At 67.9% G+C, this 57,671-nt stretch carries 48 protein-coding genes (2 of these 48 only partly in view); 28 read left to right on the top strand and 20 right to left on the bottom strand.

The features are described from left to right. From recN to typA, 6 genes are all read left to right on the top strand, one after another. Nucleotides 1-1,348, top strand: the 3' portion of a protein-coding gene (gene recN / locus BLS81_RS18700) for a DNA repair protein RecN (RefSeq protein WP_093226158.1). Its footprint begins 317 nt before the window's first position; 1,348 of the gene's 1,665 nt are visible here — the last part of the coding sequence; its start codon lies off the left edge, out of view; the stop codon is at nt 1,346-1,348. Between the two features lie 632 nt (nt 1,349-1,980). Beyond that, nucleotides 1,981-2,187, top strand: coding sequence for a cold-shock protein (locus BLS81_RS18695; protein WP_093226156.1), 207 nt, complete (start codon nt 1,981-1,983; stop codon nt 2,185-2,187). 67 nt (nt 2,188-2,254) lie between these two features. After that, nucleotides 2,255-2,458, top strand: a complete 204-nt coding sequence (locus BLS81_RS18690; RefSeq protein ID WP_093226155.1) for a hypothetical protein — start codon at nt 2,255-2,257, stop codon at nt 2,456-2,458. Nucleotides 2,459-2,590: 132 nt separating this feature from the next. Then, a complete protein-coding gene (gene ligA, locus BLS81_RS18685) occupies nt 2,591-4,726 on the top strand; it encodes an NAD-dependent DNA ligase LigA (RefSeq protein WP_093226153.1) in 2,136 nt (711 codons plus the stop codon). 185 nt (nt 4,727-4,911) lie between these two features. Continuing rightward, nucleotides 4,912-8,193 (top strand): TonB-dependent receptor, encoded by a 3,282-nt coding sequence (locus BLS81_RS18680; RefSeq protein WP_093226151.1) that lies wholly within the window; start codon nt 4,912-4,914, stop codon nt 8,191-8,193. A 146-nt stretch (nt 8,194-8,339) separates the two neighbouring features. Beyond that, nucleotides 8,340-10,175, top strand: a complete 1,836-nt coding sequence (gene typA / locus BLS81_RS18675) for a translational GTPase TypA (RefSeq protein ID WP_093226149.1) — start codon at nt 8,340-8,342, stop codon at nt 10,173-10,175. 201 nt (nt 10,176-10,376) lie between these two features. Here the strand turns inward: typA and BLS81_RS18670 are convergent, their stop codons facing one another. Together BLS81_RS18670 and BLS81_RS20500 are read right to left on the bottom strand one after the other, a co-directional pair. Continuing rightward, nucleotides 10,377-11,591 carry a helix-turn-helix domain-containing protein gene (locus tag BLS81_RS18670; RefSeq protein ID WP_256326333.1) on the bottom strand — a complete coding sequence of 405 codons (1,215 nt, stop codon included), beginning with the start codon at nt 11,589-11,591 and terminating at the stop codon, nt 10,377-10,379. An 83-nt stretch (nt 11,592-11,674) separates the two neighbouring features. Then, on the bottom strand, nt 11,675-12,367 hold the full coding sequence (locus BLS81_RS20500) for a hypothetical protein (protein WP_143023404.1): 693 nt from the start codon (nt 12,365-12,367) through the stop codon (nt 11,675-11,677). A gap of 91 nt (nt 12,368-12,458) precedes the next feature. On the opposite strand from BLS81_RS20500, the gene BLS81_RS20915 reads away from it, so the two are divergent. Together BLS81_RS20915 and BLS81_RS18660 are read left to right on the top strand one after the other, a co-directional pair. Then, on the top strand, nt 12,459-12,596 hold the full coding sequence (locus BLS81_RS20915; RefSeq protein ID WP_176787257.1) for a hypothetical protein: 138 nt from the start codon (nt 12,459-12,461) through the stop codon (nt 12,594-12,596). A 125-nt stretch (nt 12,597-12,721) separates the two neighbouring features. Next, a complete protein-coding gene (locus BLS81_RS18660; RefSeq protein WP_176787256.1) occupies nt 12,722-13,825 on the top strand; it encodes a hypothetical protein in 1,104 nt (367 codons plus the stop codon). Here BLS81_RS18660 and BLS81_RS18655 read toward each other — a convergent pair. Then, entirely contained in the window at nt 13,801-14,613 is an 813-nt protein-coding gene (locus BLS81_RS18655; protein ID WP_093226144.1) for an SDR family NAD(P)-dependent oxidoreductase, read from the bottom strand. The two genes, BLS81_RS18660 and BLS81_RS18655, sit on opposite strands and share 25 nt — an antisense overlap. Before the next feature lie 61 nt (nt 14,614-14,674). Between BLS81_RS18655 and BLS81_RS18650 the strand changes: the two genes are divergently transcribed. Then, nucleotides 14,675-15,106, top strand: a complete 432-nt coding sequence (locus tag BLS81_RS18650; protein WP_218123167.1) for a winged helix-turn-helix transcriptional regulator — start codon at nt 14,675-14,677, stop codon at nt 15,104-15,106. A gap of 16 nt (nt 15,107-15,122) precedes the next feature. Here the strand turns inward: BLS81_RS18650 and BLS81_RS20495 are convergent, their stop codons facing one another. The 5 genes from BLS81_RS20495 to purD form a co-directional block, all read right to left on the bottom strand. Next, on the bottom strand, nt 15,123-15,347 hold the full coding sequence (locus BLS81_RS20495; RefSeq protein WP_143023403.1) for a hypothetical protein: 225 nt from the start codon (nt 15,345-15,347) through the stop codon (nt 15,123-15,125). Between the two features lie 103 nt (nt 15,348-15,450). After that, a complete protein-coding gene (locus BLS81_RS18640) occupies nt 15,451-16,017 on the bottom strand; it encodes a DUF3617 domain-containing protein (protein WP_093226140.1) in 567 nt (188 codons plus the stop codon). 142 nt (nt 16,018-16,159) lie between these two features. After that, on the bottom strand, nt 16,160-17,731 hold the full coding sequence (locus tag BLS81_RS18635; protein WP_093226138.1) for an MFS transporter: 1,572 nt from the start codon (nt 17,729-17,731) through the stop codon (nt 16,160-16,162). A 177-nt stretch (nt 17,732-17,908) separates the two neighbouring features. Beyond that, complete coding sequence (locus BLS81_RS18630; protein ID WP_093226136.1) at nt 17,909-18,580, bottom strand: DMP19 family protein; 672 nt, start codon at nt 18,578-18,580, stop codon at nt 17,909-17,911. A gap of 684 nt (nt 18,581-19,264) precedes the next feature. Further along, nucleotides 19,265-20,527 carry a phosphoribosylamine--glycine ligase gene (gene purD / locus BLS81_RS18625; protein ID WP_093226134.1) on the bottom strand — a complete coding sequence of 421 codons (1,263 nt, stop codon included), beginning with the start codon at nt 20,525-20,527 and terminating at the stop codon, nt 19,265-19,267. Here purD and xseA point away from each other — a divergent pair. From xseA to BLS81_RS18600, 5 genes are all read left to right on the top strand, one after another. After that, the gene (xseA, locus tag BLS81_RS18620) at nt 20,526-21,908 is read left to right on the top strand and encodes an exodeoxyribonuclease VII large subunit (protein ID WP_093226132.1); all 1,383 of its coding nucleotides are present in this window, start codon (nt 20,526-20,528) and stop codon (nt 21,906-21,908) included. The genes purD and xseA overlap by 2 nt on opposite strands. Before the next feature lie 13 nt (nt 21,909-21,921). Then, a complete protein-coding gene (locus BLS81_RS18615; RefSeq protein WP_093226131.1) occupies nt 21,922-22,119 on the top strand; it encodes a DUF2093 domain-containing protein in 198 nt (65 codons plus the stop codon). Further along, nucleotides 22,119-23,027: a M23 family metallopeptidase gene (locus tag BLS81_RS18610; protein ID WP_176787255.1), complete on the top strand. Its 909-nt coding sequence runs from the start codon at nt 22,119-22,121 to the stop codon at nt 23,025-23,027. The genes BLS81_RS18615 and BLS81_RS18610 overlap by 1 nt, the downstream gene beginning before the upstream one ends. Nucleotides 23,028-23,269: 242 nt before the next feature. After that, the gene (locus BLS81_RS18605) at nt 23,270-26,278 is read left to right on the top strand and encodes a TonB-dependent receptor plug domain-containing protein (RefSeq protein ID WP_256326332.1); all 3,009 of its coding nucleotides are present in this window, start codon (nt 23,270-23,272) and stop codon (nt 26,276-26,278) included. Between the two features lie 355 nt (nt 26,279-26,633). Beyond that, on the top strand, nt 26,634-29,654 hold the full coding sequence (locus BLS81_RS18600) for a TonB-dependent receptor plug domain-containing protein (protein WP_093226129.1): 3,021 nt from the start codon (nt 26,634-26,636) through the stop codon (nt 29,652-29,654). Between the two features lie 183 nt (nt 29,655-29,837). On the opposite strand, the gene clpB is transcribed toward BLS81_RS18600, so the two are convergent. Continuing rightward, nucleotides 29,838-32,417, bottom strand: a complete 2,580-nt coding sequence (gene clpB, locus BLS81_RS18595; RefSeq protein WP_093226128.1) for an ATP-dependent chaperone ClpB — start codon at nt 32,415-32,417, stop codon at nt 29,838-29,840. A 161-nt stretch (nt 32,418-32,578) separates the two neighbouring features. Between clpB and BLS81_RS18590 the strand changes: the two genes are divergently transcribed. The 6 genes from BLS81_RS18590 (at nt 32,579) to BLS81_RS18565 (ending at nt 38,380) form a co-directional block, all read left to right on the top strand. Then, nucleotides 32,579-35,374, top strand: a complete 2,796-nt coding sequence (locus BLS81_RS18590) for a M16 family metallopeptidase (RefSeq protein WP_256326334.1) — start codon at nt 32,579-32,581, stop codon at nt 35,372-35,374. A 4-nt stretch (nt 35,375-35,378) separates the two neighbouring features. Further along, nucleotides 35,379-35,678, top strand: coding sequence for a hypothetical protein (locus tag BLS81_RS18585; protein WP_093226125.1), 300 nt, complete (start codon nt 35,379-35,381; stop codon nt 35,676-35,678). Nucleotides 35,679-35,801: 123 nt separating this feature from the next. Further along, a complete protein-coding gene (locus BLS81_RS18580; protein WP_093226189.1) occupies nt 35,802-36,065 on the top strand; it encodes a type II toxin-antitoxin system Phd/YefM family antitoxin in 264 nt (87 codons plus the stop codon). Continuing rightward, on the top strand, nt 36,062-36,328 hold the full coding sequence (locus BLS81_RS18575; RefSeq protein WP_093226123.1) for a Txe/YoeB family addiction module toxin: 267 nt from the start codon (nt 36,062-36,064) through the stop codon (nt 36,326-36,328). Before BLS81_RS18580 ends, BLS81_RS18575 begins: the two co-directional genes overlap by 4 nt. A 69-nt stretch (nt 36,329-36,397) precedes the next feature. After that, complete coding sequence (locus BLS81_RS18570; RefSeq protein WP_093226122.1) at nt 36,398-37,726, top strand: PQQ-dependent sugar dehydrogenase; 1,329 nt, start codon at nt 36,398-36,400, stop codon at nt 37,724-37,726. Nucleotides 37,727-37,927: 201 nt separating this feature from the next. Continuing rightward, nucleotides 37,928-38,380 (top strand): hypothetical protein, encoded by a 453-nt coding sequence (locus BLS81_RS18565; protein ID WP_093226120.1) that lies wholly within the window; start codon nt 37,928-37,930, stop codon nt 38,378-38,380. Nucleotides 38,381-38,401: 21 nt separating this feature from the next. On the opposite strand, the gene BLS81_RS18560 is transcribed toward BLS81_RS18565, so the two are convergent. After that, nucleotides 38,402-38,713: a hypothetical protein gene (locus BLS81_RS18560; protein WP_093226119.1), complete on the bottom strand. Its 312-nt coding sequence runs from the start codon at nt 38,711-38,713 to the stop codon at nt 38,402-38,404. Next, nucleotides 38,710-38,886 (bottom strand): hypothetical protein, encoded by a 177-nt coding sequence (locus BLS81_RS20910; protein ID WP_176787249.1) that lies wholly within the window; start codon nt 38,884-38,886, stop codon nt 38,710-38,712. The genes BLS81_RS18560 and BLS81_RS20910 overlap by 4 nt, the downstream gene beginning before the upstream one ends. Nucleotides 38,887-38,974: 88 nt before the next feature. On the opposite strand from BLS81_RS20910, the gene BLS81_RS18555 reads away from it, so the two are divergent. Continuing rightward, nucleotides 38,975-39,604: a S24 family peptidase gene (locus BLS81_RS18555; RefSeq protein ID WP_093226117.1), complete on the top strand. Its 630-nt coding sequence runs from the start codon at nt 38,975-38,977 to the stop codon at nt 39,602-39,604. 37 nt (nt 39,605-39,641) lie between these two features. Here the strand turns inward: BLS81_RS18555 and BLS81_RS20905 are convergent, their stop codons facing one another. Then, on the bottom strand, nt 39,642-39,809 hold the full coding sequence (locus BLS81_RS20905; protein ID WP_176787254.1) for a hypothetical protein: 168 nt from the start codon (nt 39,807-39,809) through the stop codon (nt 39,642-39,644). Nucleotides 39,810-39,988: 179 nt separating this feature from the next. On the opposite strand from BLS81_RS20905, the gene BLS81_RS18550 reads away from it, so the two are divergent. From BLS81_RS18550 to BLS81_RS18535, 4 genes are all read left to right on the top strand, one after another. Further along, on the top strand, nt 39,989-40,192 hold the full coding sequence (locus BLS81_RS18550) for a hypothetical protein (RefSeq protein WP_093226187.1): 204 nt from the start codon (nt 39,989-39,991) through the stop codon (nt 40,190-40,192). 123 nt (nt 40,193-40,315) lie between these two features. Continuing rightward, nucleotides 40,316-42,307 (top strand): autotransporter assembly complex protein TamA, encoded by a 1,992-nt coding sequence (locus BLS81_RS18545; RefSeq protein ID WP_093226116.1) that lies wholly within the window; start codon nt 40,316-40,318, stop codon nt 42,305-42,307. Next, on the top strand, nt 42,304-46,467 hold the full coding sequence (locus BLS81_RS18540; RefSeq protein ID WP_176787253.1) for a translocation/assembly module TamB domain-containing protein: 4,164 nt from the start codon (nt 42,304-42,306) through the stop codon (nt 46,465-46,467). Before BLS81_RS18545 ends, BLS81_RS18540 begins: the two co-directional genes overlap by 4 nt. 133 nt (nt 46,468-46,600) lie before the next feature. Further along, nucleotides 46,601-48,496, top strand: a complete 1,896-nt coding sequence (locus BLS81_RS18535) for a S9 family peptidase (RefSeq protein WP_093226114.1) — start codon at nt 46,601-46,603, stop codon at nt 48,494-48,496. A 176-nt stretch (nt 48,497-48,672) separates the two neighbouring features. Here BLS81_RS18535 and BLS81_RS18530 read toward each other — a convergent pair whose 3' ends face one another. Then, nucleotides 48,673-49,347, bottom strand: coding sequence for a queuosine precursor transporter (locus BLS81_RS18530; protein WP_093226113.1), 675 nt, complete (start codon nt 49,345-49,347; stop codon nt 48,673-48,675). Nucleotides 49,348-49,512: 165 nt separating this feature from the next. Here BLS81_RS18530 and BLS81_RS18525 point away from each other — a divergent pair, with 165 nt between their 5' ends. Then, entirely contained in the window at nt 49,513-51,084 is a 1,572-nt protein-coding gene (locus BLS81_RS18525; RefSeq protein WP_093226184.1) for a peptide chain release factor 3, read from the top strand. A 78-nt stretch (nt 51,085-51,162) separates the two neighbouring features. On the opposite strand, the gene BLS81_RS18520 is transcribed toward BLS81_RS18525, so the two are convergent. The 6 genes from BLS81_RS18520 to rpmF form a co-directional block, all read right to left on the bottom strand. Continuing rightward, nucleotides 51,163-51,675, bottom strand: coding sequence for an energy transducer TonB family protein (locus BLS81_RS18520; RefSeq protein WP_093226111.1), 513 nt, complete (start codon nt 51,673-51,675; stop codon nt 51,163-51,165). A 414-nt stretch (nt 51,676-52,089) separates the two neighbouring features. Beyond that, a complete protein-coding gene (locus tag BLS81_RS18515; protein ID WP_371128306.1) occupies nt 52,090-52,500 on the bottom strand; it encodes a MerR family transcriptional regulator in 411 nt (136 codons plus the stop codon). Beyond that, a complete protein-coding gene (locus tag BLS81_RS18510; RefSeq protein WP_093226108.1) occupies nt 52,497-52,793 on the bottom strand; it encodes an integration host factor subunit alpha in 297 nt (98 codons plus the stop codon). The genes BLS81_RS18515 and BLS81_RS18510 overlap by 4 nt, the downstream gene beginning before the upstream one ends. Before the next feature lie 142 nt (nt 52,794-52,935). Continuing rightward, nucleotides 52,936-53,907 (bottom strand): beta-ketoacyl-ACP synthase III, encoded by a 972-nt coding sequence (locus BLS81_RS18505; protein ID WP_093226107.1) that lies wholly within the window; start codon nt 53,905-53,907, stop codon nt 52,936-52,938. A gap of 35 nt (nt 53,908-53,942) precedes the next feature. Beyond that, a complete protein-coding gene (gene plsX, locus BLS81_RS18500; protein WP_093226105.1) occupies nt 53,943-54,986 on the bottom strand; it encodes a phosphate acyltransferase PlsX in 1,044 nt (347 codons plus the stop codon). 23 nt (nt 54,987-55,009) lie between these two features. Continuing rightward, nucleotides 55,010-55,189: a 50S ribosomal protein L32 gene (gene rpmF, locus BLS81_RS18495; protein WP_093226103.1), complete on the bottom strand. Its 180-nt coding sequence runs from the start codon at nt 55,187-55,189 to the stop codon at nt 55,010-55,012. A 207-nt stretch (nt 55,190-55,396) separates the two neighbouring features. On the opposite strand from rpmF, the gene BLS81_RS18490 reads away from it, so the two are divergent. Then, a complete protein-coding gene (locus BLS81_RS18490) occupies nt 55,397-55,831 on the top strand; it encodes an MAPEG family protein (protein ID WP_256326331.1) in 435 nt (144 codons plus the stop codon). Between the two features lie 99 nt (nt 55,832-55,930). Here BLS81_RS18490 and BLS81_RS18485 read toward each other — a convergent pair whose 3' ends face one another. Beyond that, nucleotides 55,931-56,590, bottom strand: a complete 660-nt coding sequence (locus tag BLS81_RS18485; protein WP_093226102.1) for an MBL fold metallo-hydrolase — start codon at nt 56,588-56,590, stop codon at nt 55,931-55,933. Between the two features lie 87 nt (nt 56,591-56,677). Here BLS81_RS18485 and pabB point away from each other — a divergent pair, with 87 nt between their 5' ends. Beyond that, on the top strand, nt 56,678-57,671 hold the 5' portion of the coding sequence (gene pabB / locus BLS81_RS18480; protein ID WP_093226100.1) for an aminodeoxychorismate synthase component I. 791 nt of this gene lie beyond the right edge of the window; 994 of the gene's 1,785 nt are visible here — the first part of the coding sequence; the start codon lies at nt 56,678-56,680; its stop codon lies off the right edge, out of view.

Below are 57,671 nucleotides of genomic sequence, written 5' to 3'. Positions count from 1 at the left end.
CCGGGCGCTGGTGAACGGATCGGCGGCACCCGCCGCGCTGCTGCGCGAACTCGGCGCGCACCTCGTCGAGATCCACGGCCAGCATGACGATCGCGGGCTGCTCGCGGCGAGCGGGCACCGCGCGCTGCTCGACAGCTTCGCGCGGATCGACACGGGCGCGGCCGCGCGCGCGCACCGCGCCTGGCGCGAGGCCGAGGACGCGCTGGCGGCGGCGCGCGCCGATCTCGACACGCAGGAGCGTGACCGCGAATGGCTCGAACATGCCGTCGCCGAGCTGCGCGGCTTCGCCCCCGAACCGGGCGAGGAGGCGGAACTGGCGACACGGCGCGCGGGGATGCAGCGCGGCGAGAAGATCGCGGGCGACTTGCAGGCGGTGGCGGATCTGCTCGAAGGGTCCGACGGCGGCCTGGCCCGGCTGCGGCAGGCGGCGCGCGTCCTGGAGCGCGTGTCCGAGGATCACGAAGCGCTCGCCGAGGCGCTGGAGGCGATCGACCGCGCGATCATCGAGGCGGGGACGGCGCAGGACGGCGTCGACACCGCCGCGCGCGCGCTGGCGTTCGATCCCGCGCAACTGGAGGCCGACGAATCGCGGCTGTTCGACCTGCGCGCGCTGGCGCGCAAGCACCGGGTCCAGCCCGACGCGCTCGCCGAGCTGACCGACGAACTGGGCGCGCGGCTCGATCTGATCGAGAGCGGCGGCGCGGGGCTGGCGGCGCTGGAGCGCACGCTCGCGCAGACCGCCGCCGCCTACGACGCCGCCGCCGCCGCGCTGACGGACGCGCGCGCCGCTGCTGCCGCGCGGCTCGATGCGGCGGTGAAGGCGGAGCTCGCGCCGCTCAAACTCGATTCGGCGCGCTTCCGGACCGTCGTCGCGCCGCTCTCGCCCGCGCAATGGGGGCCGAGCGGCAAGGACCGCGTCGAATTCGAGATTTCGACCAATCCGGGCGCGCCGTTCGCGCCGCTCGTCAAGATCGCCTCGGGCGGCGAACTCTCGCGCTTCATCCTCGCGCTCAAGGTCGCACTCGCCGAGGAGGGTGGTGCTGCGACGATGGTATTCGACGAGATCGACCGGGGCGTCGGCGGCGCGGTCGCCAGCGCGATCGGCGAGCGGCTGGCGCGGCTGGCGCGGCGCACGCAGTTGCTGGTGGTGACGCACAGCCCGCAGGTGGCGGCGCGCGGGCGCCAGCATCTGCTGATCGCCAAGAGTCACGACGGGCTGGTCACGCGCACCGGCGTCCGCCAGCTCGACGCGGGCGAGCGGCGCGAGGAGATCGCGCGGATGCTGTCGGGCGCGACGATCACCCCCGAGGCGCGCGCGCAGGCGGAGCGTCTGCTGGAGACGGCGTGAGGGGGCAATCCCAAGCGTGGTGCCGTGCGCACGTGCTTCGACTGCGCTCAGCACGAACGGGTTGAGCAACCGCCCGAGCCGCTTACGCATCTCCTCGCCCGTTCATTCCGAGCGAAGTCAAGGGGCAGCTCGGCGCGCGCGTGTCTCGACTACGCTCAGCGCGAACGGATGTGGAGCGGGCCCCGCCCCCCCCCCTTCCCGCCGTTCGTCCTGAGCGCAGTCGAAGGACGTGCCACGGACGACGCCACCTGGGGCACGCGCTTCGACTGCGCTCAGCGCGAACGGGCGGTGGTGTTGCCGCGGCACGGAAGCGAGTCCGGATTAGGGGGCGACACGCCGCGCGCGCCGTGCTACACCATGTGCATCCGGCGACCTGGCCCTCAAGCATCGCCCGACTGAGAGACCTCCGCGCTCCCGCTTGTTGGCGACGGACGTGTGCTTTGGCTCTCCCTTCACATCGCTCGACGTCACACGGCTGCCGATCGGCAGCCGCCGTGCCAGTGCGTTCGGCCGCCGGCTGAGCGCAGCCCCTCGTGGACGCCGGCCGGGGCCGGACGGTGTCTTCGTCTCCGATCTCGGCCCCACCCGGCACCGCGCCAACGCCCGGTGCCGTTACGCTTAAGGAAATACCCATGCCGACTGGCACCGTGAAATTCTTCAACGCCGACAAGGGCTATGGCTTCATCGCGCCGGAAGACGGCGGCAACGACGCCTTCGTCCACATCAGCGCGGTGGAAGCCGCCGGCATGCGCACGCTCGATCGCGAGCAGCGCGTGAATTACGAACTGGAGCAGGACCGTCGCGGCAAGACCTCCGCGGTCAATCTGAGCGCCGCGTAACCGGACCGGGCGGCGCGCGGACTCCTCCGCGCGTCGCCCGCCCTCCCCTTCCTTGCGGAGACACGCGATGAGCACCACCGTTCTTTTCTATCAGGACCGCGCGCGCCAGGCGCATGCCGACGCCGCCTCGGCGACGCTCGACAATGTCCGTGACCGCTGGCTGCGCGCCGCCAAGGCGTGGGACGAAATGGCGATCCGCGCCGAAAAGACCGAGCAGCGCCGCTCGGTCAACGAGGAAGCCAAGCTCACCGGCGGCCTGGCCGGCGCCTGAACCGTTCGCCGCGCCGGGCGCGGCCCAGCGTCGCGCCCGGACGACGCGCCGCGGACCGCGTCCCCGGACCGCCCCCGGACCGGGCCAATGTCGCGCTTGATCCCCCGCCCCGCTCTCGTCTAGCCCGTCGCGATGCCGACACCGCTCCCCGAGACCGAAGCCGACGCCGCCGCGGAGCTCGCGACGCTCGCCGCCGAGATCGCATACCATAACCGCCGCTACCACACCGAGGACGCGCCCGAGATATCGGACGCAGACTATGACGCGCTGGTGCGCCGCAACGCCGCGATCGAGGCGGCCTTCCCGCACCTCGTCCGCGCCGATTCGCCCTCCGTTCAGATCGGCGCCGCGCCGGCGGGGCATCTCGCCAAGGTCGCGCATGCGCGGCCGATGTTCAGCCTCGACAATGCCTTCAGCGACGACGAGGTGGCCGATTTCCTCGGGCGCGTGCGGCGCTATCTCAAGCTCCCCGAGGATGAACCCGTCGCGCTCACCGCCGAACCCAAGATCGATGGCCTGTCCTGCTCGATCCGCTACGAACAGCGCCGCCTCGTCCGCGCGCTGACGCGCGGCGACGGGCAGATCGGCGAGGATGTCACCGCCAACGTCCGCACCATCGCCGATATCCCCGAGCGCCTGCCCGACGCCGCGCCCGACGTGTTCGAGGTGCGCGGCGAAGTGTATATGGCGAAGGACGATTTCGCCGCGTTGAACGCGCGCCTGCTCGCCGAGGCGGACGCGAGCGGCAAGGAGGCGCGGCAGTTCGCCAACCCGCGCAACGCCGCCGCCGGATCGCTGCGCCAGAAGGACGCCGCGGTCACGCGCGAGCGCCCGCTCAAATTCTTCGCCTGGGGCTGGGGCGAGACCTCCGACCTGCCCGGCGACACGCAGAGCGCGGTGATCGCGGTGATCCGCGACTGGGGTTTCCCGGTCGCCGCCGCGTTCCGGCCGGGCGGAACGCTGGAGGCGGCGCTCGCCACCTACAAGGCGATCGAGGCCGAGCGCGCCGATCTGTCGTTCGACATCGACGGCGTGGTCTATAAGGTCGATCGGCTCGACTGGCAGCAGCGGCTCGGTTTCGTCGGGCGCGCACCGCGCTGGGGGCTGGCGCACAAATTCCCCGCGCAGCAGGCGCAGACCACGCTCGAGCGGATCGACATCCAGGTCGGGCGCACCGGCAAGCTCACGCCGGTCGCGCGGCTCACGCCGGTCACGGTCGGCGGCGTCGTCGTCACCAACGCGACGCTGCACAATGCCGACGAGATCGCACGGCTGAACGTGTGGCCGGGCGACCGCGTGGTGTTGCAGCGCGCCGGCGACGTCATCCCGCAGATCGTCGAGAACCTCGCGCGCGACGAGTCACGCGGGGCGTGGCCGTTCCCGACGCATTGCCCGATCTGCGGCTCCGAAGCGGTGCGCGAGGACGAGGAGATCGACATCCGCTGCACGGGCGGGCTGATCTGCCCGGCGCAGCGGCTTGAACGGCTCAAGCATTTCGTCTCGCGCGGCGCGCTCGACATCGAGGGGCTCGGCGAGAAGACGATCGAGGAATTCATCGCGCTCGGCTGGATCACCGAACCCGCCGACATCTTCCGGCTCGCCACGCACCGCGACGCCTTGCTCGAGCGCGAGGGGTGGAAGGACAAATCGGTCGAGAATTTGCTCGACGCGATCGAAGCCAAGCGCGCGCCCGATCCGGTGCGGCTGCTGTTCGGCCTGGGCATCCGCCACATCGGCGTCGTCACCGCGCGCGACCTGTTGCGGCGCTACGCCAAGCTGCCCGCGATCCAGGCGCTGGCCGACGCGGTGATCGCGTTGCGCGACGGCATGACCCCGGCGCTGGGCGAGGACGCCCGGAAGTTCCGCAACCGCGTCGACAAGGCGGTCGCCGAGCATATCGGTGTCGAGAATGTCGGTGCCGCCGTCGGCAACGCGCTCGCCGACTTCTTCCACGAACCGCACAACCGCGCGGTGTGGAACGATCTGCTGAGCGAGGTGACGCCGCCCGCGTTCGCACAGGACACGCGCGAGTCCCCGGTCACCGGCAAGACGATCGTCTTCACCGGCACGCTCGAGACGATGAGCCGTGACGAGGCCAAGGCGCAGGCCGAGTCGCTCGGCGCGCGCGTGTCGGGCTCGGTCTCCGCCAAAACGGACCTTGTTGTTGCCGGGCCGGGCGCGGGGTCCAAGCTCAAGAAGGCGGCGGACCTGGGTGTCGAGGTGATCGACGAGGCTGGCTGGGCGGCGCTGGTGGCGGGCACCGCCTGACGGCGAGGGTCCGTTCCGGACCCGATGATGCTTTTATGCAACGCGCCGGAACTAGCTGCGCGCGGGGGCTGGCGCGTGACCCGTTTGTCATTTTACTTAAATATTCCGGCCGCAGGGGGCCGGGGGACCGCGTGGACACAACGCGCGCTCGCGACACCGCGACTGCTATAATTGGGGGTACGAACATGCGTAATCAACTGCTTTTGGGCGCGGCGATCGCCGCGCTGGTGATGCCGGCTGCGGCCAGCGCCCAGGAAACGACCGCGATCGTGCGCGGCAACGTCGTCGCCCAAGGCGCCCCGGTCGCCGGCGCCGCTGTCGTCATCGAAAACACCGCGACCGGCGCGCGCTCGACCGCGACCACCGACCGTTCGGGTGCGTTCAACTTCGCCGGCCTGCAAGGCGGCGGCCCTTACACGGTGACCGTCACCAGCGCGCAGGGCAATTCGACGATCACCGACATCTACACCGTCGTCGGCCAGCCGTACGACCTTCCGGTTGATCTCGCCGAGCAGACCGGCGGCACGGATATCGTCGTCACCGCCGATCGGGTGCAGGGCGCAGGCGTACGCTCGGATGGTCCGCAGACGATCCTGACGGCGACCGACATCGCGCGTGTCGCCTCGGTCAACCGCGACATCCGCGATCTGGCCCGCCGCGATCCTTTCGCGCGCTTCGAGGACACCTCGGGTTCGGGCGGCGGCAAGTCGATCTCGTTCGCCGGCGTCAACCCGCGCTACAACAAGTTCTCGATCGACGGCGTGACCGTCAGCGACAATTTCGGCCTCAACTCGGACGCGAACCCGACCCGCCGTGGTCCGGTGCCGCTCGACGCGATCGGCCAGTTCTCGACCTCGGTCGCGCCGTATGACGTCCGCCAGGGCGGTTTCCAGGGCGGTGCGATGGACGCGATCCTGAAGAGCGGCACCAACAAGTTCCACGGCACCGGCTTCTTCAGCTACAACAGCGATGGGCTGACCGGCGATGCGCGCCGACTCGGCGGTGCGAAGCTCAACTTCGACAGCAAGACCTATGGCGCGACGCTGTCCGGCCCGATCATCAAGGACAAATTGTTCTTCATGGTCTCGGGTGAGCGCAATACCGAAGGCAACCCGCTATCGCCCGCGCCGGGCCAGGTGCCGAATCTGACGCAGTCGCTGATCGACAGTGTCACCAGCGCCGCCAAGAGCGCGTTTCCCGACTACAACGTCGGCGGCGTGCTGACCAACTCGTCCGACAAGGACGAGAAGATCGTCGGCAAGATCACCTGGAACATCTCCGATCGTCAAAAACTGTCGCTGAGCTATATCAACGCTTACGACGAGACGAACTTCCTCCAGAACTCGAGCACCTCCAACTCCGGTCCTCAGCTTGGCCTGTCGTCGGACGCCTATAAGGCGACCGAACTGCTTCGCGCGGGCATCGTCCAGTTGAACTCGGACTGGACCGATCACCTCTCCACCGAGGCACGCTTCCTCTACAAGAGCTATGACCGCGGTCAGATTTCGCTCGGCGGCAACAGCTTCGGCCAGAACCGGGTCTGCACCTCGCCCAACAGCATCACGACGGGCGCGGCGGGCAATTCGTTCATCGCGTGCGGCACCGGCAATCCGGTGGTGACCTTCGGTCCGGACATCTCGCGTCAGTCGAACGTGTTCAACACCGACACCTATTCGGGTTCGTTCCTGATCCGCTACAATGCTGGCAATCACGACATCAAGCTGTTCGCACAGTATGACCAGGTCAAGATCTTCAACCTGTTCCTGCAGAACACGCGCGGCAACTGGTATTATGACTCGGTCGCCGATCTCCAGGCCCGCAATGCCAGCTCGGTTACCTACCAGAACGCAGCGACCGGCAACCCGAACGATGCGGCGGCGAGCTTCAACTATCAGCAGTATCAGTTCGGCCTGCAGGACGCCTGGCGTATCAACGACAAGTTGACCGTCACGGCCGGCGTGCGCTTCGACCTGTATGGCTCGCACTCGCCCGTGCCGCTGAACCCGGGCTTCACGGAGCGTTACGGCTTCCCCAACACGCTCAACTATTCGGGCCTCAGCGTACTCCAGCCGCGCATCAGCTTCAACTACAAGCCGGTTTCGGACATCGCGGTGCGTGGCGGCTTCGGCATCTTCAGCGGCGGCTCGCCAGACGTCTATCTGTCGAACAGCTACTCGAATGCGGGCGCGGGCGCGGGCGGCGTCGGCATCAACAGCCTGACGATCAATCGCACCGGCGCGAACACCTACACGCTGAACGGCGCGCCGATCGATCCGGCGATCGCCAGCGCGATCCTCCGCAATCCGGGCGGAGCCAACATCCCGGCCCAGCTCCAGGCGCTGATCCCCAACACCGGCGCGAATTCGCTCGCCAACATCAACGCGCTCGGCAAGAACTTCCGCATCCCATCGGTGTACAAGGGCACGTTGTCGGCGGACTGGACGCCGAGCAACCTGCTCGGCGGCGGCTGGGACTTCGGCGCCGACTTCTACTGGAGCAAGGTCAAGGATCAGGTGTACTTCACCGACATCCGCTCGATCCCGATCGGCACGCTGCCGGACGGCCGCACCCGCTACGGCCCGCTCGTCGGCACCAACACCAACACCGACATCGTGCTGAACCGCACCGGCAAGGGCCGCACCTATATCGGCGTGGTCCGCGCATCGAAGACGTTCGACTTCGGCCTCGACCTCGACGTGTCGTACACGTTGCAGGACGTGACCGACCAGACCCCGGCGACCTCCTCGACGGCCAACTCGAACTATGGCAACGGCGCGTTCCTGGACGGCAGCGGTGCCGCCTATGGCATCAGCAACGATCAGCAGCGTTGGTCGTTCAAATATGGTGTCGGCTTCCACCATGCCTTCTTCGGCGAAAACCAGACGACGTTCCAGTTGTTCGGTTCGACCAACGCCGGCCGTCCGTACAGCATCACGATGACCGACGTCGGCACCGACCCGCGTAGCACGGTCTTCGGTGTGACCGGCCGCGACGATCGCTTCCTGCTGTACGTGCCGAAGGACAATGATCCGATCGTCACCTACGACAGCGATGCGACCAAGGCGCAGCTCGACAGCATCATCAACGGCAACGGCCTCGCCAAGTATCGCGGCAAGATCGCGCCGCGCAACAGCGTCCGCTCGCGCGCCTACACGCAGATGGATCTGCACGTGTCGCAGGACCTGCCGCTGTTCGTCGGCAAGTCGAAGCTGACACTGTTCGGCGATATCCAGAACTTCCCCAACCTGCTCAACCGTAGCTGGGGCCAGTTCCGCCAGGCAGCGTTCCCGTTCGTCGAGGACGTCGTCTCGGTGCAGTGCCTCGGCCCGAACGGCGCGCCGAACACCGCGCCGAACCAGCCTTGCACGAAGTACAAGTACAGCGCGGCAGTGAACCCGAACACGAGCGTGGCGGAAATCAAGCCGTCGCTCTACTTCATCCGCATTGGCGCGCGCATCAGCTTCTAAGCCTGCGAAACCGCCATCCATCGCCGCCGCTCCCGAAAGGGGGCGGCGGCTTTGTTTTGGGGTTTTTGACGCCCCCTTTCCGTCACGCGCCATTTAGGCTATCGGCGCCGGAAATCTTTTCACTCAAAAGCATCGGGCAGTATTTCATGAGCCTCCGCAATGTGGCCATCATCGCGCACGTCGATCACGGCAAGACCACGCTGGTCGACCAGCTTTTCCGTCAGTCGGGCACGTTCCGCGACAACCAGCGCGTCGAGGAGCGCGCGATGGATTCGAACGATCTCGAGAAGGAGCGCGGGATCACGATTCTCGCCAAGCCGACCTCGATCGAGTGGATCGACGGCGCCGGCACCGCGACGCGCATCAACATCGTCGACACGCCCGGCCACGCCGATTTCGGCGGTGAGGTCGAACGCATCCTGAGCATGGTCGATGGCGTCGTGCTGCTGGTCGATTCGGCCGAGGGCGCGATGCCGCAGACCAAGTTCGTGACCGGCAAGGCGCTCGCGCTGGGGCTGCGTCCGATCGTCGTCGTCAACAAGGTCGATCGCAGCGACGCGCGCATCCAGGAGGTGCTCGACGAGGTGTTCGACCTGTTCGTGAGCCTCGAGGCGACCGACGAGCAGCTCGACTTCCCGGTGCTCTACGCCTCGGGCCGCAACGGCTATGCCTCGACCGACCCGGACGTGCGCGAGGGCACGCTGACGCCGATGTTCGAGACGATCGTCAGCCACGTCCCGCCTCCCAAGGTCGATGTCGATGCGCCGTTCACCTTCCTGGTGACGCTGCTCGACCGCGACAACTTCCTCGGCCGCATCCTCACCGGCCGGGTCAATTCGGGCACGGTCAAGCTCAACCAGCCGATCCACGCGCTCAACAACGACGGCAAGGTCGTCGAGGTCGGCCGCGCCTCGAAGCTGATGAGCTTCCGCGGGCTCGAGCGCGTGCCGGTCGACGAGGCCAAGGCGGGCGACATCATCTCGATCGCCGGCATGACCACCGCGACCGTCGCCGACACGATCGCCGACACCTCGGTGACCGAGGCGCTCCACGCGCAGCCGATCGACCCGCCGACGCTGTCGATGCGCTTCGCGGTCAACGATTCGCCGATGGCGGGGCGCGAGGGCACCAAGGTGACCAGCCGCATGATCCGCGACCGGCTCCAGCGCGAGGCCGAGACCAACGTCGCCATCAAGGTGACCGAGAGCGCCGACCGCGACAGCTTCGAGGTCGCCGGGCGCGGCGAGCTTCAGCTCGGCGTGCTGATCGAGACGATGCGCCGCGAGGGCTTCGAACTCGGCATCAGCCGCCCGCGCGTGCTGTTCGGCGAGGACGAGAACGGCAAGAAGACCGAGCCGTATGAAGTCGTCATCATCGACGTGGACGAGGAATATTCGGGCACGGTCGTCGAGAAGATGAACCTGCGCAAGGCCGAGATGACCGACATGCGGCCCTCGGGCGGCGGCAAGACCCGCATCACCTTCTCGGCGCCGTCGCGCGGGATGATCGGCTATCACGGCGAGTTCCTGTCGGACACGCGCGGCACCGGCATCATGAACCGGCTGTTCGAGAAATATGGCCCGCACAAGGGCACGATCGAGGGCCGCAAGAACGGCGTGCTGATCTCGAACGGCGCGGGCGAGGCGCAGGGCTATGCGCTCGGGCCGCTCGAGGACCGCGGCATCCTGTTCGTCGGCCACGGCGAGGCGCTGTACGAGGGCATGATCATCGGCGAGAACGCCAAGACCGACGATCTCGAAGTCAACCCGATGAAGGCCAAGCAGCTCACCAACTTCCGCGCGAGCGGCGGCAAGGACGATGCGATCCGCCTGACCCCGCCCAAGAAGATGACGCTGGAACAGGCGATCGCCTATATCGACGACGACGAGATGGTCGAGGTGACGCCGAAGAACATCCGCCTGCGCAAGCGCTTCCTCGACCCGAACGAGCGCAAGCGGCAGAGCCGCGCGAAGGCGGCGTAAGCGGGCCGCGCCAAGCCGGAGCGCAAGCTCCGGCGCGGCCTCGCTGCGGCCCGCCCGGCCGGCGCCGCTACAGCGGCGTCCGACGACGCGGCTTTGCCGCGTCGGCTTATTAGAAGAAGTTCGTGCGTTCTTCTGCTCGAAGACACAGAATATAGTATTAAGGCTAACGTTCGTGGCGGAGCGGCGTGATCGTTACCGTTCTCATCGCGGATAATTGCGCCGATCTGGAAACGCTATAACCTCAGAACTGTCGTAATGGGTCACTTCCCCACTCGCACGGGCCTTGAGCGAAACAACCTCTGCGGTATCTCGATCAAACCACCCTGGCGGCAAACCGCAAAGCTCTTCAACATCGGTACTCGAGATTGTGAACTCGGTAGCAAGTAGGTCCGCCTTGCTGCGAACATTGTTTTCAACAATCAGATTCAGGCTATCGCGCAGCGCCCGCGGAGGCTGAATCGGCCAATGCTGATCGAGGGGTTCGCCTTTCGACCACCCTTTTGCTGAATATAGTTTGTAAAGTTGCCTCGAAAACTCTTCCGGGATGATCCCGAGATCTGACAGGCGCTTGACCTGAGCCTTCACCGAAACACGCCACCGCTCCTTCAAATTGACAAGCATCGCCAACGAAGCATGGCGTACTTCCCTCGGATACGTCGTAGAAGGCATCAGGAACGCGCTACCTAAACGGAATGCCTGTTGCTCAATAGTACGAAGATTAGCCTGAAACTCCTCCTCCGGTACTGCATGATGGAGAACCGCATGGGCCAATTCATGGGCTGCATCCATTTGCCGCCGAGGGAAAGACATCTTATCGGTTGCCAGTAAAACGTGCGGCCTACCATCTGCGGGCGACCAGCTACAGAGGCCATCTAGCTTGGTAGTATTCATCGGAATAGTCGAAACCACGATTCCGATCCGCTCCATTATTGTAACAACGTCGCCACATGGGCCCTCGCCCAATTGCCAATGACGACGAAGTTGAAGCGCAATATCCTCAATATCTTCATCCCGTAGCTGGGTGTAACTGACTCCATTTAGTACGTCAGGAATGTCAACGTCGGGCAGATCGATATAGTGGCCGATGATGAAGCTGATCTCTTGTAACCATTGCATCTGCGCCTTCTGAAAATCTAAATCTCGAACAAGCGTGCTTGCGAGCGACCGGAGAAAGGTCGGCCGCTCACTGTTGAAAGTAGGACGTAAGAAGAATTCGGGCCGAACATGCAGTTCACCCGCAAGCCGGATCAAAGCCACATTATCTGGGGTTTGGCCTGAAGCTTCGTCCTCCCACCGTGAGGTGGTGGTGGCGCTCATGCCCAAACGGCGAGCGAGCGCAGCTTTTGAAGGAATGCGGCGCGCTTCGCGCGCCTCAGTGAGTCTCGCAGGGACGAACCCCGGGGTGCCGATACGCATATGCTCGAATCCCTATGGCCCCGCACCCTTTATGGGTGCGGAGCGAACGCTGTACTTGTTACTCAGAACGTCAGTTTCGACGCTTATTCCTCGCCGACCTCAGTATCGGGCTGTTTCTCGGGCGGCACGAACAGCTTTCGTGTCGGGCGCAGCTTTACCTTTGGACCGCTTCCGTCCGGCTCATCCGGGACAACTGGCTTACTATCATAGCCTCGCAGGAAATCATCAAGGGACGCGTAGAAGATAAAATCCTTATAGGCCGCGCCAATTACGCCGATGGCGATTTCCTCAATCATACCCGCTTGCTGCCGGTCACGTGCGGTAAGGAACAATACGAAAATATCGCTAGGCTTTGGACAATCGTCTTCATCGAACAAGCTGGGTTGCAGGGACACATTTAACGTTACGCCCGCTGCACGAGACTGATTTTTCGATGGAATTTTGCCCGGTTCTGCCATAGCCGCAAACCCAAGAATGATTCCTACTTCGGAGCCAGGAAAACGGGCGAACGGCTGAAAGACCTTTAAGTCCGTGCCCCACATAACACCATCTGGTAGCAGGTATCCCCCGTGCTGCTGGACTACCTCTTCATAGCTCTGTTCCTGGAGGCGGAAGCGGATTTGGCCTTCCGCTTCACGGCTACGCTTTGCATTGAGCGGAAGTTCTTTGCGAACTACCTCCGCCGCTTTCAGCGCGGCCGCGCGCAGGCGATCTTCCAAATCTATCAATAGCTCTCTTGGAAGAGCATTCAAAATTGCGCTGCGAATATCAATCATTGACGTTCCTCGTCGCTATGACGGAAACCTTATACGAAACTTAGCGTTATGCAAGCGGTGTTACGAAATCGTAGCGCGATAGGAGAGATATATGGCGAAGGATGAGCATACCAGCGCAAAGGCCGGCAAGGCTGCGTCGAACGTTTTACGTGACGGTCGCACCGGCAAGGACTCGAAAACGGCAGCCGGTTCGGCTTTGTCCCAGCGGCCAGACAAGAAAAATAAATGACGGGTTGGGGCCTGTCGGCGACTGGCCCCAACCATAACGGTCCAAACAACCAACAAACCCCTGTCCTACACGCCCCCACCTGACATACCTACCACTCCCGCATCACCACCCCCGGGAGCCACCCCATGCAAAACCGCGTCCCCACGCCGCGCGAAGACCGCCCCGCCCTGCCCGATTTCACCCCCGTGCCGCGCCAGAAGCAGCGGCATGACGGCTGGACGCCGGCGCGGCAGAAGGCGTTCATCGAGGCGCTCGCCGATACCGGATCGGTCAGCCGGGCGGCGCGGATGGTCAATATGGCGCAGGCGAATTGCTATACGCTCAGGCGCGCACCGGGGGCTGAGGAGTTCCGGCGGGCGTGGGAGGCGGCGCTCGATTTCGGGGTGCAGCGGCTCAAGGACATCGCGTTCGAGCGCGCGATCGAGGGCTATCTGGTGCCGGTGTTCGTGGGCGGCAAGCTCGCCGGCTATCGGCGCAAGACCAATGACGCGCTGCTGATGTTCTGCCTGCGCCATTACGGGCAGGATGCGCAGGGGCGGCGCACCACGGTCAACTATTTCAGCACGCGCGCCGAGGCGGGTGCCGGCGCGGTCGGGGAGGCGGGCGGCGCGGCGGCGGTCGCGCAGGCCTCGACGACGACGGTGCGGACGGTGATCTCGGGCGATGCGCGCGGCGGCGGGGCCGAACGCGCCGAGGATGCGACGCGCGCGCTGGAGGATTTCGCCGGGGTGGCGCTCGACACAGAAGCGCAGGCGGCGATCGCGGCGGCGCTCGCCGATTGCGCGGCGCGCCAGCGCGCGGCCGATACGGTGATCGAACAGGGCGGGATGCAGGCGGCGGCGGCGCAACTCGACGATCCGACCGCGCCGTTCGTGCGCTGCGGCGAGGCGGACGAGCCGACCTGGCTGACGCAGGAGCCGGTGATGCCGATCGAGGACGTCACTTTGTTCCCCGGCGACGATGCGCCGTGGGCGATCGCGGCGCTCGCATCGGAGCCCGAGGACGCGCCGGCGCCCGACGAGCCGGTGGCGCGCCCGGCGGCGGACAGTGGCGCGCTGCCGCCGGTCGATACGCTGCTGCGCGCGCTGGCACGCGAAGCGCGCGACACCGCCGCGCACGACCGCGCCGCCGGCCCCGACCGGGCGGCGGCACGGCGCGGCGGCAAGCGGGCGCGGCGGCGGGCGCGGGCCGCGCGCCCGGCCGTTCAGGCGCGCGCGGCGCCGGCGTAGCGCGCGGCGGGATCGCGGCGGCTGAGCACGCCCGCAAGCGCGCCGCGTTCGCTCTGCATCGCCTCCCAATGCGGCAGATGCGCGTCGGCGAGCGGCGGGATCGTCACCGTCTCACGCGCGTCGAAGCCGACCAGCGCGGCATCGACGAGATCGTCGACCGACATCACCATCTCCGGCGGGAAGGAATCGACATCCTTGCCCGAGCGCGCCCAGATCTCGGTACGCGTCGCGCCGGGCAGCACCGCCTGCACGTAGAGGCCCTTGTCGCCATAGTGCGCGGCGAGGCTCTGGCTGAGGTTGAGCAGATACGCCTTGCTGCCCGAATAGACGCCGTCGAACGCCTCGGGGATCAGCGCGAGCACCGAGGCGATGTTGATGATCGATCCCGCCCCGCGCGCGACGAACGCCTTGCCGGCGGCCTGCGCGAGCAAGGTCGGCGCGGTGATGTTGAGCGCGATCAGCCGCTCGACATCCGCCGTCGGCGTCGTCAGCAGATCGCCGGTGATCGACATGCCCGCGTTGTTGACGAGCAGCGTGATGCGCGCGTCGTCGGCGAGCGTGGCGGCGACGGCGGCGACATCGGCGGCGGCGGTGAGATCGGCGCGCTGGACGGTGACAGTGCGGCCGGTCTCGGCACGGAGCCGCTCGGCGAGCGCGTCGAGCCGCGCGGTGTCGCGCGCAACGAGGATGAGATCGTAGCCGCGGCGTGCGAGCCGATCGGCATAGACCGCGCCGATGCCGGTCGAGGCGCCGGTGACAAGCGCGGTCTGGGTGTGGGGGTCGGTCATGGGGAATCTCCTTGGCGGCAAGTCGCTTGCGTTTTAATAGTTATGTGACTATCTTTTCGCAATGGACATTGACGATCTTTCCTCAGGGGCCTGCCCGGTCGGGCGCGGCCTCGCCCGTGTCGGCGATACGTGGAGCATGCTGATCCTGCGCAACGCCGGGCTCGGGCAGACGCGGTTCGACCAGTTCCAGAAGACGCTCGGCATCGCGCCCAACATCCTGACGCGGCGGCTGGGCGCGCTGGTCGCGGCGGGGCTGCTCGAACGGCGGCGCTACAGCGACCATCCGCCGCGCGACGACTATGTGCTGACCGAGGCGGGGCGCGATTATCTGCCGGTGCTGCACGCGCTCGGCGGGTGGGCGCGCAAGCATTTCGGCGGCGGCGCGATGACGCGCCCGATCGAGGCGGGCAGCGGGCGCGACATCGTGCCGGTGGTGGTCGATGCGCGGAGCGGCGTGCCGCTCGCCGATCTCGCGATCGCGATGGCGCCGTGACGCGGGGTGCGGGGCGTCAGTCCGCGCGGGTGCGGCGTGCGGTCTTGCCGGCGGTGTGGACGATCACGGCGGTCGACAGCAGGATCGAGGACACCAGCACCGCGACCGACACGATCCCGCCGCTCGTCACGCTGACGCTCGCGCGCATCCGCGCGCGGCGCCCGAAGCCGATCGACGCCCTCGCGCGGTGATGGACGGGCTGGCGCGCCGGCTCTGAGATCGGGACGGGGAGGTTCGGCATCGTGGCGCCGAGGCTACGCCGGGCGCGGGGGTGGCCGCAAGCGGGTTTCGGAGGATGGCGGTGGACGACGCAGCCAACCGGCATCCTCCGCTCGGGCCGCGCCTCAGCCCTGCGGGGGCGCCTTGGTGTCGCCGGCCTTCAGGTCGCCCGGCTGGCACTCGCCGAGCCGCCTGGCGTCCATCTTCATGTGGCTCTTGGTGGTCATGCCGCCGGGCAGGCCGCTGACCGTGCTGTGCGATTCGGATGTGAACGCGGTTTCGGTAAAGGTGCCGCTATTGGTGCCCTCGACCTTGATATTGCCCATGTCGCAGTGGAGCTTGGCGTCGATCTTGCCGCCGCGCATCGTGAACGAATCATACACACAGTTCTTCTGCATCTGCGGCGCGCCGCCGAAAACGGCCTTGGGGTCGTTGACCTGCGCCTCGGTCAGGCAGACTTTGGTGGTGCTGGGGGGCATTTTGGGCATCGCCGGCAGGGTGCCCGATCCGCCGGTCGTCTCGCTGCTGACCTGCTCCATGCGCATTTCCCATTGCCCCGGCTGGAGCTTGGCGGCCTGAACCTTGGCGACCTGATCCATCGAGGCGTTGGTCATCGACACGCTTTCGCCGCCCTTCCCGCACGCACCGAGCGCCATACAGGCGGCAAGCGAAACAAGCATCATCGAGCGCATGACATACTCCCTGGTTGTGAAACCTTGATCGACATCAGCAAACGCATGACACGATCCGGAGATGCATGGCCGGGCCGCGCGCGCCCTCGCGGGCGCACCGCGCGCGGTGTTCAAGAACGCGCGACACCATGCCGCGCGATCTTCACGCGCGTTCCAGGTGACGAAGGTCGAGCCCGCGCGTTTCCCGTCCGAAGATCGCGACGAGCGCCAGCGAGGCCGCGGCCGGAACCATGATGATGCCCGCCACGACGCCCATCGCCGGCACGTGACCGGCGATGCTGAGCGACTGGGCCAGCAGCCCGCCGCCCTTCGAACAGGCCGCGATCCAGCCGGTGGCCTTGCCCCTGACGCCGAGCGGCACACTCTCGGCGGCATAGGGCAGCAGGATCGCGATGATCCCGTTCGAGCCCACGATCAGCAGGCCCACCGGCCACACCGGGCTCCCCACCCCGGCCATCTCCAGGCGCAGAACCAGCAGCAGCCCGGCGAGGGTGACGCCGATCATGGCGACGAGCGCCCATTTGCTGCTCCAGCGGCTGTAGAGCAGCGCGGCGACGAACACGGTCGGGAAGGCGATCAGCGCCGATTCCGCGAGCAGCCGGCTCGACACCGCGACCGAATAGCCCTTCGCCACCAGATCGGCCGGCAGCCACAGCAGCAGGCCGAAGTTGATGAGGCCCCAGGCGAGCGCGCAGATGCTGAGCGCGGTGATCTTGGCGACCAGCCGGGCGCCGGTCAGGGCGGTGTATCCGGCGTGAGCCACGGCGACGGTCCGCGGCGCGGCACGCTCGGCCCGCGAGCCGAAGCGGCGCATGACCTCCTCCGCCTCGCGACGTCGGCCACGCGCGAGGAGGAACTTGGCCGATTCCGGGATGAAGGCCCCGAGCAGCACCAGCGTGAGGCCGGTGGGCAGGTTGATGAGCCACAGGATGCGCCAGCCGAAGATCGGCTGGAGCAGCGCGGAGGCGCCGCTCGCGGCGAAATAGCCGCCCACCGCACCGAGACCGCCGACCAGCACCAGCGCCCAGCCGCGGTGCCGGCTCGGCATCATCTCGGCCAGCAGCGCATAGGTGACCGGCAACATGCCGCCCGCCGCCAGGCCCATCATGAAGCACATGCCGATGTTCCACGCGAGGCTCGGCATCGCGCCGCAGATCGAGGTGCCGACGAACATGACGGCGGACAGCAGGATCGACGCCTTGCGGCCGTAGATGTCGGCGATCACGCCCCAGACGAACGATCCGGTGACCGTGCCCATCAAAGCGAAGAAGGGCACGAGGCTGACGGTCGCCTTCGGGACGCCATATTCCCCGACCATGCCCGGAACCGTGAAGCCGAGCGTGGCCGGCTTCATCACGTCGATGACGAGCGCAACCACCAGCACGATCATCAACCGCCAGTGCTGCCAGCCGAGTTTCGCATCCTCGGGCGCGGCGACGGTGATCGTCGCGGCGGCGACACGCTGGGCGGCGACGTCGCGCGGCAGCAACCCATAGCCGGCGACCGCGACCCCGGCGACGATCAGCCCCATGCCGGCGATCATGCCCGAGTCCATCGGCATCCCCGCGAGGTGATAGTGCATCGACCGCGCCATCAGGAACATCGGCAGGTGCGCGATCACCCCGATCGTGACCGCGATACAACCGAGGATGAAAGCCCAGAGCGCCTGCCGCTCGGAAGCGACGCTCGATCGCGATGAACCTGCTGCTGCCATGCGCGGACACTATCGAGGACGCCGAAGCGGCACCAGCGGGGTTGCCGCATTTTCCGGGACAGCGTGGCGTTATGGGGGGCAGGCGGCTTCGTGGGCCTCGCCCTGATCGTTGATACGGCAGGGGTCAGCGCCGATCGCGAACGGCTTGAGGTGGTGGAAAGCGGACGCTCCGCTCATCTACCGATCAGGCTTCGGACCCCGTGTGCGATATGCCAAGAAGCGTCGCGCGAAGGCGAGCAGGGCGCCACGATTTTCTGCTTCGCGCCTGCGCATTTTCGCGGCCAGCCGTGCTTCGCGGTCAGGAGGATCTGCGATCAACTGCCGGAGCCTTGTAACGTCGCCAGATTGTCCGGTCTCCTCGATCTCTATCCACGGTTGCTGCAAGAGCCACCCGGCCAACCGGTCCACGAGCTTGCCCTCGCTTTGCTCCAACTGCATGAAGCGATCGTCAAATCCGTAAAACATTTCCCTGACCGCGCCGTTTTCTTCACGCTCATATAGATCGTCGATCTTCCCCTCGTTCCTGATTGAGAAATGCTCGAAGTCTTCTATGAGTCGACCGTGCTCCGGAAGACCGATCGTCTTGAGGAACTTCGCCATCAGCTTCAATTTTGGACGGCAGTTTTCCTCGTTCTCGTAATATTGAGCGTGCCCACCGTTGCCGCGCTCTCCATGATATTCCCAAACATCAAGAAAGCGCAGAACCTCCGGAGGAAGCTCGTCCTCCTCATAGCCCCGCTCAACAGCCTCTTCGATGAAATATCCTACCCACAAACAAGCTGCGCCAGGCTCGTCGGTCCGCACTTCGCTTTGTGGAACCGGAATGCGTTCAATCAATCGTTGCTTCATGCGCTAACCCCGTCTCCAACGAGCCCTGGACTTAGCGCGTCGGAGGAACGTCCGCTATTGGGGCGGGAGCCGCCCCAGCGCCGGAACGCCGAAAGTTGGTGGAAAGCCGCCATTCCCTGTCGGACTCAAGGTAGCCTAGCTATGGCGCTCTGCGATGATCCACCCGGCGACGACGGTTGGAGAGATTAGTAGAAACGGCCAGCTATCCGCGCCAGGAATGCTCGCGAGACGCAGGAACCACTGGCCTACGGACACCGCGCCCATGCCGAACAAAACGAGCGCGAAGATCACCAGAAATCCCATTGGATGGCAGGGCATGTAGCTCCACAAGACTCTTGCGAACCAGATTTCACGCCCTTTCTCGTTTCGCTTGCTCATTCACGCAGGCTGCCCCGCGCGATCAACGTCTGCAAGTGGGCGTTCTCCGCACCGCGCCACTCCAGGCCGCTTGTGAGCAAAGACGCGTCGAGCGACTTGCCCCCGCGTCAACATGCCGTCGGCGGAGGTGATGCCGCGATCGCGGGCGCTTTGCGAACCTCGGCGCGGTTCCGAAGCGCTCCGCCGCGCCGGGGCGTTCCGGGGGCACCGTGCCGCGAGACCACGGCTGGGGGGCGTGTCGAGCCGTGGATGCCGGCACGGGTCGGGCATGACGGAAGGGCTCTCGCGACGGATCGCCCTACCGCCCTACCCCGCGCGCGCGATCTCGCGCCAGCCGATGTCGCGGCGGCAGAAGCCGGTCGGGAAATCGAGCGCGTCGACCGCCGCATAGGCCGCGGCTTGCGCCGCGCGGACGTTGGCGCCGGTCGCCGTCACCGCCAGCACGCGGCCGCCCGCCGCGACCAGCGCGCCGTCCTGGAGGCGCGTGCCCGCCTGGAACACGCGCGCGCCGGTCGCCTCGGCGGCGTCGAGCCCGGCGATCGTGCCGCCGGTCTCGGGCGTGCCGGGGTAGCCGCGCGCGGCCATCACCACGGTGAGCGCGGTGGCGTCGGTGAAGCGCGCGGGGGGGCGCTCGCCGAGCCGGCCGTGCGCGACCGCGAGCATCACGTCGAGCAGATCGTCTTCGAGCCGCAGCATCAGCACCTGGCATTCGGGATCGCCGAAGCGGGCGTTATATTCGATCAGCTTGGGGCCGTCCGCCGTCAGCATCAGCCCGGCGTAGAGCACCCCCGAAAAGGGCGTACCCTCGGCGGCGAGCGTGCGGACGGTCGGCCGGATGATCTCGTCGAGCGCGCGGCGTTCCAGCTCGGGGGTCAGCACGGTCGCGGGGCTGTAGGCGCCCATGCCGCCGGTGTTGGGGCCGGTGTCGCCGTCGCCGACGCGCTTGTGGTCCTGCGCGGTGCCGAACGGGAGGATCGCCGCGCCGTCGGTCAGCACGAACAGGCTGACCTCCTCGCCGTCGAGGAATTCCTCGATCACCGCTTCGCCGCCGGGCGCGGCGAACAGGTCGCGCAAGGCGGCCTCGGCGGCGGCGCGGGTCTCGGCGACGGTGACGCCCTTGCCGGCGGCGAGGCCGTCCGCCTTGACGACGACGGGGATGCCGAATGTGTCGAGCGCGGCGAGGCCCGTGTCGAGCGCGGTGACGCGGGCATAGCCGGCGGTGGGAATGCCGGCGCGGTCGCACAAAGCCTTGGTGAAGCCCTTCGAGCCTTCGAGCCGCGCCGCCGCCGCCGACGGGCCGAACACCGCGATGTCCGCCGCGCGCAGGCTGTCGGCAAGGCCATCGACGAGCGGCGCCTCGGGACCGATCACGACGAGGCCGATCGCGCGCTCGCCTGCGAACGCCACCACGGCGGCATGATCGGTCACATCGAGCGCGACCACCTGCGCATGCGCCGCGATGCCCGGATTGCCCGGTGCGGCGAACAGCGTATGGAGGCCCGGCGATTGCGCGAGCTTCCAGGCGAGCGCATGTTCGCGACCCCCCGAGCCGATCAGCAGGACATTCATGGCGGACCCCTTTTACGATAGCCAGGCGCGGCTGGTAGCCGAGGAGATGGCGGGCGACAACGCCGCGCCGCTTTCGGTCGCCGAACTCGCGGCCAAGCTCAAGCGCGTGGTCGAGACCGAGTTCGGCCATGTCCGGCTGCGCGGCGAAATCTCCGGCTACAAGCGCGTAGCCTCGGGCCATGCCTATCTCGCGCTCAAGGACGATGGCGCGGTGATCGACGGGGTGATCTGGAAAGGGCAGGTCAACATGCTGCCGTTCCAGCCGCAGGACGGCGTGGAGGTGATCGCGACCGGGCGGATCACCACCTATCCGGGGCGCTCCAAATATCAGATCATCATCGAGCGGATGGAACTGGCCGGCGAAGGCGCGCTGATGGCGCTGCTGGAGAAGCTCAAGGCCAAGCTGGCGGGCGAAGGGCTGTTCGAGACCAGCCGGAAGAAGCGGCTGCCGTTCCTGCCGGGCGTGATCGGCGTCGTCACCTCGCCGACCGGGGCGGTGATCCGCGACATCCTCCACCGGCTCGAGGATCGCTGCCCGAGCCGCGTGATCGTGTGGCCGGTCAAGGTGCAGGGCGAAGGCTCGGCGGCGGAGGTGGCGGCGGCGATCCGGGGGTTCGATGCGATCGCGCCCGGCGGCGCGGTGGCGCGGCCCGATCTCATCATCGTCGCGCGCGGCGGCGGCTCGATCGAGGATCTGTGGTCGTTCAACGACGAGACGGTGGTGCGCGCGATCGCCGCCTGTTCGATCCCGATCATCTCGGCGGTCGGGCATGAGACCGACACCACGCTCGCCGACTATGCCGCCGACCTGCGCGCGCCCACGCCGACCGCGGCGGCGGAGATGGCGGTGCCGGTGCTCGCCGACCTGCGGCTCACGCTGGCCGCGCACGGCCAGCGCACCGAGCGCTGCGCGCGGCGCTATCACGAGCGCGGGCGCGAGCGGCTCGACGCGCTGGTGCGGGTGATCCCGAGGCGCGACGCGTTGCTCGGGCCGCAGCGGCAGAGGGCGGACGATCTCGGCGCGCGGCTCGATCGCGGGCTGGAGCGGCGCGTGACCACCGCGCGGGGGATGCTCGATCGCTCGGCCGGCGCGCTCCGCCCGGCGGTGCTGGTGCGCCAGTTGGAGAGCGCGCGCGACCGGCTGGCGCGAACCTGGCGGCTGGCGCAGTCGCTCAATCCCGATGCCTTGCTCGACCGGGGCTATGTGCGCGTGACCGCGCGGCCGGGCGGCGAGACGCTCGTCACCGGGGCGGCGGCGCGCGCGGCGGGCGCGGTGACGCTCCATTTCCGCGACGGGCAGGTCGATGCCAAGGTTGAGCGCGCGTCGCCCAAGCCCTATGATCGCAAGTCCGATCCGGCCGACCAGCCGAACCTGTTCTAGCCGAGAGCCGACCATGCTGATGCCCAACACCGATCGCCTCGCCCGGCTGCACTATATGGCCAACGGCTTCCGCGTGCTCACCCCCGGCGACCATGTGCTGTGCGCGGTGAGCGGGGCGCGGATCGCGCTCGAGGATCTGCGCTATTGGAGCGCGGCGCGGCAGCAAGCCTATGCGAGCGCGGCGTTCGCCACCGAGGCGCTGAGCGCCTGATGCGCGCCGCGAGAACGACTGCCGCCGCCGTGCTGCTGCTCGGCGGATGCGCCACCGTGCCGCGCTATCCGAGCATCCCGGCGCCGCCGCCGGCGCGGGTGACGCCGCCGCCGAGCGTGCCGCAGCGTCCCGCCGCCCCGGTGCGATTCAGCTACACCGGCGCGATGGTGCAGGGCGGGCTGGTGATCGGCGCCGCGCCCGCCGGCGCGACGCTCGTGAGCGTCAACGGCGCGAGCGTGCCGGTGGCGCGCGACGGGCGCTTCGTGTTCGGGTTCGACCGCGACGCCGGGGCGGTGACGACGCTCGCCGCGACGCTCGCCGACGGGCGGCAGGTGCGCGACCAGATCAGCGTCGCGCCGCGAAGCTGGAACATCTCCCGGCTGGCGAGCCTGCCCAAATATCCGGTGCCCGCCCCCGAATTCGCGCGGATCCGCCCCGGCGAGCTCGCGCAGATCGCCGCCGCGCGCGCGGTGCGGACCGACGCGCAGGGCTGGCGGCAGGCGTTCGCCTGGCCGGCGACCGGGCGGATCTCGACGCTGTTCGGATCGCAGCGCATCTACAAGAACGGCGAGGCGGGCGCGTATCATTCGGGGCTCGACATCGCCAAGCCGACCGGATCGGTGGTGCTCAGCCCCGCCGACGGCGTGGTGATCCTGGCGGCGGACCATCCCTTCACGCTGGAGGGCAATCTGCTGATGATCGACCACGGCATGGGCCTCAACAGCGCGTTCCTCCACCTCTCGCGGATCGACGTGCGGGTCGGCGACCATGTCCGGCGCGGGCAGCCGATCGCGCTGTCGGGCGCGACCGGGCGGGCAACCGGGCCGCACCTGCACTGGGCGATCCGCTGGCGCGACGCGAAGCTCGACCCGCTGCTGGTGGCGGGGCCGATGGCGGGGGCAGAGTAGGCGCCCGCCACAAAAATGCCCAATTTGTAACGGCGTATTTCAGCCCTGATACAAAGCTGTTGCAGTTCGGATACACCCTCCACCAAAGTGGGCCGCAGCCTGAACGACACCTTTACAGGTTGAAAGCACCGCCTCATCCCTTGGGGCATGTTCCGAGCGGCATTCGTCCGACATCGGAATCGGCTTTCCTGCGCGGGCGCAACGATTCGCCAGCCAGGGCATGAAAAGGGACTTTCAGGACCATGACCATTCGCTCTCCGGGGAAGGTGCGCCTTCTTCTCGCCGCCGCCCCGCTCGCCATGGCGCTGGCAGCGGCTCCCGCCGTCGCGCAGGATACGCCCCCCGCTCCGCTGCCGGCCTCGTCCGCCGATCAGTCGACCGACACTACCCAGGACGTCGTCGTCACCGGTTCGTTGATCCGCAACAGCGCCACCGCGACCGCCGCGCCGATCAACACGCTGACCGCGCAGGATTTCGTGACGCGCGGCCAGAACACCATCGCCGAGGCGCTGCAGACCATTCCGGCCAATGGCGCCGGCACGATGACGCGCGCGTGGAACAGCTTTGGCTTCGCCACCGGCGCGACCGCCGTGTCGCTGCGCGGCCTCACCACCGGCAACACGCTGACGCTGTTCGACGGCCAGCGCTCGGCGATCTACCCGCTCGGCGATGACGGCCAGCGCAGCTTCGTCGATCTCAACACCATCCCGCAGGCGATCGTCGAGAAGGTCGACGTGCTGCAGGACGGCGCCTCCTCGACCTACGGCGCGGACGCGGTCGCCGGCGTGGTCAACGTCGTCGTCAAGAAGCAGATCGTCGGTCTGCACGCCAACGCCTCCGCAGGCATTTCGGAGCATGGCGACGGCGCCGAGAACCGTGCCGACCTGACCTATGGCTACGGCAAGCTCAGCGAGCAGGGCTTCAACTTCTACGTCAGCGCCGAATTCCAGACCAACAATCCGATCTACGCGCGCGATCGTGGCTATCCGTACAACACCAACGATTACAGCCGCGTCTGCAACGGCGCGGGCAACTGCCTGACCAACGAGACGATCAACGGCATCCAGCCCGACGGCACGCTGTCCGCCTTCGGCGCGACCCGCGTTCCGGCGGTACGGCCATATCTCAACGGCGCCCCGGTAGCCGGTGGTAGCTGGCAGTTGCTGAACCCAGCGGCGGGCTGCCGTGACCTGACGGCGATCACGCTGACGCCCGCGCAGCAGGCTGATCTCGCCGGCAAGGGCGCGCCGACCACCGGCGCCGTCTGCCAGCAGGACAACATCAACGACTATCTCCAGGAAATCCCCAAGGAGCAGCGCTTCGGCGCCACGGCGCACCTGACCGTCAACGTCGGCAGCCGCGCGCAAGCCTATGCGATGGGCAATTTCTACGAGACGCAGACGAACAGCAGCATCGCGCCGCTGACCTTCGCCGGCCAGACCGCCGCCGGCGGCACGCAGTTCACGCTCAGCCCGGTGCTGCTCCCCGCCTACGTCTGCCCGCGCGGCACCACGATCGCCTGTACCGCCGCCAACGGCACGCTCAACCCGAACAACCCGTTTGCGGCCGCAGGCCAGGAGGCGCGTCTCAACTATCGTTATGACCGTCCGCGCCAGACGCTGACCGACGCCAAGACCTACCGCTTCGCGGCCGGGATCGCCGGTTCGTTCGGCGACAACTGGAAGTATGACGTCAACGGCACCTATTCCGAAGTCGATCTGCGCGTCACCAACAAGAACTATCTGAACCCGCAGCGTCTGATGGACGTCATCAACGACGGCACTTTCAATTTCGTCGATCCGTCGCGCAACAGCGAGGCGATGCGCGAGTATATCGCCCCGACCAACGACACCTATTCCAACTCGAAGCTGTGGCAGGTGCAGGCGACGCTGTCCAAGGCGCTGTTCGCGCTGCCGGGCGGCGATCTGACCGCCGCGGTCGGCGGCGCCTATCGTCACGAGTCGGTCTTCAACCCGAGCGCGAACGCGCCCAACGAGATCAACCCCGCCGATCGCTATTACAGCATCAACTCGGTGAGCACGATCGGCAGCCGCAACGTCCGCTCGGGCTTCTTCGAGATCGACGCGCCGATCTTCGATCAGTTGACCCTCAACGGCTCGGGCCGTTACGACAATTATTCGTCGGGCCAGGACAATTTCTCGCCGAAGATCACCGCGATCTTCAAGCCGATCGAACAGCTCCGCTTCCGCGGCACCTGGTCGCGCGGCTTCCGCATCCCGAGCTTCAACGAAGCCTATGGGCAGCCGACCACCGGCTATATCACCGCGACAGTGACTCCGGACCAGCCGGGCGGTGCGGCGTATATCGCGGCGCACGGCAACAACGGCTATGCGACGTTGCCCTACAGCTACGGCCTGACCTCGAGCGGCAACCCCAACCTGAAGCCCGAAACGTCGACCACCTTCACCGGCGGCGTCGTCTTCGAGCCGACGCGTCAGTTCTCGTTCACGGTCGATTACTACCACATCAAGATCAAGGGGCTGATCGGCGCGCCTGACTATTCGGGTGTCGAAGAAGCCTATTACGCCAACAATGGTGTGGTGAACCTGCCGGGCATCAACGTCGTGAAGGGTATCGCCGACCCCGACCACCCGAACGCGCTGCCGCAGTTGGGCTTCATCCAGTACAGCTTCGTCAACACGACCTCGGAAGTGACGTCGGGTCTGGACTTCTCGGGGACCGCGCGGCTGCCGCTCGGCCACGGGATCAACCTGACCAGCCGCGTCAACGCGACGTATCTGATCAACCTCGATCAGACCACGCCGGGCGGCGTCGTGCAGAAGTTCGCGGGCACGCTCAGCCCCTGCAACATCACGTCGTGCTCGGGCGCGCCGCGGTGGCGCGGAAGCTGGGAGAACACGCTCGACTTCTCGGGCCGTGCCACGCTCAGCGCGACCGCCTATTACACCAGCGGCTACAACATGGCCTCGGTCGACTACGGCAGCGACCCCTCCGATTGCGCGGGCGCGATCGGCAACTCGGTCTATGCCTATTACAATGGCGATCCGTACAAGTGCCATGCGCGTCGCTTCATCGACGTCGACATGACCGCGACCGTCAAGGTGGCTGACCGCTTCACCCTCTACGCGAACGTGCTCAACGTGTTCAACGCGAAGCCGGACTTCAATCCGGGCCAGACCTACGACACGGGCTATGGCTACAACGTGGCGTGGGAAAGCCAGGGCTTCATCGGCCGCTTCATCCGCTTCGGCGCGAAGGTCGACTGGTAAGCTTCGGCACCATCGAAACCCGGAAGGGCGGCTCCGCGAGGGGCCGCCCTTTCCTTTTGGGGCGCGGCGCGGGGTGGCGGCGGTGCGGGCGGGCAACAGTCGCCCCGTCGTGGATCGCGCGGCGCGGCGGTCTGCCGGCAATACCGCGGACACATTCGTGCGCTAGCGATGTGGCACAATTGCTACAAATGCGGGCAAATCATCACACCGGGGAATCCCCCGTCTTTACACCCGGATCGGGCCCAGCCATCGTCCCTTATCCGCCTCACCATGCGCCGTCCGGCGCCGAGGCTCGGTATCTTCCACCGTTCGCGACGGGGCGCGCGGCGGGAGATCGCAAAGGGGAAAGACACTGATGCATTCCGTCCAGACGACTCTCAAGAACCGCCTGCTGCTGGGCGCGGCACCGCTCGCCGCGCTGGCGTCGTTCGCCGCGCCGGCGTTCGCGCAGGATCAGGCCGCGCCGGTACCCGCGACGCTGCCGTCCGACACGCCCGCCGCGCAGGACGACACCAAGGACATCGTCGTCACCGGTTCGCTGTTCGCGCGCCGCGAGACCGATTCGCCGTCGCCGATCACCGTGCTCACCACGGAAAACCTCCAGAAAGCCGGCATCACCAACATCTCCGATGCGATCCGTTCGGTTTCGGCCGACAGCGCCGGCTCGATCGGCAACGGCTTCCAGAGCGGCTTCTCGGCGGGCGGCAGCGCCATCTCGCTGCGCGGCCTTGGCGTGTCGTCGACTGTCGTCCTGGTGGACGGCCTGCGCTCGGCCAACTTCCCGCTCAACGACGACGGCCACAACGCCTATGTCGATCTGAACTCGATCCCGATCACCAACATCGAACGCGTCGAAGTGCTGAAGGATTCGGCGTCGGCGACCTATGGCGCGGACGCGATCGGCGGCGTGGTCAACATCATCACCAAGAAGCACATCACCGGCCTCGCCGGCGGCATCGAGGGTGGTCTCGCGGAGAAGGGCGACGCGCAGAAGTACAAGGCGCATCTGTCGGCCGGCTACGGCGATTACGAGACGCAGGGCTTCAACGTCTATGTGACGGGCGAGTATGAGTTCGACGGGCGCGTCAACAACCATGACCGCGGCTTCCCGTTCAACACGCTCGATCTCACCTCGATCGGCGGCGTCGACAACAACCGCGCCGACGATTCGCTCACCACCGCGACCGCCGACGCGATCGTGACGCGGGTGCGCCAGACCAATCTCAACAATCCGCTCGCGGGTTCGGTTGCGAACGCCAGCACCCCGGCGCTGTTCCAGACGCTGACCCCGCTCAGCAACTGCAACTTCGGCACCTTCACGGTCAACACCGCCACGCAGCAGGGCACCGCCTGCAAGCACAACCTGCAGGACGAGTACCGCCAGATCCTGCCGCTGCAGGAGCGCTACGGCTTCAGCGCGCGCGCCAGCCTGCGGCTCAGCGACACGATCGAGGGGTATCTCCAGGGCAGCTTCATGCATGACCGGGTCGATATCATCTCCCCGCCCAACAACATCCGTCAGGTCCAGCCGTTCGGCGGTTCGCCGTCGCTCTCGGCGAGCAACCCCGGCATCGTCCTGCCGGTGTGGATCTGTAACTCGGGCGTGAACTGCGCGACCGACCTGGGTGCCGCCGGTCGTCGCCTCAACCCGAACAACCCGTATGCGGCAGCCTATGCGAACGACCCCGCCAACGGCGCGGCGCGCATCTACTATCTGTTCGGCGATGCCCGTTCGGGCAGCAGCCGCACCAACGAAGTCTATCGTATCAGCGGCGGCCTGAACGGCCACTTCGGCGATAGCTGGGTCTGGAAGGTCGATGCCGTTTACGCGCAGGACAATCTGTCGCTGACCGACTACGGCTGGTACAACACCAACGCACTCATCAACGCGATCAACACCGGCTCGTACAACTTCGTCAATCCGAGCCTCAACTCGCAGGCGGTGCGCGACGCGGTGCTCCCGCCGATCAACACCCGCTCGCATTCGTGGATCGCGACCGTCGATGCCTCGATCGGCCGCACTTTGTTCGCGCTGCCGGGCGGTGACGCCAAGATCGCGGTGGGCGGCCAGTATCGCCGCGAATCGCTGACCAACAACAGCCGCAACCCGGGCCTCGACGTGAACGGCCTCAACACCTCGGCCGCGTTCGGTGACCGTGAGGTCGCGGCGGGCTTCTTCCAGATCGACGCGCCGATCCTGACGCAGCTCAACGTCGGCGTTTCGGGCCGCTACGATCACTATTCGGAAGGCTACGACCACTTCTCGCCGAAGGTGGAAGCGCAGTTCAAGCCGGTCGAGTTCTTCTCGATCCGCGGCACCTTCTCGAAGGGCTTCCGCGCCCCGACCTTCGCGGAATCCAACCCGCGCAGCTCGTATGCCGGGTTCTCGAACTACACGCCCAACGCGGCGTTCGTCGCCGCGCACCCGGGCAACTCGGCCTATTCGACGATCTATTCGTTGGGCAGCGGCGCGACCGGCAACCCCAATGTGCAGCCTGAGAAGTCGCGCAGCTTCACCGTGGGCGGCACGTTCCAGCCGACCCGCCGCGTGAGCTTCACGGTCGATTACTTCAACATCAAGAAGTCCGACCTGATCGTCACCGGCCCGCTCGGTGGCGCGGCGCGCAGCGCCTATTACTCGGTCGCATCGCAGAAGTTCGCTTCGTCTGACGCGGCCGCGGCCGCAGGCTGCGCCGCACTCGCCGCGGTCGGCCAGGGCTATTCGTGCAACGTCGTCGACGCCGCCGATCCGTTCAACCCGACCGCGCTGCCCCGCCTGCTCATCTACAACGTTCCCTATGTGAACGCGGATTATGAGATCATCTCGGGCCTCGACTTCGCCGCGCAGGGCCAGTTCGATCTGACCTCGGACATCCACTACACGACTCGCGCGGAAGTGACGCACACGCTGCAGTTCGACCTGCACACCAACGGCACGGTGCAGAAATACGCCGGTACGCTCGGGCCGCAGGAACTGTCCTCGGGCAACGGCACGCCGAACTGGCGCGGTAGCTGGCAGAACACGATCGAATACGGCAAGCTGGCGCTGACCACGACGACCTATTGGATCGGCCGTCTCAAGGAAGTCGCGGCGGATGAAGGCACGACCGATCTGTCGTGCGCCTCGGCGCTCTACAAGGCGGCGGATGGCTCGGACAAGTTCTGCTATGTCCACAGCTTCATCTACACCGACTTCAACGCCAACGTGCATGTGAACGACAATTTCGATTTCTACATCAACGTCGGCAACATCCTCGGCGCGCGCGCGCCGATCGCGCCGGCGGGCTACACCAGCTCGCCGAACTATCTGACCTCGTGGCACACGCCGGGTCTGATCGGCCGGACCTTCCGGGCGGGCGCGAACTTCAAGTTCTGATCTGTCGATCCGAGCCAAAAAATTGGGGCGGCTTCCTCGCGGAAGCCGCCCCTTTCTTTTGCCGTTTTCAGCCGTTCACCCCGAGCGAAGTCGAGGGGCCGGTTCAGCGAAGCCGAGGCCGTCGTGCGCGACGGTGCCTCGACTTCGCTCGGCACGAACGGGCGGGAAACAGGTGGTGCGGAACTACACCACCGTCAGCTCCAGCTTCCCGTCGCCCTCCTCGACGCGCACGGTCGCGCCGTCCTTGACCTCGCCGCGCAGGATCAGGTCGGCGAGCGGGTCTTGCAGATAGCGTTGCACCGCGCGCTTCAAGGGCCGCGCGCCGTATACCGGATCGTAACCGACCCGCCCCAACCACGCGCGCGCGCCCTCGGTGAGGTCGAGCGTCACCTTGCGGTCGGCGAGCAGCTTGTCGATGCGCGCGACCTGGATGTCGACGATCGGCGCCATCTCGCTCTGCCCCAGACGGTGGAACAGCACGATCTCGTCGAGCCGGTTGAGGAATTCGGGGCGGAAGTGGCCGCGCACGATCTCCATCACCTGCGGCTCGACGCTCGCGACGTCCTGCCCCTCTTCCAGCATCGTCAGATACTGGCTGCCGAGGTTCGAGGTGAGCACGATGATCGTGTTGGTGAAATCGACGGTGCGGCCCTGCCCGTCGGTGAGCCGCCCGTCGTCGAGCACTTGCAGCAGCACGTTGAACACGTCGCCATGCGCCTTCTCGACCTCGTCGAACAGGATCACCTGATAGGGGCGCCTGCGCACCGCCTCGGTCAGCACGCCGCCTTCCTCATAGCCGACATAGCCGGGAGGGGCGCCGATCAGCCGGGCGACGGCATGCTTCTCCATGAACTCGCTCATGTCGATGCGGACCATCGCCGAGGGGTCGTCGAACAGGAATTCGGCGAGCGCCTTGGTCAGTTCGGTCTTGCCGACGCCGGTCGGCCCCAGGAACAGGAAGCTGCCCATCGGCCGATTGGGATCTTGCAGCCCCGCACGCGCACGCCGCACCGCGGTCGAGACCGCGCGCACCGCCTGCGCCTGGCCGATCACGCGCTTGCCGAGCGCCGCTTCCATCTGGAGCAGCTTCGTGCGCTCGCCTTCGAGCATCCGCTCCATCGGGATGCCGGTCCATTTGCTGACCACCGCGGCGATATCGTCGGCGGTGACTTCCTCGCGCAGCATCGCGCCCTTGGCGGCGCCCTGCGCCTCCTCGAGCTGGCGCTGGAGCTGGGGGATGCGCCCGTAGGACAGTTCGCCCGCGCGGGCGAGGTCGCCGGCGCGCTGCGCCTGGTCGAGTTCGAGCCGGGCGGCGTCGAGCTGCTCCTTCAACTTGGATTCGGCGGCGATCTTGTCCTTCTCACCCTGCCAGCGCGTGGTGAGTTCGGCGGATTGCTGTTCGAGATTGGCGAGTTCGCCCTCCAGCGTCGCGAGCCGCTCGCGCGAGGCGTCGTCATTCTCGCGGCGAAGCCCCTCGCGCTCGATCTTGAGGCGGAGGATGCGGCGGTCGAGCGTCTCGATCTCCTCGGGCTTGCTCTCCACTTCCATGCGGATTCGGCTGGCGGCCTCGTCCATCAGGTCGATCGCCTTGTCGGGCATGAACCGATCGGTGATGTAGCGGTTGCCGAGCGTCGCCGCCGCGACGATCGCGCCGTCGGTGATGCGGACGCCGTGGTGGAGCTCGTATTTCTCCTTGAGGCCGCGCAGGATCGAGATCGTATCCTCGACGGTCGGCTCGCCGACGAACACCGGTTGGAAGCGGCGCTGGAGTGCTGCGTCCTTCTCGACGTACTTGCGATATTCGTCGAGCGTGGTCGCGCCGACGCAGTGCAATTCACCGCGCGCGAGCGCCGGCTTCAACAGGTTGGAGGCGTCCATCGCGCCATCGGTCTTGCCCGCGCCGATCAGCGTGTGCATCTCGTCGATGAACAGGATGATGTCGCCCTCGCCGGCCTTGACCTCGTCGAGCACGCCCTTGAGCCGTTCCTCGAACTCGCCGCGATATTTGGCGCCGGCGATCAGGCTGCCCATGTCGAGCGCCATCAGCGTGCGGTCCTTGAGCGTATCGGGCACGTCGCCATTGGCGATGCGCAGCGCGAGCCCTTCCGCGATCGCGGTCTTGCCGACGCCGGGTTCACCGATCAGCACCGGGTTGTTCTTGGTGCGGCGCGCGAGGATCTGGATGGTGCGGCGGATTTCCTCGTCGCGGCCGATCACTGGATCGAGCTTGCCGTCGCGCGCCGCCTGCGTCAGATCGCGCGCGAACTTCTTGAGCGCGTCGTAGCGATCCTCGGCCGAGGCGGTGTCGGCGGTGCGGCCGCCGCGCAAGGTGTTGATCGCGGCGTTGAGCGCCTCGGGCCTGACGGCGGCGGCTTGCAGCGCCTTGCCCGCCGCGGTGTTGAGCGACAGCGCGAGCGCGACCAGCAGCCGCTCGACGGTGACGTAGCTGTCGCCGGCTTTCTGCGCGATCTGCTCGGCCTGGTCGAGCACGCGGACGAGATCATTGTCGATGCCGGGCGAACCTTGCGCGCCGCTGCCCGACACCGCCGGGATCTTGGACAAAGCGAGATCGGTTTCGCTGAGCGCGCGCTTGGCGTCGCCCCCGGCGGACTGGATCAGCCCCGCGGCCATGCCCTGCTCGTCCTCGAGCAGCGCCTTCAAGAGATGTTCGGGCGCGATCCGCTGGTGGTTCATGCGGATCGCGACGGTCTGTGCCGATTGCAGGAAGCCCTTGGCGCGGTCCGTGAATTTTTCGAGATTCATGTCGGTGAAATCCCTCCTTTGATGGCGCGCGATATGGTGTTGCCATTTTACAACACAAGGGGCGGCAGCGATTGGACGCATGGGTTCGTGCATGGTAGCGCGCGACCGATCCATCGGATGAAACCATGCGTCTCACATCTCTCGCATTTATCGGCTCCTTGATGTTCCTGACCCAGCCCGCCGTCGCGCGGACCGAAACCAAGCCCGCCCCGATCGCGGCCCTGATCCGGCAGGTCGATATTCCCTATACGCAATTTACCCTAGCCAATGGGTTGCGCGTGGTGGTCCATACCGATCGCAAGGCGCCGATCGTCGCGGTGAGCGTGTGGTATGACGTTGGATCGAAGTTCGAGCCCAAGGGCAAGACCGGGTTTGCGCATCTGTTCGAGCATCTGATGTTCAACGGCAGCGAGAACGCGCCGGGGGATTTCTACGCGCCGCTCAAACAGGCCGGCGGCACCGACATGAACGGCAGCACCTATTACGACCGCACCAATTATTACGAGACGGTCCCCAGGACCGCGCTCGAACGGGCGCTGTTCCTCGAGAGCGACCGGATGGGCTATCTGCTCGGCGCGGTGACGCAGGCGACGCTCGACCGCCAGCGCGGCGTCGTCCAGAACGAGAAGCGGCAGGGCGACAACCGGCCCTACGGGCTCGTCCAGTACAAGCTGACCGAGGGGCTGTTCCCGCCCGGCCATCCCTATGGCCACACCACGATCGGATCGATGGCCGACCTCGACGCCGCCAGCCTCGACGATGTGAAGAACTGGTTCCGCGCACATTACGGCCCCAACAACACGGTGCTGGTGCTGGCCGGCGATATCGACGCGGCGAGCGCCAAGCCGCTGGTCGAAAAGTATTTCGGCGCGATCCCGCGCGGGCCGCAGAATCTCGCGCCCAAGGTGGAGATCCCGACGCTCGCGGTGGCCAAATCCGAGGTGATGACGGACCGCGTCGGCGCGACGATGCTGCTGCGCGCCTGGACGGTGCCGGGGATCAACGACACTGATTCGACCGCGCTCGACGTCGCGGCGGGGGTGCTGGGCGGGCTGTCGAGTTCGCGGCTCGACGATATCCTGGTGCGCAAGGAGAAGCTGGCGGTGCAGGTCAGCGCGTATAACGCGAGCTTCGCGCAGCTCGGCACCTTCACCGTGCGCGCGGTGGTGCGGCCGGGGGTCGATGCGGCGCGGGTGGCGGCGCGGCTCGACGCGATCGTCGCCGATTTCCTCAAGACCGGGCCGAGCGCGGACGAGGTCGGGCGCTATGTCACCGAGCGCGTCTCGGCGACGATCGCCGGGCTCGAACGGGTCGGCGGCGGCGGCGGCAAGGCGGTGACGCTGGCCGAGGGCGCGCTCTATTCGAACGATCCCGGCTTCTACAAGAAGCAGCTCGCCGATCTCGCGGCGCAAACGCCCGCGCATGTCCGCGCGGTGGCGGCGCGCTGGCTGTCGCGGCCGGTCTATGCGCTGACGGTCGCGCCGGGCGCGCGCGACGCTTATGCCGAGGCGGTGGTGCCGCCGCCCGCGCCGGTCGCCGCCAAGGTCGAGCCGCCGGTCAAGGGCACGCGCGGGGCCATGCCGCCGGCGGGGGCGGCGATCGACCTGACCTATCCCAAGATCACGCGCACCCGGCTCGGCAACGGGATCGAGATCGTCTATGCGCAGCGCGGCGCGGTGCCGTTCACGCGCGCGGTGCTGAGCTTCGATGCCGGTTATGCCGCCGATGTGGCGGGACGATCGGGCACCGCCGGCTTCGCGCTGGCGATGCTCAACGAGGGCACCGCGACGCGCGATGCCACCGCGCTCGCCGAAGCGAAGGAGCGGCTCGGCGCAGGAATTGGCATGGGGATCGGGGCCGACCGCACTTCGGTGTCGCTCAGCGCACCGAGCGTCAATCTCGCGCCGGTGATCGACCTGGTCGCCGACATGGTGCGCCATTCCGCGTTCGCGCCCGCCGAGATCGAGCGGAAGCGCGCCGAACTGCTCGCCGGCATCGCGCAGGAGCTGACCGATCCGGGCGCGCTCGCCAACCGCGTGTTGCCGCCGTTGCTGTACGGCGCGGGCTCGCCCTATGCCAAGGCCAATGGCGGCGGCGACCCGGCCGCGATCGCGGCGCTGAGCCGCGACGACCTGATCGCGTTCAACGCCGCGTGGCTGCGCCCCGACACCGCCAAGCTGTTCGTGGTGAGCGACCTGCCGCTCGCCGACGTGGCGGCGGCGTTCGAGCGCGGATTCGGCGACTGGACCGCGACAGGCGCGCGCGGGGTGAAGACGTTCACCGCGCCCGCGCCGGCGACGCCGAAGATCGTGCTGGTCGACCGCCCCGATTCGCCGCAGTCGATGATCCTCGGCGCGGTGCCCAACCACCTTGCCGGCACCGACGAACTGCTGCCGCTGATCGTCGCCAACGATGCGCTCGGCGGCGGTTTCCTCGCGCGGATCAACATGAACCTGCGCGAAGACAAGCATTGGGCGTATGGCGCGAGCGGCAGCATCCAGCGGATCCAACATGCCGCGCCCTATCTGGTCAGCGCGCCGGTGCAGGCCGACAAGACCGGCGCGGCGATCGCCGAACTGCGCAAGGAGCTGACCGGCTATGTCGGCGCCGCGCCGATGACGCAGGCCGAGTTCGACCGCGCGATCGCCGACGCGACGCGGTCGCTGCCGGGCAGTTTCGAAACCGCGCAGGCGCTGCTCGGCGGCATGCAGAACAACGATCTGTGGCAGCGCCCCGACGAGTATTATGCGACGATCACCGCGCGGTACCGGGCGTTGACGCTGCCCGAGGCGCGGGCGGCGGCGCGTGCGGCGATCGATCCGGCTCGCGCGCTGTGGATCGTGGTCGGCGACGCGAAGGTCGTGCGGCCGCAGCTTGACAGCCTTGGCCTGCCGGTCGAGGTGATCCCCGCCGCATCGGTCGCGACGATGCGCCGGGCGGCCGGTTTACAGGAGTGACGTGATGGCGACGGTCGATGGACAGTGGAATATCGTGGTGCGCACGCCGCTCGGCGAACAGAAGGCGATGCTGAGCGTGGCGAGCGCGGGCGCGAGCTTCACCGGCAACCTGAGCGGCGCGCTCGGTTCGGTCGAGGTCAAGGACGGCAAGGTCGATGGCGACACGATCGCCTGGGTGATGTCGATCACGTCGCCGATGGCGATGACGCTCGAATGCACCGCGACCGTCGATGGCGACACGCTGACCGGATCGGTCGGCGCGGGCGTGATGGGGAGCTTTCCGGTTTCGGGGACGCGGGCGTAAAGCGGGACGGATCGCCCTCGCCCTTACGTCGACTCGCTCCTTCCTCCTGCAAATCAGTGAGGGAAGAAGCATCCCTTGATTTGTACATATACCTGTACATATAAGCGTCCAATGGAGGCTTATATGCAGGTTGTGACGTACACGGACGCGCGCGCCAATCTCAAGGACATGATGGAGCAGGTCGTCGAAGACCATGAAGAGGTCGTCGTCACGCGCAAGAACGGCAAGCCGGTGGTGATGGTGTCGCTCGATACGTGGAACGCCATCCAGGAAACGATGCACCTTCTGTCCACCCCGGCCAATGCGCGCGCGCTGCGTGAGTCGATCGCGCAGCTCGATGCGGGCAAGGGTGTCGAACGGAACTTGATTGCGCTGGCCGACGCGTGAGGCTGGTCTTTTCGGACTTGGCCTGGGAGCAATATCAATATTGGATAAACGCCGATCCCAAGGTTTTCGAGAAGCTCAACGCGCTTATCACCGAATGCCGGCGCAGCCCGTTCAAGGGCAAAGGCAAGCCCGAGCCGCTACGCGGCGACCTGTCGGGATGGTGGTCGCGGCGCCTCACCGAGGCGGACCGGCTGGTGTACCGCATTTCGGGCAAGGCGCCCGACCAGCAGCTCGAAATCGCGCAATGCCGATTCCACTATTGAACCTCAAGGGGTAGCGCGCGCCGGCGATTTGGCCTTTCGCCTGCTCCCGCCACGGCTTACCAACCGTGCATGCTCAAGCACATCCTGCGCATCGCCCTGATCCTGATCGTCGTCGCGATCCCGGTCGGCTATTGGATCAGCCGGCCCGACCAGGCGAAGCTGCCGCTCGAGGCGGTGACCGGCAAGCGGCCCGAGATCAGCCAGCCGCGCAACCAGATGTTCCCGACGACGCGGATCGCCAAGCCGGTCGGCTGGGGCAACGCGATGCCGACGCCGGCGGCTGGCCTTCAGGTGCAGCCGTTCGCGCGCGATCTCCAGCATCCGCGCTGGCTCTATCGTCTCCCCAATGGCGATGTGCTGGTGGCGGAGACCGATTCGCCGCCGCGCGAGGTGCGCGGCGTCAAGGACTGGATCATGGGTCTGCTGATCGGCTCGGCGGGGGCGGACAGCGGCTCGGCCAACCGCATCACGCTGCTGCGCGACGCCAATGGCGACGGCGTGGCGGAGAGCCGCACGGTGCTGATCTCCGGGCTCAACTCGCCGCTCGGCATGGCGCTGGCGGGGGGGTATCTCTACATCGCCAACACCGATGCGCTGGTGCGCGTGCCGTTCACCCCCGGCCAGACCAAGATCACCGCCAAGCCCGAGACGATCGTGACCTATCCGGGCGGGGGCAACCATTGGGCGCGCGGGCTGCTCGCGGCGCCCGACGGGTCGCTGTACGTCTCGGTCGGATCGTCGAGCAACATCGCCGACGATGGGCTCGATGCCGAGAAGAACCGCGCGAACATCCTCCAGGTCGATCCGGTCCACAAGGCGTTCCGCATCTATGCGGCGGGCCTGCGCAACCCGCAGGGGATGGCGTTCGAGCCGCACGGCGGCGGGCTGTGGGTGGTCGTCAACGAACGCGACATGATGGGATCGGACCTTTCGCCCGATTACATGAGCCAGGTCGAGCTGGGCGATCACTTCGGCTGGCCGTGGTTCTACTGGGGCGGCTATATCGACCACCGCGTCCAGCCCGAGAATCCGGCGTTGCAGGAATATTCGAAGCGGCCCGATTACGCGCTGGGGCCGCATGTCGCAGCACTCGGCCTGACCTTCGCGGGCGACGCCAAGCTCGGGCCGCGCTTCGCCAATGGCGCGTTCGTCGGCGAACATGGCTCGTGGAACCGCGTTCCGCCCTCGGGCTACAAGGTCGTTTACGTGCCGTTCGCGGACAACGGCTTTCCGGCCAAGGGCGCGCGGCCGGTCGACCTGCTGACCGGGTTCCTCAACGACAAGGGCCAGGCGCGCGGGCGCCCGGTCGGGGTCATCACCGACAAGACCGGCGCGCTGCTGGTGGCGGACGATGTCGGCAATACCGTCTGGCGGGTGAGCGCCAAGACCGCCGGCTGATCGCCCCGGCGCGCGGCGCTGGCGCGGATGTTGCAGGAATGTATCAGACGCGCGTGATTCGTCGCGACGCGAAAACCGGAGTTTACGAAACCCCGCGAACCGCCGATATTCGCGACGATATTCGACCCGGACGCAATTCGGGCGTGTCAGTGTCGGCGTGAGGGGATGATGGGGACGAGTGTTACCACGAATACGGCCAAAATGGCCGAGAACTGGCGCGTGGCGATGACCGCGCTGTGCAATCAGTTCCTGACGACGCAACGCACCTTGTCGGAGACGATCCAACTCGGCCCATCCGAGACGCTGATCTTCCTGACGATCTCGGTCGCCAATGTGCAGCGCGTGATGCGCGAGCGCGCGATCCCACCCGAACTGCGCGGCACCACGCCGCTGCCGCCCGAGGCGATCGTGCCGATCTCCCGCAACGCGATCTCCGCCGCCACCGGGCTGCCGCGCGAAACGGTGCGGCGGCAGGTCGCCAAGATGATCGCGCGCGGCATCGTCGTCGAAGACCCGCGCGGGGGCGTGACGCCGCCGCCCGACATCATCTCGGCGGGCGGGTTCGAGCCGGTGCTCGAAGGGCTGATGACCGAGTTCGCGCGCACGGTGGAAGCCCTGTGCCGCACCGGCGCGCTGGCGGTGCGGCACGACTGACGCGCCCCCGAAGACGACAGGTCACGCCTCCACCGTCAGCGCCTCCAGCGTGATGCGCGCTTGCCCGCCCGCGCGCGCCACGCCCGCCACCGCCAGATCGGCGACGAGGCCGTGGCGGATGACGAGATCCGCCTCGGGCAGATCGGCGAGCCAGCGGTCGAGCGCGTGACCCGCCGCGCCGGTGAGCCACAGGGTATGGCGCGCGCCGGCGAAGGTAACGCTCGCCCAGCGCTCCCATGTCGCATCGGCGATCGTCACCGCGCACCCGGCGCGCGCCGCATTGGCGACGAGCGCGCGTTCGAGCCGCGCGCCGGCATCGGGACCGCGGCTCATTGGCCGCGCTCCCCGATGAACGCCTCGATCCGCGCGACCATGCGCGCGCCCGGCTCGCGCCCGCGCCGCAGATCGTGAACCAGCCGCGGGTCGCGCACCGCCATCCGCCCGAACCGCGTCGGCGCCATGTTGGTCGCCTTCAGAAATCGATCGATCTTGCCCAGAATCATCACCTGTCCGCCTCCTCGACTCGCTTTATGTTCCGTTTTTGTTCTCGCATTTCCAACTTGTCTAGGAAATTTCCTAGGCTATGCTGGCGGCATGGCGCACGACGACATCCGAGCACGGCTGGCGGCGCTGATCGCGGCGAGCGGGCACAGCTATGGCGCGCTGTCGCGGATGCTCCGGCGCAACGACGCCTATCTTCAGCAATATGTGAAGCGCGGCACCCCGCGCGTGCTCGCGGAGGCCGACCGGCGGCTGCTCGCCGCATTCTTCCGCGTCGACGAGGCCGAGCTGGGCGGCCCGGCGGCGGCGGCGCCGAGCGTGGCGATACGGCGGCTGGAGATCGCGGCGTCGGCAGGTCCGGGCGCGCTCGCCGAGGAGGACCGGGCGGGCGGCGCGGCGCATTTCGACCCGCGCCTGCTCGCGCAGCTCGGCGTCCGCCCCGCCGATGCCGCCGAGATCCGCGCGCGCGGCGATTCGATGGCGCCGCTGATCGAGGATGGCGACCTGATGCTGGTCGACGAGCGCGACCGGCGGGTGCGCGATCAGCCGGCGGTGTTCGTGATCCGGCTCGACGGGGTGTTGCTGGTCAAGCGGGTCGCGCGGGCGGGGGCGATGCTGCGCATCACCAGCGACAATCCGGCGGCGGGGACGATCGCGCCACAGGCGCCTGACGCGGTCGAGGTGATCGGGCGGGTGGTGTGGCTGTCGCGCGCGCTGCGGTAGCGTGGAGCGCGCGGCCGCGCGGACCGTGACGCCGGTACTACCGGCGCCGGTCGATCAGCCAGACCGCGATCGCCATGCCCGCGCCCGCGCCGAGGCCGAGCAGCAGGCCCTTGCTCGGTTCGCCGAGGAACAGGCCGGCGAACGCGCCGACGAACGCGCCGATCGCGATCAGGACGCCGCCGGCGGCGGGGGATTTGCTTGCCATGCGGCGGGCTCTGCCATGTCCCGCCGCCGGACGCCAGCGTCCCGTCGCGGGACCGGCGGTACGCCGCGCGTCCGATGCGTTTACCACCGTGCGCCGCCGCGCGCGCGGCGATGCGGTTCATGGCATGATCCGTGTGTGTCCGCCCCGCGCACTTTCGCGGGAGGGTTCGAATGGCGGATATGCCATGGCTGGAGCATCGCAGCGACGTCGCGGACGCAGCGACGCTGATCGCCGCGTTCGGCGAGGATGCCGGGTTCGAAGCGGCGGCGCGCGCCGAGCGGAGCCGCGATCTCGGCAATCACATCCACTTCCGCCGCTGGCGGCAGATCGAGCGGCTGATCGTGCTGATGGCCGCGCAAGGGGCGATCGGCACGGTGCAGTGATTGCGGTTTCGCCACCCCGCCCGCGCACCCGCGCGCACATGGGCCATACCGTGCCCTGATCGCGGTTGAACGCCAGCGATAAACGCTTGTTGGCCGGGCGCCGGCCGGGCTAGGACAGCGGGCATGACGTTGTCGCTCGGGCAGCGGGGCGCGGCGTATGGCGCCGCCGCGGTTTTGCTGGTGCTTGCCTGCCCGATGGCCCGCGCGCAGCAATCGGCCGCGCCCGCGCCGGAGCCGCCGCCCCCCGCCCCGCAACCGCCGGTCAAGGAACCCGCGCTCGATCCGCAGTCTCCGCTCGCGCCGCTGCCGGGGCTCGGCGTCGACTGGCCCGATCTCGGACCCGCCGCCGCCCCCGCCGCCACGCCGGCGAAGGCGCAGGCAAGCGGGGGCGACACGCGCTACACCTATCGCGTCGACGGGATCGACGCGATCGCCTCGCCGCTGCTCCGCCAGCGGTTCGATCAGCTTTCGACGCTCAAGACCAACGAGGGCCAGCCCGCCAACGCGGCCCAGCTCGACCGCCGCGCGCGCGAGGATGCCGCCCTGCTCACCGGGCTGCTGCGCGCGGAGGGCTATTATGACGCGAGCGTCGCGACGCGCGTCGACCCCGGCACCGGCCGCCTGCTGGTCGTGCTCGATGCCGAGCCGGGCGCGCTCTACACGTTCGGCGGGGTGCGGGTGACGGGGCTCGACGCCACGGGCGATGCGGCGGCGGCGCTGCGCGAGGCGTTCGGCGTCAAGACCGGCGATCCGGTCAACGCCGACACGATCGCGGGCGGCGAGGCGAAACTGCGCACCATGATCGGCCAGCGCGGCTTCCCCTTCGCGGTGGTCGGCGATCCCGAGATCGTGGTCGATCACGCCGCGCATACCGCGACGCTGGCGATGACGGTCGCGCCCGGCACCGCGCGACGCTTCGGCAAGATCGTCGTGCCGGCGGGCAAACACGTGTTCGACGCGCATCATATCGCCGAGATCGCGCGCTTCACGCCCGGCAAGCCGTTCGACGACGTCGCGCTCGCCGATTTGCGCCGCGCGCTGATCCAGACATCCTTGGTGTCGAGCGTCACGATCAAGCCGGTGCCGGCGAGCGACCCCGATCTGGTCGACATCCTCGTCGCGACCGAACCGGCGCCGCCGCGCACGATCGCGGGCGAACTCGGCTATGGCACCGGCGAGGGCGCGCGCGCGGAGGTGAGCTGGACCCACCGCAACCTGTTCCCGCCCGAGGGCGCGCTGATCCTGCGCGGTGTGCTCGGCACGCAGGAACAGCTTGCCGGCGCGACCTACCGCCGCAACAATTTCCACGCGCGGGACCGCGTGCTCACGGTCCAGGCGACCGCCTCCAATCTCAAGCGCACCGCCTATGAGGCGAAATCGGTGTCGCTGACCGGCAGCCTGGAACGCCAGACCAACATCTTCTTCCAGAAGAAATGGACATGGTCGATCGGCGGCGAGCTGACCGCGTCCGACGAGCGCGACGTGATCGTCTCGACCGGCGCGCCGCGGCGGCAGACCTATTTCATCGGCGCGCTGCCGACGACGCTCAGCTACGACGGATCGGACGATCTGCTCAATCCGACGCGCGGCTTCCGGCTGGCCGGGCGGTTCTCGCCCGAAGTGTCGCTGGAGAAGAACGTGTTCGCCTATGCGCGCATACAGTTCGACGCGAGCGCGTACAAGCAGGCGGCGGCCGGCGTGGTCGTCGCCGGGCGCATCCGGCTCGGCACGATCGCGGGCGCGCCGCGCGACGCGATCGCGCCGTCGCGGCGCTTCTATTCGGGCGGCGGCGCATCGGTGCGCGGCTATGGCTATCAGGATATCGGCCCGCGCGACCCCAATAACGATCCGATCGGCGGGCGCTCGCTCAGCGAATTCTCGCTGGAGGCGCGGGTCAAGACGTTCGGCAATTTCGGCGTGGTGCCGTTCTTCGACGGCGGCAACATCTATACCACGCCGCTGCCCAAATTCTCCGGCTTCCGCTACGGCGCGGGGCTTGGCGTACGCTATTATTCGAACTTCGGGCCGATCCGCATCGACGTCGGCACGCCGGTCAACCCGCAGAAGGGCGATCCGCGCGTGGCGGTCTACGTCTCGCTGGGACAGGCGTTTTGAGCGACGCGGAGGAGACCCCCGCCCCGCCGCCGCCCCGCGCCAGGCGGAGCTGGCGGCAGCGGATCGCGAATTTGCTGGTGGTGGTGCTCGCGGTGCTGACGCTCGGGATCGTCACGCTCGATTCGGACATCGGCCATCGCTTCGTGATCGACCGGATCGGCGCGCTGCGCCCCGCCAACGGGCTGCGCTACAGCCTCGGGCGGATCGACGGATCGCTATTCTCGCGCGCGACTTTGGTCGATTTCCGGTTGCGCGACCCCAGGGGGCTGGTGTTCTACGCGCCGCGCGCCGAGCTGCGCTGGTTGCCGCTGGCGTGGCTGCACAACCGGCTCGACATCACCAGCCTCGTCATTCCGCAGGCCCGGCTGCTCAAGCTGCCGCAGACGCTGCCGACGGCGCGCACCGGGCCGATCCTGCCCGGCTTCGACATCCGCATCGGCACGCTGCGGATCAACCGGCTGATGGTCGCGCCGGCGATCACCGGGGTCGCGCGGCGCGGGCGGTTGCGCGGGCGGGCGGATATCCACGATGGGCGGGCGCTGGTCGATCTCGACGCGGCGGTGGCGGGGAGCGACACGCTCCGGCTCAAGCTCGACGCGCAGCCCGACCGCGACCGGTTCGATTTCGACCTCAGCGCACGCGGCGCCGCCACGGGGGTGCTCGCCAAGGCGAGCGGGTTCGCGCGGCCGATCGCGGCGGAGGTCCACGGCGACGGCCGGTGGCGCGCGTGGCGCGGCCGCGCGATCGCCGATGTCGGCAGCGTGCGGCTCGCCGACCTGACGCTCGGCAACCGCGCGGGCCGCTATGCACTGGCCGGGACGCTGACGCCCGCGCCGCTCACCCACGGCAAGCTGCAGCGGCTGAGCGGCCCCCGCGTCATCGTCAACGGCGCCGCGACGCTCGCCGGGCGGCGGCTGACGGGCGCGCTCGATCTGCATTCGGCGTCGCTCGCGCTGCACGGCGAGGGCGCGCTCGATCTCGCCGCGAGCGCGTTTCGCGACACGCGCGTGCGGGTGCGGCTGCTCCAGCCCTCGGCGCTGTTCCCCAACATGACCGGGCGCGCGATCGAGCTGCGCGCGATCCTCGACGGCGCGTTCGCGACCGCCGGGTTCGACTATCGCCTCTCCGCCGAACGGATGGCGTTCGACCAGACCGGGTTCGAGAGCGTGCGCGCCGCCGGCAAGGGGCATTTCTCGCCCGCCCCGGTGGTGGTGCCGATCCGCCTCACCGCCGCGCGCGTGACCGGGATCGGCGACGTCGCCGGCGGCATATTGCGCAACCTGTCGATCGACGGGGTGCTGCGCGTGACGAGCAAGCTGGTGACGGGCGACGATCTCAGGCTCGCGTCGGACAAGCTCAACGGGCGGGTGTCGCTGCTCGTCGATCTCGTCAACGGCCATTACGAGGTGGGGCTGAACGGCGGGCTGTCGCGCTATCTGATCCCCGGCCTGGGCATGGTCGAGGTCAATTCGTCGCTCCATGTCGTGCCCGGGCCGGGCGGGCGCGGCACGCGCGTGATCGGCAAGGGCAGCGCGCGGATGCTGCGGCTCGACAACGCCTTCTTCCGCTCGCTCGCGGGCGGGTTGCCGGGGCTGGTCACCAACCTCGAACGCACCACCGACGGGGTGCTGCACTTCACCAATCTGGTGCTGACCGGGCCGCAGATCCGCATCACCGGCAACGGCATCCGCCGGCGCGACGGCACGTTCCACTTCGAGGGCAGCGGGCAACAGGCGCGCTATGGCCCGCTGACGATCAAGCTCGACGGCAAGATCGACAAGCCGACGCTCGATCTCGTCTTCACCCAGCCCAACGAAGCGATGGGGCTGTCGAACGTAGCCGCGCATCTCGATCCGACCCCGGCGGGCTATGCCTTCGCCGCGCACGGCGGATCGCGGCTCGGGCCGTTCGACGGCGAGGGCGAGATCCTGTTGCCCAAGGGCGGGCAGGCGGTGATCCAGATCCAGCAGCTCAACGTCAGCGGCACGCGCGCACACGGCGATCTCGCGATCGTCGAGGGCGGATTCGACGGCAAGGTCGCGCTGGTCGGCGGCGGGCTGGCGGGAGACCTGATGTTCCGCCCGCAGGACGGGCAGCAGCGGATCGACGCGCGGATCGACGCGGCCGCCGCGCGGCTGGCGCAGGCGGTGACGGTGCGGCGCGCGCATCTCGACCTTTCGGCGGTGTTCGATCCCGACGGCACCTCGATCGAGGCGACCGCGACCGCATCGGGCATCCGGCGCGGATCGCTGGTGATCGGCCGCACCGCGATCCACGCGGCGCTGCGCGGCGGCAGCGGCGAAATCCGCGCGTCGATCGCGGGATCGCGTGGGCGCGCGTTCGATATCCAGAGCGTGATCGCGGTGACGCCCGACCGCTATTCGGTGTCGGCGCAGGGCACGCTCGACCGCCGCCCGCTCGCGTTGGTCGGCCCGGCGGTGTTCACGCGCGACGAGGATGGCTGGCGGCTGGCGCCGGCCAAGCTCAGCTTCGCGGGCGGCAGCGCCGATCTGTCGGGCCATTTCACCGGCGCCGCCAGCGCGGTCGATGCGACGCTGACCAGCATGCCGCTGGCGGTGCTCGACATCGGCTATCCGGGGCTTGGGCTGGGCGGCGAAGCGTCGGGCAAGCTCGCGTTCGTCCAGTCGCGCGGCGCCGCGCCGACGGGCAAGATCAACATGACCGTGCGCGGCCTCACCCGATCGGGGCTGGTGCTGTCGTCGCGTCCGGTCGATGTCGGCATCGCCGGTATCCTCGAACCCGGCAAGGCGGCGGCGCGCGCGGTCGCGGCGAGCGGCGGCAAGACGGTGGGGCGCGCGCAGATGCTGCTGACCTTGCCGGGGGGCGACGATCTCGCCGGCCGCCTCGCGCATGCGCCGCTGTTCGCGCAGCTTCGCTACGACGGGCCGGCGGATACCTTGTGGCGGCTGACCGGCATCGAACTGTTCGACCTGAGCGGGCCGGTCGCGATCGGCGCCGATGTCGGCGGCACGCTCGACAACCCCCGCATCAGCGGCGTGGTGCAGGCCAAGGGCGCCAAGATCGAGAGCGCGACCACCGGCACGGTGCTGACCAACGTGATCGCGAGCGGGCGGTTCGGCGGATCGCGGCTGGTACTCGACCGGCTCGCCGCCGATGCCGGCAAGGGCGGGCGCGTGACCGGATCGGGCAGCTTCGATCTCGCCGCCGCCAATGGCTTCGGCATCGATCTGGCGGTGCAGGCGCAGAACGCATTGCTCATCAACCGCGACGATATCGCCGCGACCGCGACGGGTCCGCTCACCTTCAAGTCGGACGGGTCGGGCGGCACGATCGCGGGCAAGGTGACGCTGACCAAGAGCCGCTACCGGCTCGGCCAGGCGAGCGCGGCGAGCGCGGTGCCGCAGCTCAACATCCGTGAGATCAACCTGCCCGGCGGCGGCGAGGAAGACGATCGCCCGCGCAAACCGTGGAAGCTCGCGGTCCACGCGCATGCGCCCAACAATCTGCTGGTGACCGGGCTTGGCCTGCGCAGCGAATGGTCGGCCGATCTCGACATCGGCGGCGCGCCCGACAATCCCGCGATCACCGGCCGCGCCGATCTGGTGCGGGGCGACTATCAGTTCGCCGGGCGCGAGTTCCAGCTCGATCGCGGCAAGATCCTGTTCCAGGGCGAGGTGCCCGCCAACCCGGCGCTCGACATCGCCGCCAACGCCGATTCCACGGGTCTGTCGGCGACGATCCGAGTCACGGGGCCGGCGCTCAAGCCCGAGATTTCGTTCACCAGCACGCCCGCGCTGCCCGAGGACGAATTGCTCTCACGGCTGCTGTTCGGCACCTCGATCACCAATCTGTCCGCGCCGGAGGCGTTGCAATTGGCGTCGGCGGTGGCGGCGCTCCAGAACGGCAAGGGCGGGCTCGACCCGATCAACGCGGTGCGGCGGGTGGCCGGGCTCGACCGGCTGCGCATCCTCCCCGCCGACCCGCAGACCGGCGCGGGCACGTCGGTGGCGGCGGGCAAATACGTCACGCGGCGGCTGTTCGCCGAGATCATCACCGATGGGCAGGGCTATTCGGCGACTCAGGTCGAGTTCCAGGTGACGCGCTGGCTGTCGGTGCTGTCGACCATCTCGACTTTGGGGCGGCAAAGCGCCAACGTGCGGGTTTCCAAGGATTATTGATTGTTTTCTGCCACCATCTGTTCGCACTGAGCGAAGTCGAAGTGCGTACCGCGTGCCCCAGCGTGTGGGGCACGTGCTTCGACTGCGCTCAGCACGAACGGACTTTTTTAAAAGTTTTCCCCCGGAGTATCCTATGCGTCTTTACCTCGCCGCCGCCCTGCTGGCGTCGGCCGCCACCCCCGCGCTCGCCGCGCCGACGCGCAGCTATGGCGATCTCGCGCTCGCCCCGCGCGGCGACCGGATCGCCAGCATCGACGCGGTCGGCGCGGCGCATGGCGTCATCACCGTGCGCGCGGCCAATGGCCAGGTGGTGCGCACGCTCGATCCCTGCGCGGCCTGCACCTATTCGGACGTGACGTTCGCGCCCGACGGGCGGCTCGCCTGGCTCGCGCGCGACAAGGCCGCGGGGACCGTCACGCTCGGCATCGAGGACGGCAAGGCGACCCGCACCGTCGCGACGATCGCGGGGGTCGCCGAGACGCCGCGCTTCTCGCCCGACGGCACGCGGATCGCGCTGCTCGTCACGCTCGGGGCGGCCAAGGAGATCGGCGCGAACCAGGCCGGGGTGCGGCAGGTCGGCGAGATCGGCGAGAAGAACGACGAGCAGCGCATCGCGGTGTTCGATCTCGCCGGCCCGGCGGTCGCAGCGGCGGCGGTCAAGCCGCTCTCGCCAGCCGGCCGCTATGTCTATGAATATGCCTGGACGCCCGACGGCCGCGGCTTCGTCGTGACCAGCGCGCTCGGCAACGGCGACAACAATTGGTGGGTGGCGACGCTCGACCGGATCGACGCGGCCACCGGCGCGGTCCGCACCATCGCCAAGCCGACGACGCAGATCAATTTTCCGCGCGTCTCCCCCGATGGCCGCGAGGTCGCCTTTATCGGCGGGTTGATGAGCGATTTCGGCTCGGTCGGCGGTGACGTGTGGAGCGTGCCGATCACCGGCGGCACCCCGCGCAACCTCACTGCGGGCGCCAAATTCACCGCCACCTCGATCGCGTGGACCGGCGCGGGCGTGCAGGGCACCGCGCTCGGCGGCAGCGACCTATCGCTGCTGTCGGTCGGCGCGCGCGCCGCCACGCTCGGCTGGCACCGCCCGGCGAGCTTCGCGGCGGGCGACGGGCGGGTCGCGTACAGCGCCGACGGCAGCCGCGTCGCGATGGTGGTGCAGGATTTCACCCACGCGCCCGCGATCTACGCCGGGCCGGTCGCGGCGCCGGTGCAGATCACGCATGACAACGACACCGCGCCTGCGCTCGCCACCGCGCGCAGCATCACCTGGAAAAACGACGGGTTTGACGTGCAGGGTTGGCTCCTGGCACCGCGCGCCGCCGGCACCGGCAAGGCGCCGATGGTGACGATCGTCCACGGCGGCCCGGCGGCGGCGAACGTGCCGTCCTATCTGCCCCCCGACAGCACCAGCGGCACGTTGCTCGCGGCGGGCTATTACGTGTTCCTGCCCAATCCGCGCGGCAGCTACGGGCAGGGCGAGGCGTTCACCGCCGCCAACAAACGCGATTTCGGCGGCGGCGACCTGCGCGACATCCTGGCCGGAATCGATGCGGCGGAGAAGGCCGCGCCGATCGACGACGCGCGGCTCGGGCTGACCGGCGGCTCCTATGGCGGGTTCATGTCGATGTGGGCCAACACCCAGACCAACCGGTTCAAGGCGATCGTCGCGGGGGCGGGGCTGTCCAACTGGGTGAGCTATTACGGCACCAATGGCATCGACCAGTGGATGCTGCCGTTTTTCGGCAAGACGCTGTACGACGATTACAAGGCGTATGAGGCGGCCTCGGCGATCTACTTCATCAAGAATGCCAAGACCCCGACCTTCATCTGGGCGGGCGAGCGCGACATCGAGGTGCCGCCGACGCAATCGACCGAATATTGGCATGCGCTGAAAGATCTCGGCGTGCCGACCAGCCTGGTGATCTACCCCGACGAAGGCCACGGCGTGCGCGCGCCCGCCAACGCCAAGGATCTGCGCGCACGGACGGTCGCGTGGTTCGACCGGTATCTGAAGTAGCGGATCCGGGTGGGGCAGGTGCTGACGGGGCGCGTGATGCGGGCCGTGGTGTGCGGGGCACGTGCTTCGACTTCGCTCAGCACGAACGGGTTATCCAGACCGTTCGTGTCGAGCGAAGTCGAGACACCTGCGCTCCGGGCTGCCCCTCGACTTCGCTCGGGGCGAACGGGGGTGGGTTAGGCCGCCCGATCCAGCCGCCGACCTAGCGCGACGAAGATCGTAATCAGAACGGGCACCAGAATTATCGAGAGAACGACTTTTACCAACATCTGACCGCCCATAAGCCAGCCGATCGCGCCTGTTCCAAACGCGATGGTGATGAAGAGTAATGTATCGACGATCTGGCTGAGCACGCTTGCAACTGCGGCGCGCACCCAAAGCAGCGAATTACCCTCCTGCCCCTTGAGCCAAGAAAAGATCGTGACATTGAGTATTTGAGACACACCATAGGCAACGATACCGCCGAGCCAGATCCAAGGCGTGGCGCCCATCATCGTGTTGAAAGCAGCCAATCGATCCGCAGGCATTTCCGGTGCGGCAGGCAAAGCAAGGACAAGCAGCGTTAAGATCACGGACGTCACCAGCGGGACGAAACCAACCAAAACCAAGAGGTTCGCTACCTTGCGTCCGTGCAATTCGGCGACGGCGCTGGACGTCGCCACAAGCAGCAGGAAGGCGAAAATCCCGGCTTCAATTGCGAGTGGGGGCAGGCCCAACACCGGGCCAAGCTGGGAAATCGGTCCCAACGTGACCTGTTTGTTGCCGAGCACGCCCGCGATGCAGACCATGCCACCGTAGAAGATCGACAGGAAGAAGAGCGAACGCGGGATCGCGAGAGGCGGCTTTTGCATCCGCCGCACGCTACCGTGTTTCGGGCGCGGGTCAAACCAGCCGTCGCCCCGGCGGAGGCCGGGGCCGCTGCGTTTGAGGCAACCGGCCCGCCAAGTTACGCACCGGCCCCGGCCTCCGCCGGGGCGACGATGGACCGGGCGCGCGCGATTGCGTACAGCGCCGCGATGAATCACATCTCCGACCGCCGCACCTTCGCGATCATCTCGCATCCTGACGCCGGCAAGACCACGCTTACCGAGAAGCTGCTGCTGTTCGGCGGCGCGATCCACCTTGCCGGCGAGGTCAAGGCGCGCGGCGCGGCGCGGCGCGCGCGCTCGGACTGGATGAAGATCGAGCAGCAGCGCGGCATCTCGGTCACCTCCTCGGTGATGACGTTCGAGCGCGAAGGCACCACCTTCAACCTGCTCGACACGCCGGGCCACGAGGATTTCTCGGAAGACACCTATCGCACGCTGACGGCGGTCGATTCGGCGGTGATGGTGATCGACGTCGCCAAGGGTATCGAGAGCCAGACGCGCAAATTGTTCGAGGTGTGCCGGCTTCGCAACGTGCCGATCATCACCTTCGTCAACAAGGTCGACCGCGAGGGGCGCGAGGTGTTTGCGATCCTGGATGAAGTGGCCGAGCTGCTCCAGCTCGAAGTGACGCCGATGACCTGGCCGATGGGGATGGGCAGCGATTTCGAGGGGATATTCGATCTGGTCACCAACCGGCTGCTGCTGCCCGAGGGCGCGAGCCGCGAGTTTCAGGGCAAGGTGATCCAGACCAGCGGCATCGACGACCCGCAACTCGACGCGATCATTTCCGCCGGCACGCTCACCAAGGTGCGCGAGGATGTCGAGCTGGCGCAGGTGGGGTATCCGGAATTCGATGCCGAAGCATATCGGCGCGGCGATCTGACGCCGGTCTATTTCGGCTCGGCGCTCAAGGAGTTCGGGGTCGATTCGCTGATCGACGCGCTCGCGTCGTTCGCGCCGCCGCCGCGCGCGCAGCCGGCCGAGCCCGCCGCGGTCGATCCGGCGCGCGACGAGGTCACCGGGTTCGTGTTCAAGGTGCAGGCCAACATGGACCCCAACCACCGCGACCGCATCGCCTTCATGCGGCTGTGTTCCGGCACGTTCAAACGCGGCATGAAGCTGACCCCGACCGGGCACGGCAAGCCGATCGCGATCCATTCGCCGATCCTGTTCTTCGCCCAGCAGCGCGAATTGGCGGACGAGGCCTATCCGGGCGACATCATCGGCATCCCCAACCACGGCACGCTCCGGGTGGGTGACACGCTCAGCGAGCGCGCTGACGTGCGCTTCACCGGGCTGCCCAATTTCGCGCCCGAAATCCTGCGTCGTGTCCAGTTGAAAGACCCGACCAAGACCAAGCAGCTCCGCAAGGCGCTCGACGACATGGCTGAGGAAGGCGTCACCCAGGTGTTCTACCCGGAGATCGGCTCGAACTGGATCATCGGCGTGGTCGGGCAGCTCCAGTTGGAAGTGCTGCTGTCGCGGCTCGAGGCCGAATATAAGGTCGCCGCGAGCCTGGAGATGGCGCCGTTCGAGACCGCGCGCTGGGTGTCGGCCGAAGACCCGGCCGACCTCAAGGCGTTCGCCGATCTCAACCGCGGCGCGATGGCCAAGGACCGCGACGGCAACCCGGTGTTCCTCGCGAAATCGGCCTGGGAGGTCGGCTATATCGCCGACCGTTATGCCAAGGTGAAATTCGCGGCGACGCGCGAGCGCTAAGGCGGACCGCGCCCGGTCTCCCCGCGCGCCATCATCGCCGATGGTGCGCGAGAGCGGCCGGACGCGGCGCGCGTCACGTCAACTGCCGGCGGGCGGCGCGAGGGCGACCGTGCTGGCGACCGCCGGCGCGGACCTGCCGAACCACGCATTGGCCTGCGCCGCCTCGATGCGCATGTGCCGGATCTCCTGCGCCGCGGTTTCCGGCGTATCCGCGAACAGGACGCGCATGACGATCCGCTGATTGTGCGGCATGCCATCCGGGAGCGGATGGAGCGTGGCGATGCGGCGGACCGCGCGGAGGGCCGCCTGGTCGAGATCGGGCGCGCGCGACGATTTGTAGAGCTCGACATCGGCGGGCGCGCCGGTTTCGCTGCACCTGAACTTCACGGCGACGACACCGGTCGAATACCGGCCAAAAACGTCATGCGGGTAGGTAAGGTGTTCCTCGACCGCGCGATAGACGCGGTCCGACCATGCCGCCAGCGTCGGCGACTCGGTTGCGGCGGCGGCGGTGCGGCCGACCGCGCTCGATCCTGGCACGAGCGCCGCGAGCGCAATCGTACCGGCAAGGAATAGCGTGTTGATCTTCATGATGAGTGTCCACGTACTTGGGACAATTGGCTACGCTCATCGGAAGTTCGACCTTCCCGATCTTCGGACGAACAGCCAAAAGGGGACAGCGACCCCGATCTCTTGTCCTTCTCCCGTGCGGCGCGATACTCTCAAGATCAAGCTAAGCATAGTAATAAATCGACATCAGTATCATGCCGTAAGCGTCGGCGCGATATTACGGTTTTGTGTAGCAGATAATCTACAGCGACGGGTGATTTATACACAATCTATTGTATAAGTATTCGTCCTTATACGTATTTGTAACCTCGCCGCCGTTCTGAACGGAGATATCACCGGAGCGGGTGCGATCGCCCGGCGACAGGCGCGCGCCGCCTCGCGGCGGCGCGGGGAGGCGTGCTGGCACGTGGCGCGCACGCGCGACGGGCGGGGTGGTCAGGTGGCGGTGGTGTCGCGCGCCAGGGCATCCGCGAGCGACTCGCGCACCGCGCGCACCGCTTCGATCGTCGCGGCGCTGGCGGGCGTGCGCTTGCGTTCGTCGGCGAGCAGCGTCTGGACGCCGCGGATCGTGTACCCCTCCTGGTTGAGCAGGTGGTTGATCCGCAGCACCAGCGCGACGTCCTCGGGGCGATAATAGCGGCGGTTGCCGGCGCGTTGCAGCGGGCGGAGCTGGGGGAAGCGCGTCTCCCAATAGCGCAGGATATGCTGGGGAAGGCCGCTTTCGCGCGAGAGTTCGCCGATCGTGCGGAACGCGCCCGCCGCCTTGTCCCCGGCGGGTCTTCCGCCGGGTTCGCTTGCCGTGATGCCGCCCGCCACCGTCTCCGGCGGACCGGGAGGCACCATCAGCCGGCTTCCACGATACGATCGCGCATCATCTGGCTGGCGCGGAAGGTGAGGACGCGGCGCGGCGCGATCGGCACCTCGACCCCGGTCTTGGGGTTGCGCCCGATGCGCTCGCCCTTGTCGCGCAGCACGAAGGTGCCGAACCCCGAGATCTTGACGTTCTGGCCGTTGGACAGCGCCTCGCACATATGTTCGAGGATCTGCTCGACGAGCTTGCCCGAATCGGCGCGCGACAGCCCGACCTGGTGATGGAGCGCTTCGGCAAGATCAGCGCGAGTCAATGTTCCGGCAGTCATATCTTGTCCCTCCCCTTTCCCCAAAAGGTTGCCAAAGCGTAACACGACACGGATGCCGCCGGAAGGGGCTTAACCCCTCTGGCACAAGGAGATTTCGGGACATGCCGCCGCCGGCGCGCGGCGCGGCGGGGAAATGCCCGTCCTAGAAGCGCACCACCGCCGCGCCCCAGGTGAAGCCGCCGCCCATCGCCTCCAGCACGATCAGGTCACCGTGCTTGATCCGGCCGTCGCGCACCGCCGTGTCGAGCGCGAGCGGCACCGAGGCGGCGGAGGTGTTGGCATGGCGATCGACCGTGACGACGACCTTGTCGGGCGACAGGCCGAGCTTCTTCGCGGTGGCATCGAGGATGCGCGCATTGGCCTGATGCGGCACCAGCCAGTCGATCGCGTCCGGTGCGAGCCCGGCGGCCGCCATCGTCTCGGTCAGCACCGCCGCCAGATTGACGACGGCGTGGCGGAACACCTCGCGGCCCTTCATGCGCAGCTTGCCGACGGTGCCGGTGGTCGAGGGGCCGCCATCGACATAGAGCAACTGGTTGTGGCGGCCATCGGCGTGGAGCCGCACCGCGAGCACGCCCTGGGCATCGGCGGCGGCGTCACTTTCGCGCGCCTCGAGCACGATCGCCCCGGCGCCGTCGCCGAACAGCACGCAGGTGGCGCGGTCTTCCCAGTCGAGGATGCGGCTGAACGTCTCCGAACCGATCACCAGCGCGCGCCGCACCGCGCCCGCGCGAATCATGCTGTCGGCGACCTGGAGCGCGTAGAGAAAGCCCGAGCAGACCGCCGCCACGTCGAACGCGACGCAATCGTCGATGCCGAGCAGCGCCTGGATCTTGGTCGCGCTCGACGGGAAGGTCTGGTCGGGCGTCGCGGTCGCCAGCACGATGAGGTCGATGTCGCGCGCGGCCGCGCCGGCGGCGGCGAGCGCGGCGCGGGCGGCGTCGGCGCCGAGCGTGGCGGTGGTCTCATGCTCGTCGGCGATGTGGCGGAAGCGGATACCGGTGCGCTCGACGATCCATTCGTCCGAGGTGTCGACCGTTTCGGCAAGCTGCGCGTTGGACACCCGGCGCGCTGGCAGCGCGGAGCCGGTACCGGTGATGACGGCGCGAATCATGCTGTTTCCTTCAAGCGGCCCAGGGTGCGGCTCGTTCAGGCCGCTTTTGCTTCGAAATTGCCAAGATCCTCGGCGATGCGCCGGGTGAGATCGTCGCGCACCATCTTGGCGGCGACGCCGATCGCGGTGGCGACACCGATTTCGTTGGCGCCGCCGTGGCTCTTGAGCACCAGCCCGTTGAGCCCGAGGAAAACCGCGCCGTTATGGTTGTTGGGGTCGAGATGGTGGCGCAGCAGATCGGTCGCGGGCTTGGAGATCAGGAAGCCGATCTTCGAGCGCATCGAACTCTTGAACGCGCGGCGCAGCAGATCGGCGACGAAGCGCGCGGTGCCCTCGGCGGTCTTCAGCGCGATGTTGCCGGAGAAGCCGTCGCACACGATGACATCGACCTCGCCGCGCGAGAGCCGGTCGCCCTCGATGAAGCCGGTGAAGCTCATCGGCAGGTGAGTCGCGAGGCGCAGCGTCTGCGCGGCGTCGCGGATCTCGTCGGTGCCCTTCTGGTCCTCGCTGCCGATGTTGAGCAGCGCGACGCGCGGGCTCTGGAGATCGAGCGTGGTGCGCGCATAGGCGGCGCCCATCACCGCGAACTGGACGAGGTTGCGCGCGGTGCATTCGGTGTTCGCGCCGAGATCGAGCACGACGACGTCATTCTCGCCGAGCGAGGGCATCATCGCGGCGAGCGCGGGGCGGTCGATGCCGGGCATCGTGCGCAGCGAGAGCTTGGCCATCGCCATCAGCGCGCCGGTGTTGCCCGACGACACCGCGGCGGCGGCGCGGCCCTGCTTGACCATGTCGATGGCGACACCCATCGACGTGGTCTTCGCGCGACGGATCGCCTGGCTCGGCTTGTCGGACGATCCCACCACCTCGGGGGCGTGGACGATCTCCGAATGCGCGGTCAGGTTGGGATGATTCTTCAGCCCGTGCGTGATCGCCGCCTCATCCCCCACGAGGATGAAGCGCAGGTCCGATCCCTGGCCTTCGAACTGACGACGCGCGCGCGCGACCCCGGCCAGCATCACCGCCAGCCCTTCGTCGCCACCCATCGCGTCAACGGCGATCCGGGAGCCGTTCGTCACTTTCGCCCCCCGTTCCGCAGAGATCAGCCCTCGACCGAGACGATCTCGCGGCCGTTGTAATGGCCGCACGAATTGCAGAGATTGTGCGGACGCTTCAGTTCACCACAGTTCGGGCATTCCTGAAACGATTCGATGCTCAGCGCATCGTGGGCCCGGCGCATGCCGCGCTTGGACGGCGTAGTTTTTCTCTTGGGGACGGCCATTTCGGCGAAACCTTGTGCTTGTTGCGTGTTCGATTCGGGGCGATTCGCCCGGACCCAATAGCCACGTGACCGACGGTTGAGGGTCGGCCGCGGTGGCACCTGCGGCCGAACGCATCGCGAAGCACCGCGCCTATAGCGATTCTCCGCGCCGTTGCAAGCGGTGAGGCACGGTGGCACAGCGCGGGCCTCTCACGAAAGGATCGAATCTTGGCGCCTGTCCTGCTGCCGATCACGCTCACCGCCGTCGGCGGGGCGGGCATCATCAACTTCTGGCTGGCGGCGCGCACCGGGCTGATCCGGCGCGAAACCGGCGTCGAGCTGGGCGACGGCGGCAACCTGCCGCTGATCCGCCGGATGCGCGCGCACGCCAATTTCGTCGAATATGCGCCGTTCGTGCTGCTGCTGATCGGCCTGATCGAACTTTCGATCGGCAGCCCGACGTGGCTGTGGGCGGTGAGTTCGGTCTTCCTGATCGCGCGAATCGCGCACGCGCTCGGCATGGACGGCATGCCGGGCGGCCGCGAGGGCGGCACGGCGGTGACCTTCGCGGTGCTGCTCGGGCTGTCAGCCTATGCGGTGACGCTGCCGTTCATCGGCGGCTCCGGGCGGGTGGTGACGGAGACGGTGATTCGGGTGCGGTGAGGCCAGCGTGAAAGCCGTTCGTCCCGAGCGAAGTCGAGAGACACGTCCGCAGCGCCGGTGTCTCGACTTCGCTCGACACGAACCGGCTGGGAATGTCGGTCAGGCCGCCAGCGCCGCGTCGCTCACATAGGGGTTGCTGGCGCGTTCCTGCGCGAAGGTGCTCATCTGGTTGTGGCCGGGGATGAAGGCGGTGTCGCCGCCGAGCGGCCACAGCTTGGTGACGATCGCGTCGAGCAGATCCTGATGATTGCCCATCGGGAAATCGGTCCGGCCGATCGAGCCGGCGAACAGCACGTCGCCGACGATCGCCAGCTTCGACGGCGCGTGGTGGAACACGACATGGCCCGGCGTGTGGCCGGGGCAGTGATAGACGTCGAGCGTCAGATTGCCGACGGTCACCGTATCGCCGTCGGCCAGCCAGCGGTCGGGCTCGAACGGGGTGCCGGGCACGCCATAATTGCGGCCGTCGTCGGCGAGCCGGGCGATCCAGAAGCGATCGGCCTCGTGCGGCCCCTCGATCGGCGCGCCGAGTTCCCGCGCGAACGGGCCGGCCGAGCCGCAATGGTCGATATGGCCGTGGGTGATGAGGATCTTCTCGACCGTGACACCGTGCTGCGCCGCCGCCGCGCGCAGCTTGGGCAGATCCCCGCCCGGATCGACGAAGGCGCCGCGCATCGTTTCGGTGCACCAGAACAGCGTGCAATTCTGCTGGAGCGGCGTGACCGGGATGATCGTCGCGCGGAGGGGAGGATTGGCCATATCGCGCCGAGATAGAAACCATCGCCAGGGCGGACAAGAGCCGGGGCTTGCCCCTGGGGGCATAACCGCTGCATCTGTGCGCCGGAAATGCCGCCGCGTGACGCCCCTTTCGTCCTGCTCGACGATTACAGCGAGGTTCGGGCCAGCGCCGGGCGCGCGCGGCTGTACCGTGATCCGGTGCGGATCGTGGCGGCATATGATGCCGCCGAGGTCCGGCCCGCGCTGGAGGCGGTGCGCGCGGGCCGGCGCGCCGGGCTGCACGCCGCCGGCTATCTCGCCTATGAGGCGGCGGCGGCGTTCGAGCCGATCGCGGGCGCCGCGCCGCCGACGGACGCGCCGCTGCTATGGTTCGGGCTGTTCGAGCGCTGGGACGAGGTGGCCGACGTGGCGGCGCTGCTGCCCGACCCGGACGGGGCGTGGATCGGCGCGCCCGAACCGGACATCGCCTTTGCCGACTATGCCGCGCGCTTCGCCCGCGTGCGCGAGCTGATCGTCGCGGGCGACATCTACCAGGCCAATCTCACCTACCGCGCGCGCGTGCCGGTGCTGGGCGATCCGCGCGCGGCCTATGCGCAGTTGCGCGCGCGGGCGCGCGGCGGGTTCGGCGCGCTGGTTCACGACGGCGCGCGCTGGCTGCTGTCGCTGTCGCCCGAATCGTTCTTCGCGCTGTCGGGGCGCGAGCTGCGCTGCCGCCCGATGAAGGGCACCGCGCCGCGCGGCGCGACGCGCGCGGAGGACGACGCGCTCGCCGCCACGCTCGCCGCCGATCCCAAGCAGCGCGCCGAGAATTTGATGATCGTCGATCTGATGCGCAACGATCTCGCCCGCGTCGCGGCGGCGGGGAGCGTCGCGGTGCCCGATCTGTTCGCGGTCGAGCGCTATCCGACGGTCCAGCAGATGGTCTCGACCGTCGCCGCGCGGCTGGCCGAGGGGCGTGACGCGGTGGACGTGCTGGCGGCGCTGTTCCCGTGCGGTTCGATCACCGGCGCGCCCAAGCTGCGCGCGATGGAGGTGATCGGCGAGGTCGAGGACACGCGCCGCGACGTCTATACCGGCGCGATCGGGCGGATCGACGCGGACG

Source organism: Sphingomonas sp. NFR15 (assembly GCF_900103265.1).
Classification (GTDB): Bacteria; Pseudomonadota; Alphaproteobacteria; order Sphingomonadales; family Sphingomonadaceae; genus Sphingomonas; species Sphingomonas pollutisoli.
This window is presented reverse-complemented; position numbering and strand designations above follow the sequence as displayed.

What these genes read in the sequence shown, in the direction of transcription:
- BLS81_RS18670 (WP_256326333.1), bottom strand. Translation starts at nt 11,591, where the DNA reads ATGCGTATCGGCACCCCGGGGTTCGTCCCTGCGAGACTCACTGAGGCG.
- BLS81_RS18695 (WP_093226156.1), top strand. Translation starts at nt 1,981, where the DNA reads ATGCCGACTGGCACCGTGAAATTCTTCAACGCCGACAAGGGCTATGGC.
- BLS81_RS18680 (WP_093226151.1), top strand. Translation starts at nt 4,912, where the DNA reads ATGCGTAATCAACTGCTTTTGGGCGCGGCGATCGCCGCGCTGGTGATG.
- BLS81_RS18635 (WP_093226138.1), bottom strand. Translation starts at nt 17,731, where the DNA reads ATGGCAGCAGCAGGTTCATCGCGATCGAGCGTCGCTTCCGAGCGGCAG.
- BLS81_RS18650 (WP_218123167.1), top strand. Translation starts at nt 14,675, where the DNA reads ATGGACATTGACGATCTTTCCTCAGGGGCCTGCCCGGTCGGGCGCGGC.
- BLS81_RS18510 (WP_093226108.1), bottom strand. Translation starts at nt 52,793, where the DNA reads ATGACTGCCGGAACATTGACTCGCGCTGATCTTGCCGAAGCGCTCCAT.
- BLS81_RS18535 (WP_093226114.1), top strand. Translation starts at nt 46,601, where the DNA reads ATGCGTCTTTACCTCGCCGCCGCCCTGCTGGCGTCGGCCGCCACCCCC.
- BLS81_RS18585 (WP_093226125.1), top strand. Translation starts at nt 35,379, where the DNA reads ATGGCGACGGTCGATGGACAGTGGAATATCGTGGTGCGCACGCCGCTC.
- BLS81_RS18660 (WP_176787256.1), top strand. Translation starts at nt 12,722, where the DNA reads ATGCAAAACCGCGTCCCCACGCCGCGCGAAGACCGCCCCGCCCTGCCC.
- clpB (WP_093226128.1), bottom strand. Translation starts at nt 32,417, where the DNA reads ATGAATCTCGAAAAATTCACGGACCGCGCCAAGGGCTTCCTGCAATCG.
- BLS81_RS18640 (WP_093226140.1), bottom strand. Translation starts at nt 16,017, where the DNA reads ATGCGCTCGATGATGCTTGTTTCGCTTGCCGCCTGTATGGCGCTCGGT.
- BLS81_RS18505 (WP_093226107.1), bottom strand. Translation starts at nt 53,907, where the DNA reads ATGATTCGCGCCGTCATCACCGGTACCGGCTCCGCGCTGCCAGCGCGC.
- BLS81_RS18565 (WP_093226120.1), top strand. Translation starts at nt 37,928, where the DNA reads ATGGCCGAGAACTGGCGCGTGGCGATGACCGCGCTGTGCAATCAGTTC.
- BLS81_RS18525 (WP_093226184.1), top strand. Translation starts at nt 49,513, where the DNA reads ATGAATCACATCTCCGACCGCCGCACCTTCGCGATCATCTCGCATCCT.
- BLS81_RS18550 (WP_093226187.1), top strand. Translation starts at nt 39,989, where the DNA reads ATGCCATGGCTGGAGCATCGCAGCGACGTCGCGGACGCAGCGACGCTG.
- BLS81_RS18545 (WP_093226116.1), top strand. Translation starts at nt 40,316, where the DNA reads ATGACGTTGTCGCTCGGGCAGCGGGGCGCGGCGTATGGCGCCGCCGCG.
- BLS81_RS18560 (WP_093226119.1), bottom strand. Translation starts at nt 38,713, where the DNA reads ATGAGCCGCGGTCCCGATGCCGGCGCGCGGCTCGAACGCGCGCTCGTC.
- purD (WP_093226134.1), bottom strand. Translation starts at nt 20,527, where the DNA reads ATGAATGTCCTGCTGATCGGCTCGGGGGGTCGCGAACATGCGCTCGCC.
- BLS81_RS18605 (WP_256326332.1), top strand. Translation starts at nt 23,270, where the DNA reads ATGACCATTCGCTCTCCGGGGAAGGTGCGCCTTCTTCTCGCCGCCGCC.
- typA (WP_093226149.1), top strand. Translation starts at nt 8,340, where the DNA reads ATGAGCCTCCGCAATGTGGCCATCATCGCGCACGTCGATCACGGCAAG.
- BLS81_RS18590 (WP_256326334.1), top strand. Translation starts at nt 32,579, where the DNA reads ATGTTCCTGACCCAGCCCGCCGTCGCGCGGACCGAAACCAAGCCCGCC.
- BLS81_RS18655 (WP_093226144.1), bottom strand. Translation starts at nt 14,613, where the DNA reads ATGACCGACCCCCACACCCAGACCGCGCTTGTCACCGGCGCCTCGACC.
- BLS81_RS18530 (WP_093226113.1), bottom strand. Translation starts at nt 49,347, where the DNA reads ATGCAAAAGCCGCCTCTCGCGATCCCGCGTTCGCTCTTCTTCCTGTCG.
- ligA (WP_093226153.1), top strand. Translation starts at nt 2,591, where the DNA reads ATGCCGACACCGCTCCCCGAGACCGAAGCCGACGCCGCCGCGGAGCTC.
- BLS81_RS18580 (WP_093226189.1), top strand. Translation starts at nt 35,802, where the DNA reads ATGCAGGTTGTGACGTACACGGACGCGCGCGCCAATCTCAAGGACATG.
- BLS81_RS18600 (WP_093226129.1), top strand. Translation starts at nt 26,634, where the DNA reads ATGCATTCCGTCCAGACGACTCTCAAGAACCGCCTGCTGCTGGGCGCG.
- BLS81_RS20500 (WP_143023404.1), bottom strand. Translation starts at nt 12,367, where the DNA reads ATGATTGATATTCGCAGCGCAATTTTGAATGCTCTTCCAAGAGAGCTA.
- BLS81_RS18570 (WP_093226122.1), top strand. Translation starts at nt 36,398, where the DNA reads ATGCTCAAGCACATCCTGCGCATCGCCCTGATCCTGATCGTCGTCGCG.
- BLS81_RS20495 (WP_143023403.1), bottom strand. Translation starts at nt 15,347, where the DNA reads ATGCCGAACCTCCCCGTCCCGATCTCAGAGCCGGCGCGCCAGCCCGTC.
- rpmF (WP_093226103.1), bottom strand. Translation starts at nt 55,189, where the DNA reads ATGGCCGTCCCCAAGAGAAAAACTACGCCGTCCAAGCGCGGCATGCGC.
- BLS81_RS20915 (WP_176787257.1), top strand. Translation starts at nt 12,459, where the DNA reads ATGGCGAAGGATGAGCATACCAGCGCAAAGGCCGGCAAGGCTGCGTCG.
- BLS81_RS18610 (WP_176787255.1), top strand. Translation starts at nt 22,119, where the DNA reads ATGCGCGCCGCGAGAACGACTGCCGCCGCCGTGCTGCTGCTCGGCGGA.
- BLS81_RS18630 (WP_093226136.1), bottom strand. Translation starts at nt 18,580, where the DNA reads ATGAAGCAACGATTGATTGAACGCATTCCGGTTCCACAAAGCGAAGTG.
- BLS81_RS20905 (WP_176787254.1), bottom strand. Translation starts at nt 39,809, where the DNA reads ATGGCAAGCAAATCCCCCGCCGCCGGCGGCGTCCTGATCGCGATCGGC.
- BLS81_RS18615 (WP_093226131.1), top strand. Translation starts at nt 21,922, where the DNA reads ATGCTGATGCCCAACACCGATCGCCTCGCCCGGCTGCACTATATGGCC.
- BLS81_RS18485 (WP_093226102.1), bottom strand. Translation starts at nt 56,590, where the DNA reads ATGGCCAATCCTCCCCTCCGCGCGACGATCATCCCGGTCACGCCGCTC.
- xseA (WP_093226132.1), top strand. Translation starts at nt 20,526, where the DNA reads ATGGCGGACCCCTTTTACGATAGCCAGGCGCGGCTGGTAGCCGAGGAG.
- BLS81_RS18520 (WP_093226111.1), bottom strand. Translation starts at nt 51,675, where the DNA reads ATGAAGATCAACACGCTATTCCTTGCCGGTACGATTGCGCTCGCGGCG.
- BLS81_RS18690 (WP_093226155.1), top strand. Translation starts at nt 2,255, where the DNA reads ATGAGCACCACCGTTCTTTTCTATCAGGACCGCGCGCGCCAGGCGCAT.
- BLS81_RS18555 (WP_093226117.1), top strand. Translation starts at nt 38,975, where the DNA reads ATGGCGCACGACGACATCCGAGCACGGCTGGCGGCGCTGATCGCGGCG.